The sequence below is a fragment of the Microbacterium sp. NPDC090007 genome, from assembly GCF_044748345.1.
In the GTDB taxonomy this organism is placed as follows: Bacteria; Actinomycetota; Actinomycetes; order Actinomycetales; family Microbacteriaceae; genus Microbacterium.
Map to the genome: position 1 here is coordinate 224,172 of NZ_JBIVFV010000004.1, position 57,671 is coordinate 281,842.

47 protein-coding genes (2 of these 47 cut by a window edge) are annotated in these 57,671 nt (G+C 71.5%); 16 read left to right on the top strand and 31 right to left on the bottom strand.

All coding sequences use genetic code 11. The features are described 5' to 3' along the window. Positions 1-1,473, bottom strand: the 5' portion of a protein-coding gene (locus ACIPVB_RS14190) for an ATP-dependent helicase (RefSeq protein WP_400369719.1). It extends 279 nt beyond the left edge of the window; the window shows 1,473 of its 1,752 coding nt (coding positions 1-1,473); its start codon is at positions 1,471-1,473; the stop codon falls past the left edge of the window. Further along, positions 1,470-2,393 carry an NAD(+) diphosphatase gene (gene nudC, locus ACIPVB_RS14195; RefSeq protein WP_400369721.1) on the bottom strand — a complete coding sequence of 308 codons (924 nt, stop codon included), beginning with the start codon at positions 2,391-2,393 and terminating at the stop codon, positions 1,470-1,472. Before nudC ends, ACIPVB_RS14190 begins: the two co-directional genes overlap by 4 nt. A gap of 109 nt (positions 2,394-2,502) precedes the next feature. Between nudC and ACIPVB_RS14200 the strand changes: the two genes are divergently transcribed. Next, positions 2,503-3,966: a phosphotransferase gene (locus ACIPVB_RS14200; RefSeq protein ID WP_400369723.1), complete on the top strand. Its 1,464-nt coding sequence runs from the start codon at positions 2,503-2,505 to the stop codon at positions 3,964-3,966. A 256-nt stretch (positions 3,967-4,222) separates the two neighbouring features. Here the strand turns inward: ACIPVB_RS14200 and ACIPVB_RS14205 are convergent, their stop codons facing one another. Next, the gene (locus ACIPVB_RS14205) at positions 4,223-7,510 is read right to left on the bottom strand and encodes a UvrD-helicase domain-containing protein (protein WP_400369725.1); all 3,288 of its coding nucleotides are present in this window, start codon (positions 7,508-7,510) and stop codon (positions 4,223-4,225) included. Then, positions 7,507-10,653, bottom strand: a complete 3,147-nt coding sequence (locus tag ACIPVB_RS14210; protein WP_400369726.1) for an ATP-dependent helicase — start codon at positions 10,651-10,653, stop codon at positions 7,507-7,509. Before ACIPVB_RS14210 ends, ACIPVB_RS14205 begins: the two co-directional genes overlap by 4 nt. A 155-nt stretch (positions 10,654-10,808) precedes the next feature. On the opposite strand from ACIPVB_RS14210, the gene ACIPVB_RS14215 reads away from it, so the two are divergent. Together ACIPVB_RS14215 and ACIPVB_RS14220 are read left to right on the top strand one after the other, a co-directional pair. After that, a complete protein-coding gene (locus tag ACIPVB_RS14215; protein WP_144835131.1) occupies positions 10,809-11,033 on the top strand; it encodes a DUF3107 domain-containing protein in 225 nt (74 codons plus the stop codon). A 10-nt stretch (positions 11,034-11,043) separates the two neighbouring features. Next, positions 11,044-11,331, top strand: a complete 288-nt coding sequence (locus ACIPVB_RS14220; protein ID WP_400369728.1) for a hypothetical protein — start codon at positions 11,044-11,046, stop codon at positions 11,329-11,331. Between the two features lie 79 nt (positions 11,332-11,410). Here the strand turns inward: ACIPVB_RS14220 and ACIPVB_RS14225 are convergent, their stop codons facing one another. Further along, positions 11,411-12,127: a ferritin-like fold-containing protein gene (locus tag ACIPVB_RS14225; RefSeq protein ID WP_400369730.1), complete on the bottom strand. Its 717-nt coding sequence runs from the start codon at positions 12,125-12,127 to the stop codon at positions 11,411-11,413. Positions 12,128-12,277: 150 nt separating this feature from the next. Between ACIPVB_RS14225 and ACIPVB_RS14230 the strand changes: the two genes are divergently transcribed. Next, entirely contained in the window at positions 12,278-13,726 is a 1,449-nt protein-coding gene (locus tag ACIPVB_RS14230; protein ID WP_400369732.1) for a DEAD/DEAH box helicase, read from the top strand. Positions 13,727-13,954: 228 nt separating this feature from the next. Here the strand turns inward: ACIPVB_RS14230 and ACIPVB_RS14235 are convergent, their stop codons facing one another. Beyond that, entirely contained in the window at positions 13,955-14,815 is an 861-nt protein-coding gene (locus ACIPVB_RS14235; RefSeq protein ID WP_400369733.1) for a PHP domain-containing protein, read from the bottom strand. Between the two features lie 105 nt (positions 14,816-14,920). On the opposite strand from ACIPVB_RS14235, the gene ACIPVB_RS14240 reads away from it, so the two are divergent. The 3 genes from ACIPVB_RS14240 to ACIPVB_RS14250 all read left to right on the top strand — a co-directional run bounded on the left by ACIPVB_RS14240 (position 14,921) and on the right by ACIPVB_RS14250 (position 19,252). After that, positions 14,921-15,949 (top strand): endonuclease/exonuclease/phosphatase family protein, encoded by a 1,029-nt coding sequence (locus ACIPVB_RS14240; RefSeq protein WP_400369735.1) that lies wholly within the window; start codon positions 14,921-14,923, stop codon positions 15,947-15,949. A 91-nt stretch (positions 15,950-16,040) separates the two neighbouring features. After that, complete coding sequence (locus ACIPVB_RS14245) at positions 16,041-17,474, top strand: aminopeptidase P family protein (RefSeq protein WP_400369736.1); 1,434 nt, start codon at positions 16,041-16,043, stop codon at positions 17,472-17,474. Beyond that, positions 17,471-19,252 (top strand): gamma-glutamyltransferase family protein, encoded by a 1,782-nt coding sequence (locus ACIPVB_RS14250; RefSeq protein ID WP_400369737.1) that lies wholly within the window; start codon positions 17,471-17,473, stop codon positions 19,250-19,252. Before ACIPVB_RS14245 ends, ACIPVB_RS14250 begins: the two co-directional genes overlap by 4 nt. Before the next feature lie 252 nt (positions 19,253-19,504). On the opposite strand, the gene ACIPVB_RS14255 is transcribed toward ACIPVB_RS14250, so the two are convergent. Both ACIPVB_RS14255 and ACIPVB_RS14260 read right to left on the bottom strand, forming a co-directional pair. Beyond that, on the bottom strand, positions 19,505-20,152 hold the full coding sequence (locus ACIPVB_RS14255) for an alpha/beta family hydrolase (RefSeq protein WP_400369874.1): 648 nt from the start codon (positions 20,150-20,152) through the stop codon (positions 19,505-19,507). A gap of 17 nt (positions 20,153-20,169) precedes the next feature. Further along, a complete protein-coding gene (locus tag ACIPVB_RS14260; RefSeq protein WP_400369739.1) occupies positions 20,170-20,910 on the bottom strand; it encodes a general stress protein in 741 nt (246 codons plus the stop codon). Between the two features lie 71 nt (positions 20,911-20,981). On the opposite strand from ACIPVB_RS14260, the gene ACIPVB_RS14265 reads away from it, so the two are divergent. From ACIPVB_RS14265 to ACIPVB_RS14275, 3 genes are read left to right on the top strand one after another with little or no spacing between them, the layout of a single operon-like run. Then, complete coding sequence (locus ACIPVB_RS14265; RefSeq protein ID WP_400369740.1) at positions 20,982-22,298, top strand: magnesium transporter MgtE N-terminal domain-containing protein; 1,317 nt, start codon at positions 20,982-20,984, stop codon at positions 22,296-22,298. Next, on the top strand, positions 22,298-22,843 hold the full coding sequence (locus tag ACIPVB_RS14270; RefSeq protein WP_400369741.1) for a DUF1003 domain-containing protein: 546 nt from the start codon (positions 22,298-22,300) through the stop codon (positions 22,841-22,843). Before ACIPVB_RS14265 ends, ACIPVB_RS14270 begins: the two co-directional genes overlap by 1 nt. Further along, on the top strand, positions 22,840-23,988 hold the full coding sequence (locus ACIPVB_RS14275) for an Mrp/NBP35 family ATP-binding protein (protein ID WP_400369742.1): 1,149 nt from the start codon (positions 22,840-22,842) through the stop codon (positions 23,986-23,988). The genes ACIPVB_RS14270 and ACIPVB_RS14275 overlap by 4 nt, the downstream gene beginning before the upstream one ends. Positions 23,989-24,047: 59 nt before the next feature. On the opposite strand, the gene ACIPVB_RS14280 is transcribed toward ACIPVB_RS14275, so the two are convergent. Next, complete coding sequence (locus ACIPVB_RS14280) at positions 24,048-24,419, bottom strand: Sec-independent protein translocase TatB (protein WP_400369744.1); 372 nt, start codon at positions 24,417-24,419, stop codon at positions 24,048-24,050. 72 nt (positions 24,420-24,491) lie between these two features. On the opposite strand from ACIPVB_RS14280, the gene ACIPVB_RS14285 reads away from it, so the two are divergent. Beyond that, positions 24,492-25,130, top strand: coding sequence for an O-methyltransferase (locus ACIPVB_RS14285; protein WP_400369746.1), 639 nt, complete (start codon positions 24,492-24,494; stop codon positions 25,128-25,130). Positions 25,131-25,200: 70 nt separating this feature from the next. On the opposite strand, the gene ACIPVB_RS14290 is transcribed toward ACIPVB_RS14285, so the two are convergent. The 3 genes from ACIPVB_RS14290 to dapE all read right to left on the bottom strand — a co-directional run bounded on the left by ACIPVB_RS14290 (position 25,201) and on the right by dapE (position 27,765). Next, entirely contained in the window at positions 25,201-25,374 is a 174-nt protein-coding gene (locus ACIPVB_RS14290) for a DUF3117 domain-containing protein (RefSeq protein WP_076490128.1), read from the bottom strand. Positions 25,375-25,468: 94 nt separating this feature from the next. After that, positions 25,469-26,692, bottom strand: a complete 1,224-nt coding sequence (locus ACIPVB_RS14295) for a hypothetical protein (RefSeq protein WP_400369747.1) — start codon at positions 26,690-26,692, stop codon at positions 25,469-25,471. After that, positions 26,689-27,765: a succinyl-diaminopimelate desuccinylase gene (dapE, locus tag ACIPVB_RS14300; protein ID WP_400369748.1), complete on the bottom strand. Its 1,077-nt coding sequence runs from the start codon at positions 27,763-27,765 to the stop codon at positions 26,689-26,691. Before dapE ends, ACIPVB_RS14295 begins: the two co-directional genes overlap by 4 nt. Before the next feature lie 43 nt (positions 27,766-27,808). Between dapE and dapD the strand changes: the two genes are divergently transcribed. After that, positions 27,809-28,726 (top strand): 2,3,4,5-tetrahydropyridine-2,6-dicarboxylate N-succinyltransferase, encoded by a 918-nt coding sequence (dapD, locus tag ACIPVB_RS14305; RefSeq protein WP_400369749.1) that lies wholly within the window; start codon positions 27,809-27,811, stop codon positions 28,724-28,726. Between the two features lie 758 nt (positions 28,727-29,484). On the opposite strand, the gene ACIPVB_RS14310 is transcribed toward dapD, so the two are convergent. From ACIPVB_RS14310 to ACIPVB_RS14335, 6 genes are all read right to left on the bottom strand, one after another. After that, positions 29,485-30,780 carry a citrate synthase gene (locus ACIPVB_RS14310; protein ID WP_400369750.1) on the bottom strand — a complete coding sequence of 432 codons (1,296 nt, stop codon included), beginning with the start codon at positions 30,778-30,780 and terminating at the stop codon, positions 29,485-29,487. Positions 30,781-31,029: 249 nt separating this feature from the next. Continuing rightward, positions 31,030-32,133, bottom strand: coding sequence for a succinyldiaminopimelate transaminase (gene dapC / locus ACIPVB_RS14315; protein WP_400369751.1), 1,104 nt, complete (start codon positions 32,131-32,133; stop codon positions 31,030-31,032). Between the two features lie 3 nt (positions 32,134-32,136). Then, complete coding sequence (gene fdxA, locus ACIPVB_RS14320) at positions 32,137-32,457, bottom strand: ferredoxin (RefSeq protein ID WP_076676249.1); 321 nt, start codon at positions 32,455-32,457, stop codon at positions 32,137-32,139. Between the two features lie 52 nt (positions 32,458-32,509). After that, positions 32,510-32,908 (bottom strand): histidinol dehydrogenase, encoded by a 399-nt coding sequence (locus ACIPVB_RS14325; RefSeq protein WP_400369752.1) that lies wholly within the window; start codon positions 32,906-32,908, stop codon positions 32,510-32,512. Between the two features lie 79 nt (positions 32,909-32,987). Beyond that, entirely contained in the window at positions 32,988-33,302 is a 315-nt protein-coding gene (locus ACIPVB_RS14330) for an AzlD domain-containing protein (protein WP_400369753.1), read from the bottom strand. Continuing rightward, positions 33,299-34,027: an AzlC family ABC transporter permease gene (locus ACIPVB_RS14335; RefSeq protein WP_400369754.1), complete on the bottom strand. Its 729-nt coding sequence runs from the start codon at positions 34,025-34,027 to the stop codon at positions 33,299-33,301. The genes ACIPVB_RS14330 and ACIPVB_RS14335 overlap by 4 nt, the downstream gene beginning before the upstream one ends. Before the next feature lie 65 nt (positions 34,028-34,092). Between ACIPVB_RS14335 and ACIPVB_RS14340 the strand changes: the two genes are divergently transcribed. Next, positions 34,093-34,644 carry a helix-turn-helix domain-containing protein gene (locus tag ACIPVB_RS14340; RefSeq protein ID WP_400369755.1) on the top strand — a complete coding sequence of 184 codons (552 nt, stop codon included), beginning with the start codon at positions 34,093-34,095 and terminating at the stop codon, positions 34,642-34,644. Between the two features lie 207 nt (positions 34,645-34,851). Continuing rightward, positions 34,852-35,220 (top strand): DUF2200 domain-containing protein, encoded by a 369-nt coding sequence (locus tag ACIPVB_RS14345; protein ID WP_400369756.1) that lies wholly within the window; start codon positions 34,852-34,854, stop codon positions 35,218-35,220. Between the two features lie 645 nt (positions 35,221-35,865). Here the strand turns inward: ACIPVB_RS14345 and typA are convergent. From typA to ACIPVB_RS14395, 10 genes are all read right to left on the bottom strand, one after another. Further along, positions 35,866-37,779: a translational GTPase TypA gene (typA, locus tag ACIPVB_RS14350; protein ID WP_400369757.1), complete on the bottom strand. Its 1,914-nt coding sequence runs from the start codon at positions 37,777-37,779 to the stop codon at positions 35,866-35,868. 151 nt (positions 37,780-37,930) lie between these two features. Continuing rightward, the gene (locus tag ACIPVB_RS14355) at positions 37,931-39,610 is read right to left on the bottom strand and encodes an ABC transporter family substrate-binding protein (RefSeq protein WP_400369758.1); all 1,680 of its coding nucleotides are present in this window, start codon (positions 39,608-39,610) and stop codon (positions 37,931-37,933) included. A gap of 4 nt (positions 39,611-39,614) precedes the next feature. Continuing rightward, the gene (locus tag ACIPVB_RS14360) at positions 39,615-41,807 is read right to left on the bottom strand and encodes a dipeptide ABC transporter ATP-binding protein (protein ID WP_400369759.1); all 2,193 of its coding nucleotides are present in this window, start codon (positions 41,805-41,807) and stop codon (positions 39,615-39,617) included. Then, positions 41,800-42,723, bottom strand: a complete 924-nt coding sequence (locus tag ACIPVB_RS14365) for an ABC transporter permease (protein ID WP_400369761.1) — start codon at positions 42,721-42,723, stop codon at positions 41,800-41,802. Before ACIPVB_RS14365 ends, ACIPVB_RS14360 begins: the two co-directional genes overlap by 8 nt. A 1-nt stretch (position 42,724) precedes the next feature. After that, complete coding sequence (locus ACIPVB_RS14370) at positions 42,725-43,705, bottom strand: ABC transporter permease (RefSeq protein ID WP_400369762.1); 981 nt, start codon at positions 43,703-43,705, stop codon at positions 42,725-42,727. Positions 43,706-43,925: 220 nt separating this feature from the next. Then, positions 43,926-44,474: a hypothetical protein gene (locus ACIPVB_RS14375; RefSeq protein WP_400369763.1), complete on the bottom strand. Its 549-nt coding sequence runs from the start codon at positions 44,472-44,474 to the stop codon at positions 43,926-43,928. Between the two features lie 38 nt (positions 44,475-44,512). Further along, complete coding sequence (locus tag ACIPVB_RS14380; protein WP_400369764.1) at positions 44,513-46,183, bottom strand: ABC transporter ATP-binding protein; 1,671 nt, start codon at positions 46,181-46,183, stop codon at positions 44,513-44,515. Then, complete coding sequence (locus tag ACIPVB_RS14385) at positions 46,180-47,130, bottom strand: ABC transporter permease (protein WP_400369765.1); 951 nt, start codon at positions 47,128-47,130, stop codon at positions 46,180-46,182. Before ACIPVB_RS14385 ends, ACIPVB_RS14380 begins: the two co-directional genes overlap by 4 nt. After that, positions 47,120-48,049, bottom strand: coding sequence for an ABC transporter permease (locus ACIPVB_RS14390; RefSeq protein WP_400369766.1), 930 nt, complete (start codon positions 48,047-48,049; stop codon positions 47,120-47,122). Before ACIPVB_RS14390 ends, ACIPVB_RS14385 begins: the two co-directional genes overlap by 11 nt. Before the next feature lie 147 nt (positions 48,050-48,196). Next, positions 48,197-49,819: an ABC transporter substrate-binding protein gene (locus ACIPVB_RS14395; protein ID WP_400369767.1), complete on the bottom strand. Its 1,623-nt coding sequence runs from the start codon at positions 49,817-49,819 to the stop codon at positions 48,197-48,199. A 161-nt stretch (positions 49,820-49,980) separates the two neighbouring features. On the opposite strand from ACIPVB_RS14395, the gene ACIPVB_RS14400 reads away from it, so the two are divergent. Beyond that, a complete protein-coding gene (locus ACIPVB_RS14400; protein WP_400369769.1) occupies positions 49,981-50,805 on the top strand; it encodes a CPBP family intramembrane glutamic endopeptidase in 825 nt (274 codons plus the stop codon). 25 nt (positions 50,806-50,830) lie between these two features. Here the strand turns inward: ACIPVB_RS14400 and ACIPVB_RS14405 are convergent, their stop codons facing one another. After that, positions 50,831-52,573, bottom strand: a complete 1,743-nt coding sequence (locus ACIPVB_RS14405) for an ABC transporter substrate-binding protein (protein WP_400369770.1) — start codon at positions 52,571-52,573, stop codon at positions 50,831-50,833. Positions 52,574-53,027: 454 nt separating this feature from the next. On the opposite strand from ACIPVB_RS14405, the gene ACIPVB_RS14410 reads away from it, so the two are divergent. Then, entirely contained in the window at positions 53,028-54,062 is a 1,035-nt protein-coding gene (locus ACIPVB_RS14410) for a hypothetical protein (protein ID WP_400369772.1), read from the top strand. Between the two features lie 441 nt (positions 54,063-54,503). On the opposite strand, the gene gcvP is transcribed toward ACIPVB_RS14410, so the two are convergent. Together gcvP and gcvH are read right to left on the bottom strand one after the other, a co-directional pair. After that, positions 54,504-57,383, bottom strand: a complete 2,880-nt coding sequence (gene gcvP, locus ACIPVB_RS14415) for an aminomethyl-transferring glycine dehydrogenase (protein WP_400369773.1) — start codon at positions 57,381-57,383, stop codon at positions 54,504-54,506. Continuing rightward, positions 57,380-57,671: the 3' portion of a glycine cleavage system protein GcvH gene (gcvH, locus tag ACIPVB_RS14420; RefSeq protein ID WP_400369774.1), read on the bottom strand. Its footprint extends 83 nt past the window's final position; 292 of the gene's 375 nt are visible here — the last part of the coding sequence; its start codon lies beyond the right edge, outside the window — the gene reads right to left on this strand; the stop codon is at positions 57,380-57,382. Before gcvH ends, gcvP begins: the two co-directional genes overlap by 4 nt.

Consider the following 57,671-nt stretch of genomic DNA (forward strand, 5'->3'; position numbering starts at 1 on the left):
GAGGTAGACGTGATCCCACTCCAACCCCTTGGCCGCGTGCAGGGTCGCGAGCGTGACGGTGCGCGTGGTCGGTTCGTGCTGATCGCGTGCGCGCGCCTGCAGGTCGTCGGTGAACGCGCGCAGGTCGGTGCCCTCGGGCGCCTCTTCGGCCAGGCGCAGCAGCGCCGCGCGCGCCTCCCACGCCTCGCGCAACGCACCGCCCGCCTGAGGCGGATCGTCGGTCAGACCGACGCTGCGCAGCACGTCGCGCACGGTCGCGATGAACCCGGTGTTGATCGGGGCAACCGACGCCGCACGCAACGCCATGAGCGCCTGACGCACCTCGGGCAGATCGAAGAACTTGCGCCCGCCCAGAACCGATGCCGCGATCCCCACCGCCGAGAGCGCGCTGAGCAGGGCCGCGGACTGCGCGTGCGAGCGGTACAGCACCGCCACGTCGTGCGGATCCACCCCGCTCGCGAGCAGGTCACGGATGGAACGGGCGACGGCTGCGGCCTCGTCCTCGTCGTCGTCGAACGCGCGCACCGTGGGCACCGGCGTCTCGTCCGTCCTCGCCGCCACCAGCTCCAGAGCCCCCTGCCGACCGCGCATGAGCTCGTTGGCGACGGCGAGCACCGGCGCCGTCGACCGGTAGTTGCGCTCGAGCCGGACGACGCGGGCGTCGGCGTGCGTGCGCTCGAACTCCAGCAGATACCGCGCGTCGGCCCCGGTGAACGAATAGACGGTCTGGCTGGCGTCGCCCACCACGCACAGGTCGCGGCGATCGCCGAGCCACAGCTCGAGCACGCGGTTCTGCAGCGGCGAGACGTCCTGGTACTCGTCGACCGTGAAGTGCCGATACTGCTCGCGCACCGCCGCGGCCACGCGCGGCTCGGCCTCGATCATGCCGGCGCAGGTCAGCAGCACGTCCTCGAAGTCCATCTGACGCCGCTCGTCCTTGAGCTTCTCGTACGCGCGCTGCAGGGCGACGACCTGGTCGACGCCGAGGCGTCCCACACCGTCGGGCCGGTCGGCCGCGTACTGCTCGATCGAGCGGAGCGTCACCTTGCGCCACTCGATCGACGCCGCGACGTCGCGCAGCGTCGCGGTGTCGGGGGCGAGCCCCACACCGTCGGCGGCGTGGGCGAGCATGCGCACCTTGTTGTCGATGATCGAGGGGGCCTGATCGCCCGCGAGGGTCGGCCAGAAGAAGTTCACCTGCGCGAGCGCCGCCGCGTGGAACGTGCGCGCCGACACCCCCGCCACGCCGAGCGCACGCAGGCGCCCGCGCATCTCGCCGGCGGCCTTGGCGGTGAAGGTCACCGCCATGACGCGCTGCGGCGAGTAGGCGCCGGTGTCGACGCCGTGGGCGATGCGACGCGTGATCACCCGCGTCTTGCCGGTGCCCGCGCCCGCCAGCACGCACACCGGCCCGCGCAGCGCACGTGCCGCCTCGAGCTGGTGCTCGTCGAGGCCGTCCAGGGGGCCCGTCATGCGACACCCCGGTACCAGTCGTCGATCAGACGACGGGCGATGGATGCCGGGCCCGGCAGCTGCGTCGCGCCCTCGCCGCGCATCGCGGCGCCGATCTCGTCGCGGGTGAACCACCGCACCTCGACGATCTCCTCGCCGTCGGCGCGCGCCTCGGCGTCGTCGACGACCTCGGCGCGGAAGCCGAGCATCAGCGAACGCGGGTACGGCCAAGCCTGCGAGCCGCGGTACTCCACCCGCCGCAGGCGGACGTTCGCCTCTTCGTTCACCTCGCGGGCGACGGTGTCCTCGAGCGATTCGCCGGCCTCGGCGAACCCGGCGAAGCACGAGTACCGGTCCCCGCCCCAGGCCGCGTTCGCGCCGAGCAGCACACGGTCGTCATCGGCGGCCGAGGTGACCAGGACGATCACCGCGGGATCGGTGCGAGGAAAGTGCTCGCGCCCGCAGACCGGACAGTGCCGCGACCATCCGGCGTGGCGCAGTTCGGTGCGCGCCCCGCACGCGGGACAGAACGGCGCGTCGCGCACCCACCCCGCCAGGGCCACCGCGGTGGTCAGCAGTTCGGCCTCGGCGTCGGGCAGGTCGCCGCCCGACGCCCGCAACGGGACCCAGTCGGCATCCGCCACCGCGGAGTCGTCCGCATCGTCGGCGAGGACCGCGAGGACGACGGCCGCACCGTCGGCGGCGCGACCCAGGAACGCCCACTCGCGGACGCCGGGCAGCGCATCGGGCACGGCGTCGGCCGTGACGAAGACCAGACGACCGTCGCGGACCGGGGCCGCGTCGCGACGGACGGCGAGAACGCGCGTACCCGGCACCGCCAGGACGCGCCGCAGCAGATCGGGCTCCTCGCGCTCGCCGCCGGAGCGATCGACCGGCTGCGCGGCGAGGGAATCGGACGACGAAGACGCGGAAAGCGGCATCGAGCACCTCTCTGGCGGATGGGAGCGAGCGGGTGATCGTCAGCCCGACCTCCCCGGTCAAGGGCGTGGCGCGGGCGGGTGAGCGGAGCACCGACCTACCCTGGGGGGCATGGCACGCTCGCCCCTCATTTTAGCCGCGTCGGCGACGACGGCCCTGCCGGGTACGGCCTTCACGAGCGCCCGCGCGCTGACCGAGAACGCCGGCGGTCGCTTCGACGCGGCCCTGGCCCGCACGGACGACGGACGTCAGGTGGTCGTGCGCATGCCCGCCACCGACGACAGCGCCTCCGACCTCGCGGCGGAGTCGCGCGCCCTCCACGCCCTGACCGCCGGCGTGCGCGCCCTGCTGCCCTTCGCCGTGCCCGAGGTGCTCGGCGAGAGCGGGTCGGGCGGCAACCGCGTCCTGGTCACCGACCACATCCACGGCTACCGCATCGACCCCGCGCACCTGCCCAAGGGGCCCGGCTACGCGCCGGCGATCGGCGGCGCGCTCGCCGCCGTACACGACCTCCCCGTGTCGATCGTGCGCACCGACGGCCTTCCGGTGCGGTCCCCCGAACAGATCCGCGACGACGTCAAACGCCTGCTCGATCGGGCTGACGCGACCGGCCGGGTGAGCGACGACCTCATGCTCCGGTGGCGGCGCGCCCTCGAGGTCGACGACCTCTGGCGCTTCGAATCGGCCGTCGTGCTGGGCGGTGCCACCAGCGCATCCATCATGCTCGCCGACGACGACGACGCGATCCCGCACGTCGTCGGCATCCTGGACTGGGCCGGGCTGAGCGTCGGCGACCCGGCGATCGACCTGCGGTGGTTGGCATCCGCTCCCCTGGCCGCCGACGACGTGCACGAGGGATACGCCGCCGCAAGCGACCGCTCCCCCGACCCGCTGCTGCGCGAACGCGCGCGCCTGTACGCCGAACTCGAGTTCGCCCGCTGGCTGGTCCACGGGCACGACGCCGGCGAGGCCGAGGTCATCGCCGACGCCGTCGCCCTCCTCGACGCCCTGGCCGAGGGGGTGCGCGGCGACCACATCGTGCCCGACTCACGCAGCGACATCGACGACGCCATGGCTCTCGTCGAGAGCGTCCCACCCGTGGCCGCGGGTGCCGTCGACACCTCGATGCAGACCGACGCGTACGACCCCGAGGCCCTGTCGCTGTACCTCTCGGCCGAACGCGATCGCGCCGCCGCGGCCGAGGCCCTGGCCGACGCCCTCGACGAGCGCAAGCATCCGGATGCCGAGACCGGCGCGATCCACGTCGACCAGCTGCCCGAGCCCGACGGCGACGACCCGAACGCGACCGCTCCGGTCGACCTCGACGGATGGACCGATCGCCCGGTTGCGGAGCCCGCGCTGCGCAGCGACACCGACGGGTCGTCGCTGTGGGCCCGGCCGGACACGGACCGGACGCCCGAGCCGGCGATCCGCGACCACGGAGACGCATCGGCCGCTCCGATCTTCCGCGACGGCGACAAGACCCACGAGACGGCCGTCGACGACGAAGAGGATGCCGCCCGCGCCAGCCGCGCGGCGCTGCGTCGTTGGGGTGTGTCGGGCGACTCCGCCTGAGCCGCGGACGCCCGCGGGCCCCGGGGGCCGGCGTCCAGGCGCGCCGGCGCCGACGGGGGCCGATGTCGACGGGGGCCGATGTCGACGGGGGCCGATGTCGACGGGGGCCGATGTCGACGGGGGCCGGCGCCGACGGGGCCGGTGTCGACGGGGCCGGCGCCGACGGGGCCGGTGTCGACGGGGGCCGGCGCTGACGGGGGCCGGTGTCCACGCGCGCCGGTGTCCACGCGCGCCGGCGGTGACAGCCCGCCCCGCGTCAGCCGCGCAGCACCAGCTCGTCGCCGACGTAGAACAGCGCGACGTCGATGAGGTCGAGGTCGATGCCGTGCTTGGCGTGGTACGCCTCGCGGTACAGCTCGAGCTGCAGCATGCGGGCGCGCCGGTCGGCGTCGGTGGTGGGCGGGCGGCCCGTCTTCCAGTCGACGATCTCGTACCGGTCGCCGCGACGGTAGACGGCGTCGAGCTTGCAGATCACGACGTGCTCGCGACCGTCGAGCCGCGTGGTGACGAAGTCGATCTCGGTCTCGACCTCGAGCGGACGCAGGTTCGCCCACTCGGAACGCTCGAAGCAAGCGCGCAGGCGCTGCAACTCGTCGGCGTCCGCCGCTGACGCGCCGAGCTCGTCGTCGCCCCAGAGGCCGTCGTCGTCGAGCCCGATGCCCGCGCCCACCTGACCCGAGCGCTGCTCCACCCAGGCGTGGAAGAGCGTTCCCAGGCGGGTCTGACGGTACGGGCGTTCGGGCATGGGGCGCCGCAGGTCGTCGACGGCGCGACCGTAGTCGGCGACGAAGTCCTTGAAGCGGGACGCCGGGATGCGCGTCGGTGCCGGAGCGTGCGTCGGACGCAGGCGGTCGGCACGTTCGGCGAGCAGCAGCTCGAGATCGGCGTCGGGGTCGGGCGCCTCGCCCGTCCGCGCGGCATCGGCTGCCGCAGCGGCCGCGGTGATCGCGGTGCGCCGTGCCCCCAGCGGGTCGAGCGGCCAGTGCAGCAGGCGCCGCTCGCCGTCGTACGGGTCGTCGCCGGGTTCGCCGATGCGCAGGTCGATGCCGAGCGCCTCGGCGGCCTCGTCGAGGAAGACGCTCGGCGTGCGGGGGCGCTTCGTCCCCGACCAGCTGGACCCCGACAGCAGCAGATGGTCCCGGGCGCGGGTGAACGCCACGTAGGCGAGGCGGCGGTCCTCGTCGAGCTGTCGCGCGCGGTTGTCGGCGACGTACTGGTCGATCGCCGTCTTCAACTCCTGCTGGGTCTCGGCTCCTCGCCAGCCGAGCAGCGGGAGCCACGCGGAATCGCCGCGGAACTCCGCGGGCAGGATGCCGAACCCCAGCCACCCCTTCGTGTCGCGCGGCAGGGACGGGAGCTCGTCGGTGACCAGGCGCACGACGGCCACGGCATCCCACTCCAAGCCCTTCGACCCGTGGATGGTGAGCAACTGCACGACGTCGTCCTCGGGCGGCTCGGTGCGCGGGGCGAACTCGTCGGCCTGCTCGGCGTGGTCGAGCCACGCGAGCAGGCTCGTCACCGACCCCGACTCGTCGGCGGCGAGGAAGCCCCGGATCTCGTCGACGAATGCACGCAGCTGCGCCGAGGCGATACGCGCGGGGCCCCGCGACTCGTTCGCGGCGAGTTCGATGTCCAGACGCAGCTCGGCCTCGATGAGCCGGATGAGCTCGGGGATGGGGGCACCGACGCTGCGACGCAGTCCCGCGAAGACGGCTCCCGCTTCGCGCAGGCGTGCGCGCCCGTCGGGGGTGATGTCGGTGAGCCACCCGTGACCGTCGGTCTGGCGCGCGACGAAGTCCAGGGCGTCCACGAGCGAGGCGCGGTCGGCACCCGGCGTCGAGCGCAGGCGGTCCACCACCTCGGGAGCGAGCGGTTGCAGGGCCACGTCGTGCGTGGCGAGCCGGCGGGCGAGTTGCGCGAGCGCGCGGAGGTCGGCCAGCCCCACCGCCCAGCGCGGCCCCGACAGCAGCCGGATGAGCGCTGAGCCCGCCTCGGGATCGCTGATGACGCGCAACGCCGAGACGACGTCGACCACCTCGGGGGTGGTGAGCAGGCCCCCCAGTCCCAGGATGCGATGAGGAATACCGCGTCGGCCCAGGGCGTCGCCGAAGCGCACCATGTGCTTCTTACTGCGGAACAGCACGGCTCCGGTCGTCGGACGCCCCTCGGCGGCACGCGCCGCCCGCACGCCCACGAACCAGGCGGCTACGCGGTCGGCCTCGGCATCGAGGTCGTTCTCGAACACCGTCTCGACGAGCCCGGCGGGAGCCCCCGGCCGGGACCGTAGTTCTTCGACCGCGACGGCCGCCCGCGCGGAGAGGGGGGCCAGCACGGCGTTGGCGGCGTCGAGCACGCGCGCGCTGTTGCGCCAGCTGGTGAGCAGCGAGAAGCGTCGGCACGACCCGTCGGGGGCGAACGCGTCGGGGAAGCCGCCGAGGTTGCCGGCGCTCGCCCCTCGCCACGCGTAGATCGCCTGGTGCGGATCGCCGACGGCCATGACCCCCGTGCCGCCGAAGAGCGTCGAGAGCAGGTCGGTCTGGACGACCGAGGTGTCCTGGTACTCGTCCAGCAGCACGACCCGGTAGCGGGCACGCAGCTCGGCGACCACCGCGGGATGCTCCTGGGCGATCCGCAGTGCCCCGGCGACCTGGTCGGCGAAGTCCATGACGCCCCGTCGCGCCTTCTCGCGGTCGTAGTCGGCGGCCAGCGCGGCGAGCAGGGACAACGCCGACACTCTGGCGGCGGCGTCGCGGACCTCTTTGTAGACGTCGACGCGCTTCGAGGTCGACGGGCGCTCGACGATGCGCGCGAACTCTTCGGGGAAGGATGCCAACCGGTTGAGGTCGACCAGGTTGTCGACACCGTCGCGGGCGATGCGCAGCGCCGCGTCGATGAGGGTGCGCGGGGACTCCTGCCGCTCTTCGAGGCGCGGGTCGTCGCTGGCGAACACGACGCGGCGCATGAGCAGCCAGGCCGCGGATTCCGACAGCACGGCCGACTCGGAGTCCCGGCCGATCCGCAGCCCGTGCTCGCGCACGATCGAGTCGGCGAAGCTGTTGTACGTCGACACGGTGGGGCGGTGCAGCAGCTGGTCGGCGTCGCCCGCCGCGCCGTCGACGGCGCCGATCTCGGCGGCGAGGGCGTCCAGCGCCTCGCGGCGCTGCGCGTCGCCGCGGGCGCCCTCGGTGCCGTTGATCTCGGTGAACACGTCCAGCCGTCCGGCGGCGTGCAGCGCGGGCAGCGACGGCAGCAGCCCTCGCGCCTCGAACTCCGACAGACGCTGCAGCCGGCGCTGGATGCGTTCGGCGAGCTCGCCCGCGGCTTTGCGCGTGAAGGTCAGGCCCAGGACCTCGTCGCGGCGGACGAGACCGTTCGCGACGAGCCACACCACCCGACCGGCCATGGTCTCGGTCTTGCCGCTGCCGGCACCGGCCACGACGAGCGCGGGGGCGAGCGGGGCCTCGATCACGTCGGTCTGCTCGGGGGTGGGCGCGAACTGCCCCAGGGCGGCCGCGATCGTCGCGGCGGACAACAGCGCGGTCATGACGCGCTCACCGCCGACACCGTGTGGATGCGGCACAGGCCGAACGAGAACTCGTCGCGGCAGTGCACCTCGTAGGGCGCGGCGAAGCGGGTGCCGCGCATCACGCCCACCGCCCGCTGCACACGCTCGATGAAGGCTTCGCGCTGCTCATCGTCGAAGGGCGGCTGCGTCGGTTCGGCGTAGTCCTTGGTCGCGGCGGTGGGCCGGAGCACGAGCAGTTTGGCGCCGCCGGGCGGCATGCCCGCGACCTGCTCGATCGCCCCCGACGAGAACGCCAGCTGGTAGGCGGCCAGCTGGGGGTTGTCGGCGACCTTGGCGTCGGTCTGCGGCTCGCTCTTCCCGGTCTTGAGGTCGACGATCACGACCTCGCCCGCGGGGTTCACCTCGACGCGGTCGATGTCGCCGCTCAGCACGGCACCGTGTTCTGCCGCGTCGGCCACCGGGATCGGCACCTCGAAGTGCCGTTCCGCTCCGATCAGGCGGCCGCCCGCGTCGTCGAAACGCCGCAGGTAGGTCGCGAGACGGCGCACCAGCTCGCGCGCGCGGGTGCGTTCGGCGCGCGCGCGCCACTCGGCGTCGAACACCAGCTCGCCCCAGCGTTCGTCGACGACGGCCCAGAGATCGTCTTCGGAGGGCGATGCGGCGGTCTCGAGAGCCGCGTGGATGATCGTGCCGATCCCCGCCGTGGTGCCCCCGCGATCGCCGCCGAGGTCGGCGATGACCCAGTCGAGCTCGCACTGCTCGAGGGCGTGCAGGCGCGAGGGCGAGACCCGCACGTCTTCGCGTTCGAGGTCGCGAAGAGGGGCGGTCGAGCTGGGGGCGGCGACGCCGTACCACTGCGCGGTCGCCGCTCCGGCGACCCCGGCGGCGGCGAGCAGCGCGAGCTGCCCTGCGGCGTGGGCGCGCTCGGTCGCGGGGACCCGCGGTGCCGTCAACGTCCGCCGGTGGCGGGCGACGAGTCCGCGCAATGACAGGGGGTGTTCGGGCACGGATGCCGCCGCCTCGGGCGCCGGGAGCATCTCGAACAGCACGCTCGGCCCGGTGTCGTCGTCATCGACGGCCGTGACGATCAGCAGCGCGCCGGCGCGGCTGATCGCGCGGACGAAAAGGCGCAGCTCATCGTGCATCGCCGCTCGGCGCCGGTCGAGCATGCCCGCGGCCGGGAGGTCGGGGTTCTGCACCGCGTCGGCCAGGCGCCACGTCTCGAGCAGGCCTCCACGCAGCCGGGTGTTGGGCCAGACGCCCTCTTGCACGCCGGCGACGACGACGGTGTCGAACGAGGTGCCCGCGGCCGCGGCCGGGGTGAGGACGCGGACGGTGTCGACGACCGCCGGCTGCTCGATGCGGTCTTCGGCGACGTCGCTGTCGAGCACGGACCGCAGGAAGGTCGAGGACTCGCCGTCGGGTTCGCGCTCGGTGTAGCGCTTGGCGGCCTGGAACAGGGCCACGATCGCGTCGAGGTCGCGGTCGGCCTGTTCGGCGAGCGGGCCGTGGCCGCGGGACGCCTCGCGCCAGGTGCGCGAGAGCGCGCTGCGCTCCCACGCGGTCCACAGCATCTCGTGCGCGGTCGCGCGCGCCTGCGCCTGCACCCGGATCGCCGCGAGCGTCTCGCCGAGGCGGATGGCGCGCCGGGCCTCGCGCGAGTCGATCGTCTCGAGCTCGAGGGGGTGACGGACCCCGGACACGAGCAGGTCGATCGCGGGACGCGTTCCGCCGGTCGCGACCTCGTCGTGCCGCAGAGCCGTGCGCAGTCGCCGCAGTTCGATCGGGTCGAGGCCGCCGAAGGTGCCGAGCAGCGCATCGACGACCTCGTCGGCGCGCCATTCGTCGGGATCGAGGCCGCCGAGTTCGACCAGGCGCACGAGGTCGCGCACGGGCTTCTGCACGCCGAGCGCGAGCCCCGGGCCGCTCGCGCGCGCCGGCACCTCGCGGGCGGCGAGCTCGGCCTCGAGGGTGGCGACCTGCCGGGAATCGTGGGCGATCACGGCGCAGGCGCTCCACGGCACTCCCGCCAGCACGTGTCGCTCGCGCAGCAGCCGCGCGATGGCGTCGGCCTCTTCGGCCGGTGACCGCAGCAGATAGGTGCGCACCGAACCCTGCGGGGCGGCGCCCACCGGGGCGCGGCGGTGGGCCACCACTCCCGCGGCGCCGATGCGCGCGGCGACCTGTCGCACCAGGTCGATCTGCTCGGGCGTTCCACGATGCGCGGTGCCGAGGGCCGTCGTCGCGCCCAGCTCGCGGGTCAGCCGCGCGAAGTTCTCGGGCGTGGCCCCGCGGAAGGCGCCCGAGCCGACGTCGGGATCACCGAACGCCACCACCCCGACGCCGAGCGCACGACAGGCGCGCAGCAGATCGATCCCCCCGGCGGTGAGCTCTTGCGCGTCGTCGACCAGGATGCAGCGCAACGACGTGAATCGACCCAGCAACGCGCGGTCCGCTCGTGCCTCGTCGAGGACGGCGACCGCCTCGCGGGCCAGATCGGCGGCGTCGCGGTGGGTTCCGCGCATGGAGGCGCGCACCGACCGGTACTCGTCGGAGAACGACGACAGCGACGCCCAGACCGGCAGCTCGTGCCGCTCGGCGAGGGCGACGAGCTGGGACGAGGTGACGCCGAGATCGGTGCACTCGGCCAGGAACGCCCGAAGGTCGCCGCGGAAACCGCGGGTCGCCCGGATGGTGGGCCCGAGCCACTCGGGCCACCGCGACTCCCCCTCGAGCTCATCGAGCGCGTCGCCCTCGAGGAGGTCTCGGATGATCTGGTCTTCGTCGCCGCCGGTCAGCAGCTGCGGCGGCTCGAGACCCCGGCGCACCTCGGCCCCGCGCACCAGCTGGAAGGCGAACGACGCCACCGAACGTGCGAGCGCCCCCGAGGTGGCCCGCCCCACCGCCAGAGCCAGCGGATCACGCAGAGCCGTGGCCGCGGGGCGCGTGGGAGTGAGGACCAGCAGGTCGTCGGGATCGACCCCGGATGCCACGAGCTCCCGCACCCGCGCGAGCAACGTGGTCGTCTTGCCCGTGCCGGGCGCCCCCACCACGACGCCGCTCGCTTCGGGGCCCCATGCGGCCACGGCTCGCTGATCGGCGTCGAGTTCACCGCCCGCCGAGATCGCGACGTCGGGGGCGACGGCATCCGGAATCTGCATGCGTCCACGCTAATCGCGACCTCCGACATCGCCCGGGGGCACGCGGCGTTCGCCGTCCGCGAAGCGGGGCCGTCGACGGGTCGTCGTGTCGGAGGCCTGCCCTAGAGTCGAATCACGCGCCGGGCCGACCGCGGCCCGCGGGGAAAGGACGCATCGTGGAGATCCGCATCGGCATCACCAACACCGGCCGCGAGCTCAACTTCGAGACCAACGAGAGCTCGGACGCCGTCAAGTCGGCCGTCGCCGCGGCCCTCGACAACTCGGCCAGCCACGTCTCGTTCACCGACGTGAAGGGCAACTCGTACCTCGTCCCGACCGCCAACCTCGCGTTCGTCGAACTCGGCACCGAAGAGTCGCGTCGCGTCGGTTTCGTCGCCTGACACCCGCCCCATGCAGATCCTGCTCGGTCTGATCATCGGCGCGGTGGTCGGCCTCGCCGCACACGTCGCGCTGCCCCACCGGCAGGTGCGCGGGGCGGTTCTCGCCCCGCTGGCGGGTGCGGCGGCGGCCGCCGTGGTCTGGACGGCGCTGACCTGGGCCGGGCTCGGCGTCGACTCGCCGGTCCTCTGGATCGTCGCGGTCCTCGCTCCCGCCGCGACGGTCCTCGTGCTGATCCCCCTGCTCAGTCGCGCACGGCTCGCGCGCGACGAGGCCGACCGCGCCCGCATCGGGGCCTGACAGGCCCGCATCGACGCCTGACCGGCCGCATCGGCGCCTGAGCGGCCCGCATCGACGCCTGACCGTCTCGCGAGTCCTCTCAGGCCGCGAGGCCCATGGCATCCATCCGGCGTGCGTGCGCACCCATCAGCTCGCTGAACACCGGTTCGACCTTGGCCTCTTCGTCGCGGTCGAGGTGACCGTGCCGCAGCGCGGCCCGCGCGACCAGCAGCGTGTCGCCGACCAGCCGTCGACCCCACAGGGCGAGCAGCCAGCGCCACTCCTCGTCACTGTCGATCGTCGCGCCGAGGATGTCGACGATGGCCTGTCGGTCGTCGTCGGCCTGCAGAATGCGTGCCACCCGCTTGCCGGTGTCGCCGTAGCTGGACGACAGGGCCAGATAGAAGTCGTCGAGCATGCCGGCCGTGATGTGCACGGTGAGCATCGTCTCTTGCGGCCGCACCCCGTGGGTGTTGCGGCGGAACGCGTCGAGCGACTCGCGGAACGGCAGCATCAGCTGCGTCGGATCGGCCCCGCGCTCGCGGATGAGGGCGACGAGCTCCTGATGCTTGATGAGGGCCGCGCCCGCCGCCCGCGAGAGCGACTCCTTCTCGGCCAGCTCGGGAGTCAGCGCGATCAACTCGCTCAGCGTCTCGAAGAAGCCCAGCTGCAGGTACGCCGCCTGCCCGAGGAAGGTCTCGATCTCGGGCGCGAGCTCGGCGAAGTCCACGCGCATGGCCTCGCCCAGGTCTCCCCGCGAACGCAGCTGCAGCGTGCGGCCCACCGGGCGCTGGCGACGACGGAACCACTCGAACACGCCCCCAGCCTAGGCGTCCGGGGCCCCGCGAAACACGCCGGGTAGAGTGGACGTGCCCCGGCGATGGATCGGGGCCCCGCGCCTGAGGACGAGTGAGGCGTGGATACGACTCCCCCAGGCGGTCTCTCGCCGCCGGAACAGGCACGCACAATGACGACATTCGCCGAGCTCGGCATCGATCAGGACATCGTCGATGCCCTGGCATCCAAGGGCATCGTCGATGCCTTCCCCATCCAGGAGCAGACCATCCCCCTGGGTCTGCCGGGGCAGGACATCATCGGTCAGGCCAAGACGGGTACCGGAAAGACCTTCGGCTTCGGCATCCCCGTCGTCCAGCGTCTGGGCCTCAGCCCCGAGCCCGGGGTCAAGGCCCTGATCGTCGTCCCGACCCGCGAGCTCGCCGTCCAGGTCTACGAGGACATGGACATGCTGACCTCCAACCGCTCCACGAGCGTCGTCGCCATCTACGGCGGAAAGGCGTACGAGGGCCAGATCGACCAGCTCAAGGCCGGCGCGCAGATCGTCGTCGGAACGCCCGGTCGCCTGATCGACCTGGCCAACCAGCGCCTGCTCGACCTGTCCCACGCGACCGAGGTCGTCCTCGACGAGGCCGACAAGATGCTCGACCTCGGCTTCCTCGCCGACATCGAGAAGATCTTCTCCAAGGTCCCCGCCGTGCGTCACACGCAGCTGTTCTCGGCGACCATGCCCGGTCCGATCGTGGCGCTGGCCCGCCGGTTCATGTCGAACCCCATCCACATGCGCGCCAACGACCCCGACGAGGGGCTCACGCAGGCGAACATCAAGCACCTCGTCTACCGGGCGCACTCGCTCGACAAGGACGAGGTCATCGCCCGCATCCTGCAGTCCGAGGGACGCGAGAAGGCGGTCATCTTCACCCGCACCAAGCGCGCGGCCCAGAAACTCGTCGACGAGCTCGGCGACCGCGGCTTCAACGCCGCCGCCGTCCACGGTGACATGAGCCAGGAGGCCCGCGAGCGCTCCATGGCCGCGTTCAAGGCCGGCAAGAAGGACGTCCTCATCGCCACCGACGTCGCCGCCCGCGGTATCGACGTCAACGACGTCACCCACGTGATCAACCACACGATCCCCGACGACGAGAAGACCTACCTGCACCGTGCGGGTCGTACCGGTCGAGCCGGCAGGACCGGCATCGCGGTGACCTTCGTCGACTGGGACGACGTGCACAAGTGGGCGCTGATCAACCGCGCGCTCGAGTTCGGCCAGCCCGAGCCCACCGAGACCTACTCGTCGAGCCCGCACCTCTACACCGACCTCGACATCCCCGAGGGCACGAAGGGCCGTCTGACCACCGCCCCGAAGGCCGTCGCCGCCCCGCAGGTCGAGAAGAAGGGCGAGGGCCAGGATGCCGAGGGCGCGCGCGCCCCGCGTCGTCGCCGTCGCGGCGGATCGTCGTCGGGCGCCCCCGCCGAGAACGGCGCTACCGGGCGCGGCGAGGCCGGCGCCGGCACCCACGACGGTGCGGGCAAGGAGCACCACGACGGCAACGCCGCTCCGCGCCGCCGGCGTCGGCGCCGCAGCGGCGGCTCGGGAGCCCCGACCGCTCCCGTCTCCTGATCGGCCGATGACGCACCGGCGCCGGCCCCCTCGGGGGTCGGCGCCGTTCTTCGTCTCGCCGGGACGGCGGCATCCGGACGCTCCGCCCCCGCCCGAAGGGCGCACCCCACCCTCATCCGCGCGATAAACGCTTCCGGTGTCGAAAAACGCTCCGCGAACGCGTTTCTCGACACGGATAGCGTTTATCGGGGCTCAGACCAGCGCGCGGCCCAGCGCAGCGCCCGGCGCCTACGCGAAGACCGGCGCCGACCCGCGCCCCCGCGCCAAGAGGCGGGCGACCATCTCGTCGGACGTCGTGTTCTCGCCCGGTACGTTCGGCTTGCCGAGACCGTGATAGTCGCTGGACCCCGTGACGATGAGGTCGCGCGTCGCAGCCAGCTCGGCCAGCAGCGCGGTCGGCGCGGGGAGGTTCTCGCGATGGGCGAGTTCGAACCCGGCGAGCCCCGCCCCGAGCATCGCCCCGAGCACGCCGTCGGGCAGCAGTGCCCGTCCGGCCGGGTGCGCGACGATCGGCACGCCGCCGGCGCCGACGACCAGCTCGACCGCGGTCACCGGGTCGGGAGCGAACAACGCGACGTAATAGTCGCCGGAGGGGTGCAGGATGCCGGCGAACGCCTCGGTGCGATCGGCGACGATCCCCCGCGCGACGAGGGCGTCGGCGATGTGCGGGCGCCCCACGGTCGCGCCGTCGGTGGTCTGCTCGACGATGTCGTCCCACGCGATGTCGTAGTCGTGCGAGATCCTCTCGGCCATGATCTGCGCCCGGTCCAGTCGCGAGGAGCGGATGCGATCGGTCATCGCGCGCAGTCCCGCGTCGTCGGGATCGACGAGGTACGCCAACAGGTGCACGCTGCGCCACCGGTGCCGGGCCGACAGTTCCATGCCCGGCACGAACGTCATCCCCAACGACGTCGCCGCCTCGGCCGCCTCGGCCCAGCCGGACGTGGTGTCGTGGTCGGTCAGCGCGGCGGTGCGCAGCCCGTGCCGGTGCGCGGCGGCCATGACCTCGGCGGGCGGTTCGGTGCCGTCGGAGTGCGAGGAGTGCAGGTGCAGATCGGTCGGTCCCTCGAAGCGACGATCGTGCGGCATCCGTCGAGCGTATCGCCCTCACCCCCTCGCGGGCCGTGGGTTCGCTCGGGCACCACCCGGTCGATATCCGTGGATCTCCCAGACGGCTCGCCTAGGGTCGGGTGCGTGCGTCGACTGCTCGGATTCCTGGTCGCGCTCGCCTTCGCGGCGGGCGCCGCCGTCTTGACGTGGCCGTCCGCATTCGGCCTCGAGCGCACGTTCCCGCTCGCGCAGATCATCTCGTTCCGCGCGCCCCTGGCCGCCGCCCTGGTGGCGGCGACGCTGCTCATGCTGCTCTTCGCGCTCGTCCGGCCGCTGCGGGCGATGGCGCTCGTCCTCGCGGTGGTCTTCGGCGCCTCGGGGGCCGTGAACGTGGCCCTGCTCAACGACCGCGGCTTCGGCAGCGACCTGCCCGCCAAGACCGACACGAGCCTGCGGGTGATGACGTGGAACACCGCGGGCTCGGCCACCTCGGCCGAGTCGATCGCCAAGTTCGCCGTCGGCATGCAGGCCGATGTGGTGACACTGCCCGAGACGACGATCGACACCGGCGCCGAGGTCGCCGAGATGATGCGCGACATGGGGCAGCCCATGTGGGCGCATCACGCGGAGTACGGCGAATACGGCATCACGGGGTGGGATGCCACGTCGACGACCGTGCTGATCCGCCCCAGCCTGGGCGACTACTCCGTCATCCAATCCTCGCTCGACGGCTCCAGCAACACCTCCACCGTTCCGAGCGCGGTAGCCATGCCGGTCTCGGGGGACGGCCCCATCATCGTCGCGGCGCACGCGGTCGCCCCGCGCCAGGAGTACATGCCGCAATGGCGTAGCGATCTGCAGTGGCTGGCCGACCAGTGCGGGACCGACAACGTCATCCTCGCCGGTGACTTCAACGCCACGCTCGACCACATGACGGGCATGGGCCTGGACGGCGGCACCCTCGGGCGCTGCCGTGACGCGGCGTCCGAGAGCGGCAACGGCGGGGTCGGCACCTGGCCCACCGACGCCCCGGCGCTGCTGGGCGCGCCGATCGACCACGTCATGGCGACGCCCGACTGGACCGTGTCGGGCTCCGTCGTGATGCGTTCGCTCGACGGGTCGGGCAGCGATCACCGCCCGATCGTCGTGCAGCTCGAGCGCACCGCGGGCTGACCGGCCGCGAACCCCTCCTCCCCGGGCCCGGATCACGCGCCGGTTCCGCGGCATCCGTGCGACCGAGGCCGTCGGGTGCGAGACTGGAACGATGGACGCTCCCTCCCACAGCGACACGACCGCCCCCACCGCCGAGCCCCAGGCCGAGCAGACCGAGACCGTCGCTCCCAGCAACCGCAAAGCGCCGTTCCCCCGCGGATTCCTCGACACGATCTCGACGGGCTGGGCCGAGCACCCCGCCACCCTGCCCGCCGCGCGCGAACAGGCCCCGTGGGCCGCGCGTCGCCGCGAACGCCTGTCGCGGGCGTTCCCCGGACAGCGCGTCGTCGTGCCCGCCGGCGGCCTCAAGCAGCGCAGCAACGACTGCGACTACCCCTTCCGTGCGCACTCCGCGTTCTCGCACCTCACCGGGTGGGGCAGCGACGCCGAGCCCGACGCCGTGCTGGTCTTCGAGCCGCGCGACGAGGGGCACGAGGCGGTGCTGTACTTCCGCGAGCGCGCCGACCGCACGACGTCGGAGTTCTACTCGGATGCCACGATCGGCGAGTTCTGGATCGGTCCTCGTCCCGCCCTCGACGGGGTCGCCGCAGACCTCGGCCTCACCACCGCGCACCTCGACGAGTTCGCCCCCGAGGCCGACGACCGCACGGTCGGAACGGATGACGAGGTGACGCGCTTCGTGTCGGAGCTCCGGCTGATCAAAGACGAGTACGAGCTCGCGCAGATGGCCCTGGCCGTCGAGGTCACGGGCCGCGGCTTCGATGACGTCATCGCCGAACTCCCCCGCATCATCGAGCACCCGCGCGGCGAGCGCGTGGTCGAGGGCGTCTTCCACCAGCGTGCTCGCTCCGACGGCAACAGCGTCGGCTACGACACGATCGCCGCGTCCGGCCCGCACGCGTGCTACCTGCACTGGACCCGCAACGACGGCCCGGTCGCCCCGGGGGACCTCATCCTGGTCGACGCCGGGGTCGAGGTCGACAGCCTCTACACCGCCGACATCACGCGGACGCTGCCCGTCTCGGGCACGTTCACCGACGTCCAGCGCCGCATCTACGAGACCGTGCGCGAGGCCGCCGACGCGTCGTTCGCCGCGGCGAAGGTCGGCGTGCCCTTCCGCCGCCTGCACGAGGCCGCCATGGAGGTCATCGCGGCGCGCGTCGCCGAGTGGGGCCTGCTGCCCGTCACCGCCGAAGAGGCCCTCGACGCCGACCGCGGGGGCCAGCACCGCCGCTACATGGTCCACGGCACCAGCCACCACCTGGGCATCGACGTGCACGACTGCGCCCAGGCCCGCCGCGACATGTACTACGACGGGCTGCTCGAGCCGGGCATGGTGTTCACGATCGAGCCCGGCCTGTACTTCCAGATCGACGACCTCACCGTCCCCGAGGAGTACCGCGGCATCGGGGCGCGGATCGAGGACGACATCGTGATGACCGCCGACGGCCCCGTCAACCTGTCGGCCGGCATCCCGCGCACCGCCGACGAGGTCGAGGAGTGGATCGCCCGGCTGCAGCGATGACCTTCACCGCCCCGGCATCCTTCACCACCCGACCGACCCTCCGGGGGACGTTCGGCATGTCCGCCTCCACGCATTGGACGGCGACCGCGACCGCCCAGGCGGTGCTCGAACGCGGCGGGAACGCGTTCGACGCCGCCGTCGCTGGCGCTTTCGTGCTGCACGTCGTCGAACCGCACCTGAACGGTCCCGGCGGCGACCTCGTCGCTTTGATCCGCCCGGCGGGCGCGACCGAGCCGGTCGTGCTCATGGGGCAGGGACCCGCTCCCGCGCGCGCCGACATCGCGCAGTTCACCGCGCGCGGTCTCGACCTCGTGCCCGGGGCGGGCGGGCTCGCCGCCGCGGTACCGGGCGCCGTCGACGCCTGGCTGCTGCTGCTGCGGGATCACGGCACGTGGGAGCTCGCCGACGTCCTCGCCTTCGCGATCGGCTATGCCCGCGAGGGCCACCCCCTGGTGGCCGGCGCGGCGCTGACCATCGCCCGCGTCGCCGACCTCTTCCGCGACCATTGGCCGAGCTCGCTCGAAAGGTGGATGCCGGACGGCACCCCTCCCGCGGTCGACGCGATCGTGCGCAATCCGGCGTGGGCCGGCGTCCTGGACTCCCTCGTCGCGGCGGGAGACGACCTCGACGCGCGGGCCGCGCGCATCGACGCTGCGCGCGAGCGATGGATGACCGAGGTACTGCCCGAAGCCGCCGCGTTCGTGTCGCGGCCGCACCGCCACGCCGACGGGGCGGATCATGCCGGCATCCTGGATGCCGACGACCTCGCCTTGTGGCGGGCGGGATACGAACCCGCGGTGTCGACGCTGTTCCGCGGGTGGAACGTGTACAAGGCGGGCACGTGGACGCAGGGCCCCGCGCTCCTGCACACGCTGCGCCTGCTCGAGGACGCGGGCGACGCCGAGCTCGACCCGGGCACGCCCGAGGGAGCGCACCTGCTGCTCGAGGCGCAGAAGCTGGCCTACGCCGACCGCGACGCGTGGTTCGGCGACGCCGACGGCGCGGTCGGCATCGACGCCCTGCTCGCGGACGAGTACGTCGCCGCCCGCCGCGCGCTGATCGGCCCGGAGGCTTCGACCGACCTGCGTCCCGGATCGCCCGACGGGCGCGACCCGCTGCTCCCGCCGCTGCGCACCGACCGGTCGGCGACCGACGGGTCCACGGGCGAACCCACGGTCGACCGGTCGGGTCAGACCCGCGGCGACACCTGCCACATCGACGTCATCGACCGGTGGGGCAACGTCGTCTCGGCGACGCCGTCCGGTGGCTGGCTGCAGTCGTCGCCGACGGTCCCCGCGCTGGGCTTCTGCCTGGGCACGCGATTGCAGGCGACGTGGCTGGTGCCCGGGCACCCGGCATCGCTCACCCCGGGTCGGCGCCCGCGTACAACGCTCACGCCGACGATGCTGACGCGGGGCGACGAGGTCATCGCGATCGGGTCCCCGGGCGGCGACCAGCAGGACCAGTGGCAACTGCCCGTGCTGCTGCGCATGCTGGTGGGCGGGTACAGCGCGCAGCAGGCGATCGATGCCCCCACGCTCAACACCACGGCGCTGATCGACTCGTTCTGGCCCCGCACCTGGGTGCCGGCCGGCGCGGCGGTCGAGGACCGTCTCGGCGACGAGCTGATCGCGGCGCTGGAACGGCGCGGCCACCGCGTCCGCCGGGCGGGCGACTGGGCGCTCGGGCGGGTCAGCGCCGTGGGCCGCGACGCCGACGGTCTGCTGTGGGCCGCGGCCAACCCGCGCGGCGCACAGGGCTACGCGGCGGGACGCTGAGGCCGGGCCGGGAGGGCGCCGCCCGGCCCGGCAGGGTGACGCCCGACCCAGCGCGACGAAGCGCGGCGCCGCCCGGCCCGGCAGGGTGACGCCCGGCCCAGTGCGGCGAAGCGCGGCGCCGCCCGGCCCGGCAAGGCGACGCCCGGCCCAGCGCGACGACACCCGGCCCGGCGGGCACTGCCCGGCCCGGCGGGGTGACACCCGACCCGGCGGGGCGACGCCCGGCCCGCGGCCGCGCGGCGGGGTGCGCGGTCACCGCCCCCGCGCGAACGCGGCGACCACCTCGGCCAGCCCCGCGCCGATCTCGGCGGCGGGGCGACGCGCCCCCCGGACCTCGAACGAATGGTTCCCGCCGGCGATCCAGTGCACGCGCGCGTCACGACACGAGGCCACGACCTCGTCGAACTGCGCGCGCGGCGCGATGAAGGGATCGTCCTCCCCCTCCACGAACAGCTGGGGCACGGTGATCGCGGGCAGGTGCGCGCTGCGGGGCCTGTCCGGGCGCCCCGGCGGGTGCAGCGGATATCCCAGATACACCAACCGCTCCGGGGCGATCAGCCCCTCGGCGGTGGCGACGGATGCCATGCGCCCCCCGTACGACTTGCCGACCGCCGCGTAGGCGCCCGGCGCGTGGGCGGCGAGCCAGGCCTCGACCCCGCGCCAGGTCGCCAGCGCGTGGGCGGCGGGGCCCGGCATCCGTCGCCCCGCCTCGACGTAGGGGAACACGAACCGCAGCACCGACACGCCCTGGGCCGTGAGGGCCTCGGACAGCCCGGTCAGGAAAGGGTGGTCCATCCCGGCCCCGGCGCCGTGCGCGAGCGCGACGGTCGCGTGCGACACGTCGGCGGTCGACCACAGGCCCGAGACCTCGGCGGGACCGGACGGCAGGTCGACCGCGATTCGCACCGGCTGCGGTGTCACCGCTCGGTCGGGGTGTCGTCCGGACGCGCCTCGCCTCGTCGGTCCGCGTCCGGGGACGGCGTCTCGGGGACGGGCGGCGGCGAGGCGATCCGCTCGCCGTAGCGGGGCGGCTCGTCGTCGCGCGGGTCGGCGGCCGGCGCGGCCGAGGGCGCCGGGGGGCGAGGCGGAGCGGCGGGTGCGGCCTGGCCGGGCGCGCGGCGCTCCCCGTACTGCGGCGGCGTCGTGTCGTCGGCCGCGGGGCGAGACACGGTCGTCCGCACGGCGGTGCCGGTGGGGCCCAGGACCCCCCGGGCCGTGTGCACGCTGGTGGCCGCGACGCACACGTCGTAGTGGTCGGCCGCGACCTGCATCACCGAGGCGAAGTCGCGTCGACGACGCACGATCGAGTAGGTGCCGAGGCTCAGCAGCATGCCCAGGGCCATGCCGACCAGCAGCACGCCGATGAACGCCGCGATCTGCGCGGTCGGCGTGCCGAGCACGAAGATGAATGCGAAGAGCAGACCGAGCATGAGGCCGTTCAGCGCTCCCGATCGGGCCGCGGTGGCGTAACCGAGCTTGCCCGTGATGCGCTCGATCGAGCGCAGACCAGAGCCGACGATGGCGATGTCGCGCGCGGGGACCTCGGCGGCGATCAACGACGAGACGGCCTTCTGGGCCTGCTCGTACGTCGGGAACGAGGCGATCTTCTCGCCGACCTCGTCGCGACCGGCACCCGGACGCTGCGCGAACATACTCATTTCACCATCCTGTCACGCACGCCTGACCGTTCCCGAGGTGTTGCCCACGAGGTGCGGACTACGCTGGACCGGTGAGCACGCAGAGGGTTTTCGTCGCCCGCTTGGCGGGCTGCACGGTGTTCGACCCGGCGGGAGACCGTCTGGGCCGGGTGCGCGACGTCGTGGTGATCTACCGCGCGTCCACCGCACCGCGCGTCGTGGGCCTCGTCGTCGAGATCCCGGGCCGCCGACATGTGTTCGTGTCCATCGGGCGCGTCACCTCGATCCAGGCCGGTCAGGTCATCACGACCGGTCTGATCAACGTGCGTCGCTTCCAGCAGCGAGGCGGCGAGGTGCGCGTGATGGCCGAGATGCTCGGACGCCGCGTGAGCCTCGTCGACGGCTCCGGAACCGCCGTCATCGAGGACGTCGCGATCGAGCGCAACCGCCTCGGCGAGTGGGACGTGGGTCAGCTCTTCCTCCGCCGGCCGCGCACGAGCGCGTCGCCCTTCGCCAAGGGCGCGACCACCTTCGCCGCATGGGGCGAGGTGCGCGAGAACCAGACGCCCGGTGAGGCGCAGTCCGCCGAGCAGCTGGTCGCCACCTACTCCGAGCTCAAACCGGCCGACCTGGCCAACACCCTGCTCGATCTGCCCGAGGAGCGTCTGATCGAGGTCGCCGAGGAGCTCAGCGACGACCGCCTGGCCGACGCCCTCGAAGAGATGCCCGAAGACGAGCAGGTGCACATCCTCGAGCAGCTCGGCGACGAACGCGCCGCCGACATCCTCGACGCCATGGAACCCGACGACGCAGCCGACCTGCTCGGGCAACTGCCCGAGTCCCGCTCGGAGCAGCTGCTCGACCTGATGGAGCCCGAAGAGGCCGACGACGTCCGCGCCCTGCTGCAGTACGGGCCCGACACCGCCGGTGGCCTGATGACGCCCGAGCCGATCGTGCTGTCGGCGGACGCCACGGTGGCCGAGGCCCTCGCGCTGATCCGCCGCCATGAGCTGCACCCGGCGCTCGCGGCATCCGTGTTCATCACCCTTCCCCCGTACGAGACCCCCACCGGGCGCCTGCTGGGCACAGTGCACTTCCAACGGATGCTGCGCTATCCCCCGCACGAGCGACTGGGTGCCATCATCGACGACACGCTCGAGCCGGTGCCCGCCGCCGCCACGGCGGCCGAGGTGGCCCGTCTGCTGGCGAGCTACAACCTCGTGTCCCTGCCCGTCGTGGACCAGGCGCACCGCCTGGTGGGCTGCGTCAGCGTCGACGACGTCCTGGACTACCTGCTGCCCGACGACTGGCGCACGCACGACAGCGACGATCCCCGACCGCCGACGACGGTCAGACCACTCGCGACGCAGAGCATCCCGCAGATCCCGCAGACCCCGAGGAGGCGCTGATGGCACGCTCGAACAAGCAACCGGCCCTCGATGCGCCCCGCGGACGCACCGGCGTCCTCGCCCCGCGCACCCCGCAGCCCTCGCGCGACCGCTTCGGCCGCTTCACCGAGTGGGTGGCCCGCGCGATGGGCACGCCGACCTTCCTGCTCTCGCTCACCCTGTTCTGCGTGCTGTGGATGGGGTGGAACTCGCTCATGCCCGACGAGCTGCGCTTCGACTCCGCCGCGATCGGCTTCACGGCGTTGACGCTCGTGCTCTCGCTGCAGGCGTCGTACGCCGCCCCGCTGATCCTGCTCGCGCAGAACCGGCAGGACGACCGCGACCGCGTGCAGATCGAGCAGGACCGTCAACGCGCGGAGCGCAACCTCGCCGACACCGAGTACCTCGCCCGCGAGATCGTCGCGCTGCGCATGGCCGTGCGCGATCTGACCGACGAGGTCATCACGAAGGACACGCTGCGCACCGAGCTCCGGGCACTGCTGGAGCGCCTGGACGACCCGTCCGACACCCCGTCGCACCCGAACGTCTCGCGGGCCACCCCGTGACGGCGGCGCTGACCGACCGCGTCCGCGAGGCGGTCGCGGCCGTCACCGATCCCGAGCTGCGCCGCCCCCTGGGCGAGCTCGACATGCTGCGCGAGATCACGGTGGCCGACGGCGTCGCCGACGTGGGCATCGCCCTGACGATCGTCGGATGCCCCGCCGCGGACCGCATCGAACGGGAGGTCCGGGATGCCGCGGCCTCGGTCGCCGGGATCGACACCGTCGCCGTCCGGGTCGGGGTCATGTCGCCGGACGAGCGCAAGGCCCTCACCGACAGGCTGCGCGGCGGTCGCGCGAAGCGCGAGATGCCCTTCGGCCCCGACTCGCTGACCCGCGTGATCGCCGTCACCAGCGGCAAAGGCGGGGTCGGCAAATCCACCGTGACAGCGAACCTCGCCGTCGCCCTCGCCGCGCGCGGCCTGCGCGTCGGACTCGTCGACGCCGACGTGCACGGCTTCTCGATCCCGGGGCTGCTCGGCCTCGTCGACGACGATGGACTGCCCCCTGCCCCGACGCGCCTGGACGATCTGATCCTGCCTCCCGTCGCGTACGGCGTGAAGGTCATCTCGATCGGGATGTTCCTGCGCCGCCCCGGTGAGGATGCCGCGGGCGCGGTCGCCTGGCGCGGACCGATGCTGCACCGCACCGTGCAGCAGTTCCTCACCGACGTGTTCTTCGGCGATCTCGACGTCCTGCTGCTGGACATGCCGCCCGGAACGGGCGACGTCGCGATCTCGGTCGGTCAGCTCCTCCCCCACGCGGACGTGCTGGTGGTGACGACGCCGCAGGCCGCGGCGGCCGAGGTCGCGGTGCGCTCGGGACTCGTGGCCCGTCAGACCGGGCAGCGCCCGATCGGCGTGATCGAGAACATGGCCGCGATGACCCTTCCCGACGGCTCCGTGCTCGACCTGTTCGGCGCGGGGGGCGGCGACGAGGTGGCCCGCGCCCTGTCGAGCGCGGACGCGCCCGTGCCGTTGCTGGCATCCGTTCCGCTCAGCCCCGCGCTGCGCGCCGGCGGCGACGCCGGTCGGCCCGTGGTTCTCGCGCACCCCGACGATCCCGCCGCCCGTGCGATCGATGCGGCGGCGGCCGCCCTCGCCGTTCGTCCGCGGGGCCTGTCGGGCAAGCCGTTGCGCCTCAGCGTCTGACGGCCGGGCCGACGGCATCCACCCGTCGATTCACCCGTCGACGCGCCGCGTGGTCGCGCTCAGGTCGCCTCGTCGTCGAACGGGGGGCGCTCCCCCGCGACGAAAGGTGTGGCGGCGGGCTTCTCGCGCGCCGCGAGGGCGGCGGCCCCGGCGGCGCGCATGGTCGCCGTGGGGGTGTCGTCGAGCAGGGCCTCGCGGATGATGCGACGCGGGTCGTACTGCCGCGGATCGAGCTTCTTCCAGTCGACGTCGTCGAATTCCGGACCCATCTCGTCGCGCATGCGCGTGCGCGCACCCTGAAGCGTCTCTTTGGCCCGCTTGGTGAACTTGGCCAAGGCCTCGGCGTACCGCGGCAGCCGTTCGGGGCCGATGAGCACAGCGGCGATCACGCCGATCAGCATCAGCTTCTCGATCGTGAGGCCGAAGAACATGGGTCCAGATTACCGGCCGCGCCTAGGGGGTCCGCACCGCCGGGCCGTCTAGCCTGAGGGGTGGAGGTCCACGTGAGCGGTCATGAGGCGAACGAGCGGTTCGTGCAAGAGACGACGGTCGAGCCCGAGCACATCGCTCGCGCCCGGGCGCACGCCCTCGAGCTCGGCGCCGCCCCCATCAGCCCCGCCGTCGGCGCGCAGGCCGCGGTCATCGCGGCCGCCTCGCGGGCCCTCAACATCGTCGAGGTCGGCACCGGCGGCGGCGTCTCGGGCCTGTGGCTGCTGCACGGTTCGCCGCGCGCGACCATCACCACGATCGACAGCGAGCCCGAGCACCTCGGTGCGGCCCGCCAGGCCTTCGCCGACGCCCGGGTCCCTGCCGCGCGGGCGCGCTTCATCACCGGACGCGCCGCGGATGTGCTGCCCCGCATGAACGAGGCCTCGTACGACATCGTCTTCATCGACGCCGACCCCGACGGGGTCATCGAGTACGTAGAGCACGGTCTGCGTCTCGTCCGCGCGGGCGGGACGGTGCTCATCCCCCGCGTGCTGTCCGGCGGCGCCGTCGCCGATCCCGTGCGGCGCGACCCCGTGACCACCGCGTACCGCTCCCTGATCCAAGAGGTCCAGGCCTCGCCGGCGGTCATCGGCGCTCTCTCGACGACGGGTGAGGGCCTGCTGCAGCTGACCACGCGCCCCGCGCAGGACTGACACGCGCGCGACCATCCGCGAACGACGAAAGCCGGTCCCGAGGGACCGGCTTTCGTGAGCGCGAAGATCGTCAGGCGGCGCCGACGACTCCTCCGAGCACGTCGTAGAGTTCTTTCGCCTCAGCGTCGTTGACGGAGACGACGAGTCGCCCGCCCCCCTCGAGCGGCACCCGTACGATGATCAACCGGCCCTCCTTCACGGCCTCCATCGGTCCGTCACCGGTACGCGGCTTCATGGCTGCCATCGCGGCCCCCTTTTCGTGATTGGTCTCCGACTAGTTTAGTCGGTCGCCGCGGAAACCCCGCGTTTCACGGTGTCCGACGCGGTCATCGGCCGTCTCAGGGGATCTGCCAGTACGCATTGCCGAGGCCGTACATGTTGTAGATCCACCACCACTGCCCCAGCAGAGAGAGGGCGAGGACGCCTGCGCGCCACGCGCGCGAGCGCGGCACCACCAGAGCACCCCACAGGGGCGACACCGGCACCAGCAGCCGGAACACGCTGGACTGCGGGAAGAACACCAGCAGGAGGTACACCAGGTAACTCGCCGACCACAGTCGCACCTCGACGCCGAGCATTTTGACCTGCGGTACGAAGATCAGCGCGCACGCGATCCCGACGATCAGCAGCACCAGCGCCGCGGACCCCGCCCAGGCCCCGAGACCCCACTGCGTGAACCAGAACCCCGCGGCCTGGACCCACCCGTCCCCGGGGATGAACCCGCCCTCGCTGTCACCCGTCCAGCTGCGACGCCAGGCGAGCTCGGTCGCGAGGTAGGCCCCCGGGTCGCCGGTGACGATGCCCGCGACGACCTGCCACGAGAACCCGACCAGCGTCGCCAGTGCGCCCAGTGCCACGATGTGCACCCTCTCGCGCACCGGCAACGCATCGCCGCGTCGCCGCAGGAACCGATGGATGCCGTACAGACCCAGGAACAACGCGAAGGCGAGGATGCCGGGCCGGGTAAATCCCATCGCCGGAACGAGCAGGTACAGCCATCCCCACCGGCGCCGCTGCACGCAGCGCAGGGCCACGAACAGCAGCAGCAGGAACAGCGCCTCGGCGTACCCGACCTGGAACAGGGCCGCGAGCGGCCCGCAGGCGAACAGCACCACCGCCCACATCGCCGCGGAGGCGCCGATGCGCTCGCGCAGCAGCCCGTGCAGCACGACGCATGCGCCGTAGCCCGACAGCAGCGAGACGGTGACCGCGCCCGCACCCCACGACCCCATCAGCGTCCCGACGGCCGCCGAGAGCCACGCGTACAGCGGCATGAACGCCCACGCGTTCTCGGCCACGTGTCCGCCCGCCGCCAGCGGCAGCTCGCTCGGGTACCCCGACACCGCCACCAACCAGTACCACTGCGCGTCCCAGCCGATCGCGAGGTCGGTCAGCGACGGCGACACCCCGTAGCGCGAAGCCGGCGTCGAGAGGGCGGCGGCCACGGCGAAGAATCCCGTGGTCACGACCCGAGCGGCGATGTACACCACCGCGATACGCGCCGCCACCGGCAGACGCGTCCACACCCGGATCGGTGCGGATGCCGTGACCCCGGTCGTCACGACCCGCTCAGCCAGGCGCGCAGGCCGCGCTCCACCGCCTCGATCTGGGCGACGGGCACGCGCTCCTCGTCGTGGTGGGCGAGGTGCGGGTCGCCGGGACCGTAGTTGACGGCCGGGATGCCCAGGGCCGAGAACCGCGCGACATCGGTCCAGCCGTACTTGGGCTTCGGGGTGGCGCCGACGGCATCCACGAATTCTCTCGCCAGCGCGGCGTCGAGGCCGGGGCGGGCGCCCTCGGCGATGTCGACGATGTCGACCTCGAAGCCGGTGAAGACGTCGCGCACGACGCGGGCGGCGGCCTCGGCGTCGCGGCTCGGCGCGAACCGGTAGTTGATCTCGACGTCGCACGCGTCGGGGATGACGTTGCCCGCCACGCCTCCCGAGATGGACACGGCGTTCAGACCCTCGCGGTACACGAGCCCCTCGACCTCGATCTCGTGGGCGCGGTACTCGGCCAGACGGGCGAGGATGGGCGCGGCCTTGTGGATGGCGTTCTCGCCGATCCAGGAGCGGGCGCTGTGGGCGCGGACGCCGGTGGTGCGGACGACGGCCCGCAGCGTGCCGTTGCAGCCGCCCTCGACCTCGCCGTTGCTCGGCTCGCCGAGGATCGCGAAATCGCCCGCGAACAGGTCGGGGCGGTTGCGCGAGAGCCGGCCCAGCCCGTTGAGCGCGGAGTCGACCTCTTCGTGGTCGTACCACATCCAGGTGATGTCCACCGCGGGTGCGGCGAGCTCGGCCGCGAGCCCGAGCTGCACCGCGACCCCCGCCTTCATGTCGACGGTGCCGCGCCCCCAGAGGAACTCCTCGCCGTCGATCCGGCGATCCTCGACGGGCAGGTTGCGGTTGATCGGCACGGTGTCGATGTGGCCGGCGATCACCACGCGGCGCGCGCGGCCCAGGTTCGTCCGGGCGACGATCGTGTCGCCGTCGCGGATCACCTCGAGGTGGTCGTAGGCGGAGACGGCGGCCTCGATGGCATCCGCGAGAGGAGTCTCGTCGCCGGACACGCTGTGGATGTCGCAGATGGCCCGCGTGAGGGCGACGGAAGAGGACGTGAGGTCGAGCGCGGCCATGCCCCGATCATCCCACACGCGGCCGCGCCGGTAGCCTGGGCGGGTGAGTGACGAACGACTGATCAGCGCTGCCGGCCTCTCGACGCGGACCCGTGGAGGAGTGGTGCTCGACGCGTGGTTCCCGGCCCCACGACGCGGTGCCGCCGACCTCTCCGCGGACGAAGCGGCCCTCGCCGGGTCCGCGGGCGCCGACGAGCCCCGCGGGGTCGTCGTCGAGACGGTGTCCCTGCAGATCGACGCGGATGCCGCCCCGACCTCCACCGTCGACGCGTACCTGCGCCTGCACGCCCTATCGCATCTGCTGGTGCGTCCGAACGAAATCAACCTCGACGGCGTCTTCGGCCACCTGCCCAACGTCGCGTGGACCAACGCCGGGCCGATGCACCCCGACGACGCGGCGCGGCTCCTGCCGCAGCTCAGGCGCCACGGCATCCAGCTCCAGGGGCTCGACAAGTTCCCCCGGCTGACGGACTACGTCCTGCCCGCCGGCGTGCGCATCGCCGATGCGTCGCGGGTCCGCCTCGGCGCCCACCTCTCCCCCGGCACCACCGTGATGCACGAGGGCTTCGTCAACTTCAACGCCGGCACCCTCGGCTCGTCCATGATCGAGGGACGCGTCTCGCAGGGCGTGGTCATCGGCGACGGCACCGACATCGGCGGCGGCGCCTCGATCATGGGGACGCTCTCGGGTGGGGGCACGCACCGCGTCTCGATCGGCGCGCGCACCCTGCTCGGCGCGAACGCCGGCATCGGCATCTCGCTGGGCGACGACTGCGTCGTCGAGGCCGGGTTGTACGTCACGGCCGGCACCAAGGTGAAGGTCGGCGATCAGACGGTCAAGGCGGGCGAGCTGTCGGGCCGCGACGGCATCCTGTTCCGGCGCAATTCGCTCACCGGGGCGGTCGAGGCCTCGGCCCGCGCCGGCGTCGGCGTGACGCTCAACGAGGCCCTGCACGCCTGAGTCCCCGCGGGCGCGGCCCGCGCCGATCGCGGGCCCTCCCCGCGCGAACGTCCGTCGCGGGTTCTCCTCGCCTGATCGACGCCCATCGCGGGTCCTCCCCGCGCGATAGACGCCGTTCGCGGGCCCTCCCCGCGCGATAAACGCCGTTCGCGGGCCCTCCCCGCGCGACAAACGCCGTTCGTGCGTCCTCCCCGCGCGATAAACGCCATTCGTGCGTCCTCCCCGCGCGACAAACGCCGTTCGCGGGCCCTCCCCGCGCGATAAACGCCGTTCGTGCGTCCTCCCCGCGCGATAAACGCCGTTCGTGGCGAGAAACGCGCTGTCCCGGCGTTCCTCACCACAAACGGCGTTTATCGGCACCGCGACAGCGAAGCCGATCGCCGTCGAGGCGCAGGTGCGTGCGCGCACGCGCCATCGCGGCGTCTCGTCGCGCCGCTGTCGCGCGCGACGCGCAGCGCGCGTTCCGACGACGCACGAGGCGCCGGGTCCCCGTTCCGTCCCAGCGCGAGCGCGCGCGTGTAATCGGCCATGGGCGCATGTCCCCGCTCGGCGGGACCGCCGCGCCCGGCCCGACCAGAAGTGGGACGAGGTCCCCCCGGCCCGACCAGAAGTGGGACGAGGTCCCCCCCGGCCCGGCCAGAAGTGGGACGTGGTCCCCCCCGGCCCGTCCAGAAGTGGGACGAGGTCCCCCCGGGCGCCGCCGCCCACAGCAGAACGCCCCGCCCCTGCACACAGGGACGGGGCGTTCTGCTGTGGCGTCAGACGCCGGGGTAGCTGCGCGCGGCGGCACCCGTGTACAGCTGCTGCGGGCGGCCGATCTTGGTCTGCGGGTCGGTGATCGCCTCGCGCCACTGCGCCAGCCATCCGGGCAGGCGCCCGATCGCGAACAGCACCGTGAACATGCGCGTCGGGAAACCCATCGCCTTGTAGATCACGCCGGTGTAGAAGTCGACGTTCGGGTAGAGGCGACGTTCTTTGAAGTAGTCGTCCTGCAGCGCGATCTGCTCGAGCTCTTTGGCGAGGTCGAGCAGCGGGTCGCTGACGCCGAGGGCCTCGAGCACCTCGTCGGCGGCCTCTTTGACGAGCTTGGCGCGCGGGTCGTAGTTCTTATAGACCCGGTGGCCGAAGCCCATGAGCTTGACGCCCTCTTCTTTGTTCTTGACCCGCTCGACGAAGCGCTCCACGCTCTCGCCCGAGTCGCGGATGCGACCGAGCATCTGCAGAACGGCCTCGTTGGCGCCGCCGTGCAGGGGTCCGGAGAGGGCCTGGATGCCGGCGGAGATCGACGCGAACTGGTTGGCGCCGGTGGACCCGACGAGGCGCACCGTCGAGGTGGAGGCGTTCTGCTCGTGGTCGGCGTGCAGCATGAGCAGCAGATCGAGGGCCTTGGTCATGACCGGGTTCACCTCGTAGATCTCGCTCAGTACACCGAAGTTGAGCTTGAGGAAGTTGTCGACGAAGCTCAGCGAGTTGTCGGGGTAGAGGAACGCCTGGCCGATGCTCTTCTTGTGCGCGTACGCCGCGATCACGGGCAGCTTGGCGAGCATGCGGACGGTGTTGAGCTCGACGTGCTCGGGGTTGTGCGGGTCGGACTCGGACTCGTAGTACGTCGACAGCGCCGCGGTCGCAGCCGACAGCACCGACATGGGGTGCGCGGTCGGGGGCAGCGACGAGAAGAAGCGCTTGAGGTCTTCGTGCAGCAGGGTGTGACGGCGGATGCGCTCGTCGAACGAGGCCAGCTCGGACGCCGACGGCAGCTCGCCGTAGATGAGCAGCCACGCCACCTCGAGGTAGGTGCTGTTCTTCGCGAGCTGCTCGATCGGGTAACCGCGGTAGCGCAGGATGCCCTGGTCGCCGTCGATGAAGGTGATGTCGGACTTGGTCGACGCCGTGTTGACGAAACCGTAGTCCAGCGTCGTGTGACCGGTCTGCTTGGTCAGCGACGCGATGTCGATGCTCGGGACGCCGTCGGTGCCTCGCAGGACCGGGAATTCGGCGGTGGTGCCCCCTACCGTGAGAGTGGCCTTGTCCTGCTGCGTGCCCGCGTCGCTCACCGCGCCTCCTTGCGATTTCTGGTCGCCCGTCCGGTCGATCGCGAGGCTTGCGGCACCCGCGGTCTTCTCGACCGATGGATGCCACGGGTATGGCATCCGGGTCGGCACGCGCACGGAGGGTGCCCCGGACGCTGTGCTTTTACAGCCTAGTAGGCCCGGGGGCGTACAGATGACACCGCCAAAGGATCACCCCATCGAATGGAGGGATCCTCCTGCGGAGCCGAGAACCACCCGCCGAGGACGGGGGTCTCAGCGCCCGAGGCGCTCGGCGGCCGCCGCGATGCGCTCGTCGGTGGCGGTCAGCGAGAACCGCACGTGGTTCGGGAAGTGGGTGCCGTAGAAGTGCCCCGGACCCACCAGGATGCCGAGCTCGGCCAGGCGTCCGACGCTGTCCCACGCGTCGCGCCCCTCGGTGGCCCACAGGTACAGGCCGCCCTCGCTGCGATCGATCGTGAAGCCGGCGGCTTCGACCGCGGGCTTGAGCACCGCGCGACGGCGGGCGTACAACCCGCGCTGGGCGGCGACATGTTCGTCGTCGCCGAGCGCGACCGTCATGGCGCGCTGCACCGGCGCGGGCGGCATGAGCCCGAGGTGCTTGCGCCCCGTCAGCAACCGCGCGACGACGGCCGCGTCACCGGCGAGGAACGCCGCGCGGTACCCCGCGAGGTTGGACTGCTTGCTGAGCGAGTACACCGACAGCACTCCGCCGAAGTCGTCGCCGACCACGGCCGGGTCCAAGACGCTCGGCACGGGCTGCACGTCCCACGGGGCATCCCAGCCCAGTTCGGCATAGCACTCGTCGGAGGCCAGGACGGCTCCGAGCTCGCGCGCCCGGGTCACGGCATCCCGCAGCTCGTCGGTCGAGAGCACCCGGCCGTCGGGATTGCCCGGCGAGTTGATCCAGACCAGGCGGGTGTGTTCCGGCCACCGGGAGGGATCGTCGGATGCCACGGCCTCGGCGCCGACGAGTCGGGCCCCGACCTCGTAGGTGGGATACGCCGCCCGCGGGTGCACTACCGCATCGCCGGGGCCGAGCCCCAGCAGCAGCGGGAGCAGGGCGACCAGCTCTTTCGAGCCGACCGTGGGCAGGACGTTCTCGGCGCTCATGCCGGGGACCCCGCGGCGGCGGTGGTACCACTCGGCGATGGCCTCGCGCAGCGCCGGGGTGCCCGCGGTCTGGGGGTAGGCGTGCGCATCGGTGGCGTCGGCGAGGGCCTGGGCCACCACGGCGGGCGTGGGATCGACAGGCGAGCCGATCGACAGGTCGACGAGTCCATCGGGGTGCCGCCGTGCGCGCTCCGCGTAGGGGGCGACGGCGTCCCAGGGGTAGTCGGCGAGGTCGGCGACGCCCACGACTCAGTGGCTCTGCGGGGGCAGCGACGACACGACGGGGTGATCCTTGGCGATCACGCCGACCTTGGCCGCGCCGCCGGGCGAGCCGATGTCGTCGAAGAACTCGACGTTGGCCTTGTAGTAGTCGGACCATTCCTCGGGGAGGTCGTCCTCGTAGTAGATGGCCTCGACGGGGCAGACCGGCTCGCACGCGCCGCAGTCGACGCATTCGTCGGGGTGGATGTAGAGCGACCGCTCGCCTTCGTAGATGCAGTCGACCGGACACTCATCGATGCAGGCGCGGTCTTTGACATCGACGCACGGGAGAGCGATCACGTAAGTCACCGGCTCAGTCTAATCCCGCGGGAGCGCCCGGTCCGGCCGACGGGCCGTGGGCCTATGATCCGGCGGGGCGCGGCGTCTCGGTCATCTTCGTGAAATCGGGCCACAGCGCCACGAGCACCATGAGGGCCGGACCCACGACGGTCCAGACGAGCGGGATCCATTCGGTCCCGGCCGTGGGGGCGGCGACGATCGCCGACCCACCCGGTCCCACCTGAGAGAACAGAGCCGTCGCAGCGGTCAGACCCAGCCCACCCGCCAGCGCGTTGATGCGGTCGCCGGTGAGGGTGCGCAGGGCCACGAGCAGAGCCGCGCTGCCGATCGTCGCGAGGATCAGCCCCACGGGTAGGGGGCCGACGAGGAACGCCTGGCCGACCGTTCCGGCGGCGCCGTAGAACGCCCCCACCAGCAGGGCGACAGCCCAGCCGACGACGCGCAGGATCCTCGAGCTCACGCGCGTCAGTCTACGTGCGGCATCCTCTGCGCCGCCTGAGCCGCGAGGGTCGATCGTCCGGCGTCCACGCGCCGCCACGTCACACCGCCCAACCGGCCGCCCGCAGCAGCGCGGCGGTCACCGCCGCCCCGGCGACGACGATGAGAAAGGGCGCCCGCACCCACAGCAGCACCGCCGCCACCCCCACCGCCGGCAATCGCGCGTCGACCACGATCGCCGGCCCCGCCGCGACGGTCTGCACGACCACCAGCGCGGCGAGCAGCGCCACGGTGAGCAGGTCCGCGATCCGCGCCGGGCGGGGCGCGTCGAGCCAGTGGGCCGGCAGCAGATACCCGGTCGCCTTCAGTGCGACGCAGACGAGGGATGCCGTGAGCACCGCGGTCCACAGGGTCATGGCATCCCGCCTTCTCCGGCCTGGACCACCGGCGTCGCCGCGGGCCGACGCGGGTCGAAGAGCCCGACCGCCACGGCCACCCCGGCTGCGGCGATGACGGGGATGCCGGGCATGAGCGACGGCGTGAGGGCGGCGGCGACGATCGCGGCGCCCGCGGCCACGGCGAGGGGCTGGCGCCCCCGCAGGCGGGGCCAGAGCAGCGCCAGGAAGGCGCCGGCCGCCGCCGCGTCGAGACCGTACGCGCGCGGGTCGCCGAGCACGTCGCCGAGGAGGGCCCCCAGCAGGGTCGAGAGATTCCAGCCGACCCAGATCGCGACCCCCGTGACCCAGAATCCCGCCTGGCGGGCTCTCGGTTCCTCCTGCGCCAGTCCCACCGCGACCGATTCGTCGATCGTGAAGTGCGTCGCGGACGCCTTGCGCCAGAACCCACCGGCGACGACGGGGGCCATGCGCATCGCATACGCGGCGTTGCGTACGCCGAGCAGGGCCGACGACGCGATCGCCGCGGGCGCGGCCGCCACTCCCCCGGCGGCGATGACACCGACGAAGGCGAACTGCGATCCGCCGGTGAACATCAGCAGGCTCAGCACGCAGGTCTGCCAGACATCCAGGCCCGATGCCACCGACAGAGCGCCGAAAGAGATGCCGTAGGCACTGGTGGCGAGGGCGACGGCGAGCCCCTGGCGCGTGGCTAGACCCTCGGGTGTTCGGTGGAGCGAACGCATGGACAACATCGTGAACGCCGAGCGTCCGTTCGTCAAGCCGAACGATTGGCGGCCATAATGAACGCATGAGCGATCTCGGCGACCGCATCGCCTCGAGCCTGCGCCGCGAGCGCGAGAGGCGCGATCTCGGCGTCTCGGAGCTCGCGCGGCGCGCCGGAGTGGCCAAGGCCACCGTGTCGCAGCTCGAGAACGGCGGCGGCAATCCCAGTGTCGAGACGCTCTGGGCCCTGGCCTCGGCCCTCGAGATCACGTTCGCCGATCTGGTCGATGAGGGCGCGCACTCCCCCACCCTCATCCGCGCCGGCGAGGCCGGCACGGCCGTGGCCTCGTCGGCATCCGATTACATCGCCGTCCTGCTTTCGGCGAGCCCGCCTCACGCGCGTCGCGACATCTACCTGCTCTCGGCCGAACCCGGGACGCCGCGCCGGTCGGATCCCCATCCTCGGGGAACCATCGAGCACCTGGTGATGGTCTCGGGCCGGGGCCTGGCCGGTCCGGCCGACGACCCGTTCGAGCTCTCGCCCGGGGACTACCTCTCGTACGCCGGTGACGCCCCGCACGTCTTCGAGGCGCTGACCCCGGGGATGAGCGCCGTCTGCGTGGTCGAGTCGCGCTGACCCGCCGCGCGCGACCCGCCGCGTCGCGCGATCCGCCGCAGCGCGCGACCCGCCGCGTCGCTCGGTCCGTCGAGTGTCCACGACACGCCGCGCCGGCCGTGCGGGCGCGGCGTGTCGTGGACACTCAACGGTGTTCGTGCCCGCGTGGCCTGCGCGACGAGGCGCTGCGGCGTCGACAGGAGCGCTCGGCGGGGCTAGCGTGCAGGCATGTCCCGCATCTTCGAGGTGCCGTTCTCGTCGGTCTACCCGCTCTACGTCGCGAAGGTCGAGCGGAAAGGACGCACCACCGCCGAACTCGACGAGGTGATCCGCTGGCTGACCGGGTTCGACGAGGCGGAGCTCGCCCGCCACGCGACGGGGACGACCACGTTCCGCGAGTTCTTCGACGACGCCCGGCTCACCGCCGACGCCTCCCGGGTGACCGGCGTGGTCTGCGGCGTGCGCGTCGAGCAGGTCCAGGACCCGCTGATGTACCGCATCCGGCTGCTCGACAAGGTGGTCGACGAACTGGCGAAGGGCAAGCCCGTCGCCAAAGTGATGCGCGCCGGCGCGTCCAGCGCGCCCGCTTCCGGCTGAACCGCGCGGCGCAGGTGCACGGCGCGCGTTCGCCGCGCGCGTCCGCCGCGCGCGTCCGCCGCGCGCGTCCGCGGCGCGCACAACAGCGGGAAATCAGGACGACACGCCGCCCGCGCGACCCGGAGCCCGGCGCGCCGGCCGGAATTCCCGCACCTGTGTTCGCCCGCGGCATCCGGATGCCCTCCGCGCGCCAGCCGAATCCCCGCAGCCGTGTACGCCCGCGCGACCCGGAGCCCCGCGCGCCCGCCGGAATTCCCGCACCTGTGTTCGCCCGCGGCATCCGGATGCCCCCCGCGCGCCAGCCGGAATCCCCGCAGCCGTGTACGCCCGCGCGACCCGGAGCCCCGCGCGCCCGCCGGAATTCCCGCACCTGTGTTCGCCCGCATCCGGATGCCCCCCGCGCGCCAGCCGGAATCCCCGCAGCGGTGTACGCCCGCGCGACCCGGAGCCCGGCGCGCCGGCCCGGATCCCCGCAGCCGTGTACGCCCGCGGCATCCGGATGCCGCCCACCCCACTCGAAACCTGCGCGGCCGGGACGCCCGACCCCGCTGCACGGGCCTTCCCGACGCCGCCGTCGGACGCCCGGAACGCGAACGACCCCGCCGCGCGCGAAGCGGGGCGGGGTCGTTCGAGGGGATGAGACGCTTACGCGTTGGCGTCCTGTCGCTTCAGTCGCGAGGCGGCGCGGCCACGCTCGGTCGCGTCGAGGACGACCTTGCGGATCCGCACCTTCTCGGGCGTGACCTCGACGCATTCGTCATCGCGGGCGAACTCCAGCGACTCCTCGAGCGTGAGCACGCGCGGGGGCGTCATCGACTCGAAGGAGTCCGAGGTCGACGAACGCATGTTCGTGAGCTTCTTCTCTTTGGTGATGTTGACGTCCATGTCGTCGGCGCGCGAGTTCTCGCCGATGACCATGCCCTCGTAGACCTCTTCGGTCGGCTGCACGAAGAAGCTCATGCGCTCCTGCAGGGCGATCATCGCGAAGGGGGTGACGACGCCCATGCGGTCGGCGACGATCGAGCCGTTCTGGCGGGTCGTGATGGACCCGGCCCAGTCGTCGTAGCCGTGCGAGATGGCGTTGGCGATACCGGTGCCGCGCGTGATCGTCAGGAACTCGCTGCGGAAGCCGATGAGCCCGCGCGAGGGCACGACGAACTCCATGCGCACCCAGCCGGTGCCGTGGTTGGTCATGTTGTCCATGCGGCCCTTGCGGGCGGCCATGAGCTGCGTGATCGCGCCCAGGTGCTCCTCGGGGGCGTCGATGGTCAGGTGCTCGAACGGCTCCTTGAGCTTGCCGTCCTCACCGCGCTTGGTGACCACCTGGGGCTTGCCGACGGTGAGCTCGAAGCCCTCGCGGCGCATGTTCTCGACGAGGATCGCCAGGGCGAGCTCGCCGCGACCCTGGACCTCCCACGCATCCGGACGCCCGATGTCGACGACCTTGAGCGAGACGTTACCGATGAGCTCGCGGTCGAGGCGGTCCTTGACCATGCGCGCGGTGAGCTTGTGGCCCTTGACCTTGCCCATCAGCGGCGAGGTGTTGGTGCCGATCGTCATCGAGATGGCGGGGTCGTCGACCGTGATCGCCTTGAGCGGGCGGACGTCCTCGGGGTCGGCGATGGTCTCGCCGATCGTGATGTCGGGGAAACCGGCGATGGCGACGATGTCACCGGGGCCGGCGTCTTCGGCGGGGTAGCGCTCGAGGGCGCGGGTCTTGAGCAGCTCGGTGATCCGGGCGTTGCTGGTGGTGCCGTCGGCGCGCACCCACGCCACGGTCTGGCCCTTCTTCAGCGTGCCGTTGAACACGCGCAGCAGCGCGAGACGACCCAGGAACGGCGAGGAGTCGAGGTTGGTGACCCAGGCCTGCAGAGGCGCCTCGTCGTCGTAGGCGGGTGCCGGCACGTGCTCGAGGATCGCCCCGAACAGCGGCTCGAGGTCGTCGTTGTCGGGCAGCGCGCCGTTGTCGGGACGGGTGAGGGATGCCGCTCCCGCCCGACCCGAGGCGTAGACCACCGGGACGTCGAGCAGGGCGTCGACATCGAGGTCGGGCACGTCGTCGACCAGGTCGGACGCCAGGCCCAGCAGCAGGTCGTGGGCCTCTTCTTCGACCTCGGCGATGCGCGCGTCGGGACGGTCGGTCTTGTTGACCAGGAGGATGACGGGGAGCTTGGCCTCGAGGGCCTTGCGCAGCACGAAGCGCGTCTGGGGCAGCGGGCCCTCGGACGCGTCGACGAGCAGCACGACGCCGTCGACCATCGACAGACCGCGCTCGACCTCGCCGCCGAAGTCGGCGTGACCGGGGGTGTCGATGACGTTGATGGTCACCGGGACCTCGGTGTGGAGGCCGTTGTAGGTGATCGCCGTGTTCTTTGCGAGGATCGTGATGCCCTTCTCGCGCTCCAGGTCGTTGGAGTCCATCGCGCGCTCCTCGACGTGCGCGTGGTCGCCGAACGAGCCGGTCTGGCGGAGCATGGCGTCGACGAGGGTCGTCTTGCCGTGGTCGACGTGCGCGACGATCGCGACGTTACGGAGGTCAGGACGAAGGGCGTGCGCCATGGAGGGTCTCCAGGAAATTTAGGGGTTGCGCCCGGAATCGGGCCGTCCCAGTCTACCGGGCGCCCGCGACACTCCCGGCAGGTGACGTTCAGGAAGCGTCCGGGGCATGCGAAAGGGGCGGGACCCCGAAGGATCCCGCCCCCGCCGCGGCTTACTCTGCGGCCCAGCCCACCAACGACCAGTCGATGGTCTCGAACTGGGTGGCGCCCCAGTTCACGAGGCCGTCCGCGACGGCGTACACGTTCGGCAGCGGTGCGATCGGGACGATCGGCACGTACTCCCACAGCACCTTGTCGATCTCCGCCGCAGTCTCCAGGCGCGCCGCCGGGTCGAGCTCGGTGTTGGCCTCTTCCCACAGACCCTCCAGGCGCTCATCGGTGATGCCGGTGAAGTTCTGCTCCGAGTCCACGGGAGAGAACAGCGACTCGGTCGAGGAGATGGGGAACGGGGTGCCGACCCACGAGAAGGTCACCATCTCGAAGTCCCCGGGGATGATGTAGTCACTGAAGTAGCCGCCCACCGGGACCGACACCAGTTCGACGGGGATGCCGAACTCGCCGAGGTCGGCGAGGATCTGCTCGGCGCGCTGCACGTTGGTCGCCGTGTCGGCGGGCACCGTCACGGTGAGCTCGAGCGGCTGACCGTCCTTCGTCCAGGACTCTCCCTCCTGCGTGTAGCCGGCCTCCTCGAGGAAGCCCGCACCCGCCTCGGGGTCGTACGGCAGCGCCTGGTCGGTGTACCCGTCCTGACCGGGCATGAAGACGAAGCTGCCCTGCGTGATCGCCGGAACGCCGACGGGCGAGTTCGCGGTGTTCGCGATCTGCTCGCGGTTGACGATCGAGGCCACCGCCTTGCGGACGTTGACGTCCGCCAGGGGCCCGCTGGAGGCGTTCATCGTGATGTGCGTCCACGTCAAGCCGTTCGAGGCCTGGATCTCGGCGCCCGCGACGTTCTGCGCCGTCTGGTACAGGTCGGCGCTGGCCGAGATGTACAGGCCGTCGATCTCACCGTTGCTGAACGAGGAACCCTGCTGGTCCTGCGTGACCGCGCGGAACACGATCGTGTCGAGCTTGGGCGTCTCGCCCCACCAGTTCGGGTTGCGCTCGAGGGTGACGACGCCGCCGGTGGTGTCCAGGGACGACACGCGGAACGGGCCCGACGACGGCACCGCCTGCGAGGTGAAGCCGGTGTTGAAGGTGGCGGGGTCGCTGGCGACGCTCGCCTTCAGGACGTACAAGAAGAGACCCTGCCAATCCGCGTAGGGCGAGGAGAAGGTCACGACCACGTCGTACTCGTTCTCGCCCTGCTCGATGGATTCGATCTGATCCCAGCCCGACGTCGACACCGGGATGTACTCGGGGTTCGTGCCGTTGCTCGACTGCCACGTCGCGATGTAGTCGGCGACGGTGATGGGCGAGCCGTCCTCCCAGACCGCATCGGGGTTGAGCTGGATGCGGACCGTCTGCGGGTCCTCGCTGGTGAGTTCGGCGGAGCTGGCGTAATTCTCGTCGAGGACCGGCTCGCCGTTCTCGCTGATCTTGAACGGGCCACCGCGCATCGTGTCCGCGATGTCGTTGGTGTCCGCCTCGTTGCCGTCGATCTGGAGGGTGTTCCAGTTCACGGGGAGGGCGCTGACGGCGAGGGTCACCGTTCCGCCGTCCTGGACACCGGCGGCATCGGCACGCACCCACGCGGTCGAGGGCAGCGAATTCAAGTCGTCGGGGTTGGCCGAGGGCGCCGCGGTGTTGCCGGGTGCGCACCCGGCGATCGCCAGGGCGGCGGCGCTCAGCAGCGCGAGCGCGCCGAGCCCCTTCGCTTTGCGGATCTGCATGTGATCAATCCTCTCGTTGGTGATCAGGGAGGGTCTTCGACGACGTGGTGCCGCCGATCGAAGACGTTCGGGGGGAACCGGCCGCCGCCGTCTCGAGGACGAGGTCGGACCGTTCGGCGTAGTGGCACGCCACCTCGGAGTGCGCCGAAGCACGCAGACCGGGGTCGTCGGAGTCGCACCGGCGCCGGTCGGCGTCGGGCAGCAGGCGGTACAGCGGGCAGCGCGTGCGGAAACGGCATCCCGAGATCTCCTGCGTGGGGCTGGGCAGGTCTCCGTCCAGCAGGATGCGGGTGCGCTGGCGCTCGATGCGCGGATCCGGGATGGGAGCCGCCGAGATGAGGGCCTTGGTGTACGGATGCCGCGGGTCGTCGAACACCTGGTCGACCGGCCCCTGCTCGACGATGCGGCCGAGGTACATCACGGCGACGTCGTCGGCGATCTGGCGCACCACCGCGAGGTCGTGCGCCACGAAGAGGAACGACAGCCCGAGTCGCTCCTTGAGGTCTTCGAGCAGGTTGATCACGCCCGCCTGGATCGACACGTCCAGGGCCGACACGGGCTCATCGAGGACGACGACCGCGGGGTCGGTCGCCAGCGCGCGGGCGATGCCGATGCGCTGGCGCTGACCGCCCGAGAATTCGTGCGGGTAGCGGTCGGACATGTTCGGGTCCAGCCCGACGAGTTCGAGCAGCTCCGTCATCTTGCGGTCGCGCTCGGCGCGCGGCACGCCTTGGACCAGCAACGGCTCCGTGATGACCTCGCCGACCGGCAGGCGCGGATCGATCGCCCCCATCGGGTCTTGGAAGACGATCTGGATGCCCTTGCGCAGCGTCGCCTTGTCCTTGCGGCTGACGGATGCCACATCGGTGCCGTTGATGTGGATGCTGCCGCTCTGCGGCGCGACCATCTCCATGATCTCGAGGATCGTCGTGGTCTTGCCGCACCCGGACTCCCCCACGAGGCCCATCGTGCGACCGGGTTGGATCGAGAACGAGATGCCGTCGACCGCGCGCACCGTTCCGATACGACGCGGGAAGACGGCCCCCTTCATCAGAGGGAAGTGCTTGACCAGGTCTTTCACCGCGACCGCGGGGGTCACCTCGGGTCGCAGCGGCGGGATCTCGCCCAGCGCCGCGGGGCGGGGGAAGATGTCGGGTCGGGCGAGCGCGCCCGACGCGATCTCGTCGGCGCGGATGCAGGCCGAGACGTGATCGGGGTCGCTGCCGTGCACCACCAGCTCGGGCTCGACATCGTGGCAGGCGTCGACGGCGATCGGGCACCGCGCCGCGAAGGGGCAGCCCTTCGGCAGGTTCGCCAGCGACGGCGGGCGCCCCTCGAGCGGGACGAGGCGGTGCGAACCCGCGGTCTGCATGTTGGGCACCGATCGCAGCAACCCCACGGTGTAGGGCATGTGCGGGTCGTGGAAGATCTCGTCGACCGAGCCCCGCTCGACCAGCTTTCCGGCGTACATGACCGCGACCCGGTCGGCGTGGCCGGCGACGACGCCGAGGTCGTGGGTGATGAGCACGACGGCGGCGCCCGTCACCTCTCGCGCCGTCTGCAGGACCTCGAGGATCTGCGCCTGGATCGTGACGTCGAGGGCGGTGGTCGGCTCGTCGGCGATGATGACGCGCGGATCGTTCGCGATCGCCATGGCGATCATCGCGCGCTGACGCATACCGCCCGAGAACTCGTGCGGGTACGCGCGGGCCCGGCGCTCGGCATCCGGGATGCCGACGAGCTTGAGCAGCTCGACGCTGCGGGCGTGGGCGGCCTGGGCGGACAGGGCCCGGTCGTGCAGCCGCAGCCCCTCGGAGATCTGCTCGCCGACCGTGTAGACCGGGGTCAGTGCCGACAGCGGGTCCTGGAAGACCATCGCGAGTTCCGCGCCGCGGATCTTGGACAGCTGTGCGTCGTTCATCGACAGCAGGGATCGCCCGTCGTAGACGATGTCGCCCTCGACACGGGCGTTCGAGGGCAGCAGGCCCATGACCGCCAGCGAGGACACGCTCTTGCCCGAGCCGGACTCGCCGACGATGCCGAGGAACTCGCCCTCGTGCACGTCGTACGAGATGCCGCGGACGGCGCGCACGGCGTTGCCCTCGCGCTGGGGGAAGGTGACGCTGAGGTCGCGCACCGACAGCAGCGGCGACCGTCCGGTCGTGGAGGGCGTGGTGGCGGGACGGGTGTCAGTCACGGTTCGCTCCCGAGGTGGGGTCGATGGCGTCGCGCAGGGCGTCGCCGATGAGGCTGATGGCCAGGAGCAGCACGATCAGTACGCCGGCGGGGTAGACGAACAGCCACGGACGGGTGACGGCGGCGGAGGTACCGGCGGCCAGGAGCGTGCCCAGCGACACGTCCGGCGGCTGCACTCCGAAACCGAAGTAGCTCAGCGAGGTCTCGGCCATGATGGCCGCCACGATGCCGAGGGTCGCGTCGATGATGAGCAGCGACGCGATGTTGGGGATGATGTGGCGCCCCAGGATCTGCCGGGTGGGCATGCCCATGTAGCGTGCGGCGCGGACGAAGTCGCGGTTGCGCAGCGAGCGGGTCTGGTTGCGCACGACCTGCGCGAGGATCATCCAGCTGAACGCCGCGAGGAAGAACGTCAGCGCGAGCCACGACAGGCCGCGGGTCAACGGGCTCAGCAGTACCAGGATGAAGAACGACGGGATCACCAGCAGCAGGTGGATGATCCAGCCGATGACGGCATCCGTCTTTCCGCCCAGATACCCCGCGACCGACCCGACCGCCGCGGCGATGAGGGTCGCGCCGATGCCGGCGAGGGCACCGATGATCAGCGACTTCTGCAGACCGACCAGGGTCTGCGCGTAGATGTCCTGACCGATGCCGTTCGTGCCGAACCAGTGCAGCTGGGTCGGGCCGAGCCCGACGTTGAGGAAATCGCGCTCGCTGGCGTCGTACGGATAGAGCAGCGGCCCGATGAAGGCCCAGAGCACGATGAACACCAGGATGCTCGCCCCCACCCAGAACCGGGGCATCTTGCGCAGCCGCGCGCGGACGAGTGCTCCGCGCGAGAGCGGCTTGCGCTCGCGGGTCACGGGGCTCGTCGCGACGAGCGTGCCGTCGAGGGCTTCTTCCTGCATGGTCATGTCAGCTCCTCACTCTCGGGTCGAGGGCTGCGTACAGCACTTCGGACAGGGTCGACGACAACAGCACGAGCACCGCGACGAAGAGCGTCGATCCGGCCACCGCGTTGATGTCCTGCTGCGTGACGGCGTTGAGCTGGAACTGCCCCATGCCGCGCCACGAGAAGACGATCTCGAGCATCGTGGAGCCGGCGATCAGCGTGCCGAAGCTGTAGGCGAAGAAGGTCGACATCGGGATGAGCGCGATGCGCACGCCGTGGCGGAAGAGCGCCTGGGTGCGGGGCAGCCCCTTGGCGCGGGCCGTGCGGATGTAGTCGGCACCCAGCACGTCGAGCATCATGCTGCGCTGGTAGCGAGAGTACGAGGCCGCGCTGATGAGCACGAGCGCGAGGGTCGGCAGCAGCAGGTGGACCGCTCGATCGACGACCGTCGGCCAGAACCCCTCGATACCGGCGGTGTACTCGCCCGTGAAGCGGATGACCTGAGCCCCCACGGCGTTGTTGAAGCCCGTCGCCGCGATCATCAGCAGCACGCCGATGACGAACGTCGGCGTCGCGAACACGAGGTACGAGGCGTACGTGGTGACCTGGTCGCTCGCGCGGTACTGGCGCACCGCACCCCACACGCCGATGAGCACGCCCACCACGGCGCCGATGAGCGAGCCGATCAGCAGCAGGCGCAGGCTGGTGCCGGCGCGGGCGGCGATCTCGGTGACGACGTCCTGCCCGCCGATCGTGGTCCCGAGCGAGAACTTGGTGAACAGGTTCACGAGCCAGGTCCACAGGCGCACGATGATCGGGACGTCGGGGTTGGCGCCGAGGTTGTTCAGACTCGCGATGATCGAGTCCTCCGGCGGACGCGGGTTCATCCCGTAGAAGCGGTCCTGCGGACGCAGCAGAGCGCTGCCCAGCACGTACGCGAGGCACGTCGCCAGAAGGCTCAGGACCGCGTAGTTCAGGAACCGGCGCAGAACGTACAGCGTCATGACGTGCGGCAGCCCGTCCGGAACGTGTCGATGGTCTGCATCATGGTGGTCCTCTCGCCGTCGAGATCCCCGCTTTTTCGTTCGCCTTGCTAAGGATCTTCAGCGACCCTACGTCGGCTTTTCGCGGAACGTGTGCCGGGGGAACACACTTTTCACGACCGTAACAAAGCTCTTACATGGCGCTTTGCCACGACGGCTCACGTCGAGCGCAGCACTGCGCTCAGCGAACACCGCCGGAGATGAACAAAGCGATAATAACCCAGACGATCAGAACCGCCAGGGAAATGACCGAGGGAATATCCCAGACACGACGGACGACACCCTCGGGATCCGCCGTCGGGCGGGCGGACTCCCACGCGTCCTGAATGACGATCAGGTCGCGGATGGCGGGAGGTTCGCGCCGGGACCGCTCCTCGTCACGTCGCAGCGCCGGGCGCCCCGGTCGTCCGGCGACCGGTCCGCCGATGGCCTTGACCACGCGCGGCTCATCGGTGTGCACCTCGAGCTGCCAGCGCATGTCGATGTCGGTCACCCGCGCCCAGGCGACCCGCGTGATGCGCAGGGGGTTGTGGATGCGGATGCCGTGGGCGTCGATGCGCACGTGCGGTGCGAACAGGAGCGCGTACACGCCCCACACCGCCAGCAGCACCCACGGGGCGATCAGCAGCATCTCGCCGACGCCGGCGCGCAGCGCGGCATCCCCCAGCAGGACCGCCGCCAGGGACGCCGCGAGGATCAGCCCGACGACGGCGGAGGGGGCGCGGAACACCCGAGGATGCTCCGCGCCCCGATAGCGCTCGTCACGCGTCACGCGCCGCCCAACGACAGCGACGCGCCGGGGATCGCGTCCAGCAGACGACGGGTGTACTCCTGCGCGGGCTGCGCGAAGATCTCGTCGACCGTCCCCTGCTCCACGAGCTTGCCGCGCTCCATGACGCACACCAGGTCGGCGGCGACGCGGACGACGGCGAGGTCGTGCGTGATGAACAGGTACGTCAGGCCGAGCTCGGCCTGCAACTCCGCCAGCAGCTGGAGGATCTGCGCCTGCACCAGCACGTCGAGTGCCGAGACGGCCTCGTCGAGGACGAGGATGTCGGGCTTGAGCGCGAGTGCGCGCGCGATGGCCACGCGCTGACGCTGACCGCCGGACAGCTCGTTCGGGTACCGGGCCGCGAGTTCCTGCGGCAACGCCACCTGCTCGAGCAGTTCCTTCACCCGGGCGCGACGCGAAGCCGAATCCCCCACCTTGTGAATGTTCAGCGGCTCCGAGATCAGACTCCCGATGCTGCGCTGGGGGTCGAGCGAGCCGTACGGGTCCTGGAACACCGGCTGCATCCGCCGACGCAGGGCGAAGGTGTCCTTCGCCGACAGTCCACCGGTGTCGACGCCGTCGATCTCGATCGTGCCCGACGTGGGGTCCTCGAGCTTGAGGACCATCTTGGCGATGGTCGATTTGCCCGAGCCCGATTCGCCCACCAGCGCCAACGTCTTACCGCGCGGAATCTCGAACGAGACCCCGTCGACGGCACGGAACTGCTCGCTGCGGAATCCGCCCTGGCGGATCTTGTACTCCTTGACCAGGTCGGTCACCCGGACGGTGGCCGGCGCGTCGATGTCGGACTCGTGCACGATGCCCCGGTCCTCGACCGACGCCTGGATGCGCTTCGAGGCGATGCTCGGCGCTGCCGCGACCAATCGCTGCGTGTAGGGGTGCTGCGGGTTCTCGAGGATCTCCCGGCTCGGTCCCGACTCGACGATCTCACCCTGGTTCATCACGACGATGGTGTCGGCGCGCTCGGCGGCCAGACCCAGGTCGTGGGTGATCAGCAGCACCGAGGTGCCCCGCTCCCGGGTGAGGCTCGCCATGTGATCGAGGATCACGCGCTGCACCGTCACGTCGAGGGCCGACGTCGGCTCGTCGGCGATCAGCAGTTTCGGGTCGGCGGCGAGGCCGATGCTGATCAACGCGCGCTGGCGCATACCGCCCGAGAACTGGTGCGGGAACTGGTGCAGACGCCGTTCCGCGTCCGACAGACCCGCCTGCTTCAGAACCTCGATGGCGCGCTGCTCGACCTCTTTACGCCCGGTGGCGATGCCGTTCGCACGGATCGCCTCCTTGACCTGGAAGCCGATGCTCCACACCGGATTGAGGTTGGACATCGGGTCCTGCGGGACGAAGCCGATCTCGCGACCGCGCACGGACTCCATCTGCGCCAGCGAGAGATCGGTGAGTTCCCGACCTTCGAGCGTGATCGAGCCTCCGGTGACGTGACCGGTTCCGGGCAGCAGGTTGATGATCGCCGCGGCGGTCGTGGACTTTCCCGAGCCCGATTCGCCCACGATCGCCAGGGTCTCACCGGCGTGGATGTCGAGACTGACTCCGTGCAGCACCTGACGCGACGTCTTGCCCGCGGTGAAGGCGACCTTGAGGTCGCGGATGCTGAGCAGGGGTGCGGTTGCGGGGGTAGGCGCGTTCATCGACGAGCCCTCGCCTTCGGGTCGAGGGCGTCTCGCAGCAGCTCGCCCAGGATGATGAACGCCAGGACCGTGACGGTCAGGGCGATCGACGGGTAGATCAGTGCCATCGGCGCCACACGCAACGACGACTGCGCCTGACCGATGTCGAGGCCCCACGACATGACCTGGCTTCCCAGGCCGAGTCCGAGGAACGACAGGGTGGCTTCGGCCGAGATCGCCGCGCCCAGCGTGATCGTGGTGACCACGATCACGGGGGCCAGAGCGTTCGGCAGCGCGTGCGACACGAGGGTGCGCAAGCGCGACAGGCCGAGTGACCGGCTGGCGGTGATGTAGTCGGCCTGACGCACGCGGAGGATCTCGGCGCGGACGACACGGGCGGTGGAGGCCCAGGCGAACCCGCCGATGGCGAAGGCGAGCACCAGCGGCGTGCGATTCTGCGAGAACACGCTCATGACGACGATGGCCGCGAGCACGTAGGGGATCGTGAAGAACACGTCGCCCACGCGCGAGAGGACCGAATCGGTCCAGCCCCCGTAGAAGCCTGCGACGGCGCCCATGATCGTGCCGATGATCGTGCCGATCGCCGTGGCGAGGAAGCCGACGAGCAACGAGGTACGAGCACCCCAGACGATTCGGGCGTAGATGTCGCAGCCCTGCAGGGTGAACCCGAGCGGGTGGCCGGCGGCCGGGCCCGCGTTGCTGTTGGACAGCGAACAGCCTGCTCCGGTCGGCTCCACCTGGGTGAACAGGGTCGGGAAGAGCGCCATGAGGACGACGACGAACACGACCGCGGAGGTGATCCAGAAGGTCGGTCGGCGGCGCATGTCGCGCCAGGCGTCGGCCCAGAGGCTGCGCGGCTTGTCGTCGATGCGGACGGCATCGACGGTGATCGTGTCGGTCCGGACGGGCGCGACGTAGTGCGGTGAAGAGAAGCGGTTACTTGGCATAGCGGATCCTCGGATCGAGCAGACCGTAGAGCAGATCGACGACCAGGTTGATGAGCACGTAGAAGACGACGAACACCGTCACGAAGGACACCACCGTCGGACCCTCCTGGCGGATGGTCGCCTGGTAGAGCGTTCCTCCCACGCCGGGGATGTTGAAGATGCCCTCGGTCACCGTGGCGCCGACCATCAGCACACCGAAGTTGGTCGCGCTGTTGGTGATCACGGGGATGAGCGAGTTGCGCAGCACGTGGACGGGGATGACGCGGCGTCGCGGCAGTCCCTTGCTGTAGGCGGTGCGGACCCAGTCCTGGTTGAGCGTGTCGATGACCGACGCGCGCGTCAGTCGCATGCTCGTGGCGTACAGGCTGAAACCCAGAACGAGAGCGGGCAACCACAGGTCGCCCCAGTCGTTCTGACCACCCACGGTGGCCCGGAACCATCCGAACTGGATCGCGAGGAAGTACTGCGCGATGAAGGCCAGGACGAAGACGGGGACGGCCACGAACAGGAGCGCGATGACGAGCGAGACGTTGTCGAAGACGCCACCCTTGCGCAGCGCCGAGAGCGTTCCGATGATGATGGCCAGGGCCAGCTCGATCGCGATGGCCATGACGGCCAGGCGCAACGTGATGGGGATGGCGCGCACCAGGATGTCGTTGACCGGCTGGCCCGAGAAGCTGATGCCGAAGTCGCCCTGCAGGACGCCGGTGATGTAGTAGAAGTACTGCACGATGAACGGATCGTTCAGGTGGTACTGATCGCGGATCTGCTCGAGAAGCGCCGGGTTCGGCGTCCGGTCGCCGAACAGCGCCAGGATCGGATCGCCGGGCATGGCGAAGACCATGAAATAGATCAGCAGCGTCGCACCGAAGAACACCGGTATGACCTGCAGGAGTCTTCGGAGGATGTAATAGCCCACCCTCGTCTCCCTTCAGGGTGATTGGGTGCCTCGGATGCGGCACCGCACGAAAGCCGTGCTGCGGGGGTGACGATGCACGGCCAGGACACGCGACGCGAGGCGGTGACGACAGTCACCGCCTCGCGTGTGTGTTGTGATCAGGCGATGTTAGCTGACCTTGGTGATTTCGTGGAACAGCGGCACGGAGTTCCAGCCGAACTCCACGTTCTGAACCGTCTCCGCGTACCCACCGGTGACGTTGGAGTACCACAGCGGGATGGCGGGGAGGTCCTCGAAGAGGACGGTCTGCGCCTCGCCGAAGAGGCGGTTGGCCTCTGCCAGGTCGGTGCTCGAGATGCCCTCCGAGAGCAGACGGTCGAACTCGGGGTTCGAGTAGTCACCGTCGTTCGATCCCGCGTTGGTGGCGTACAGCGGTCCGAGGAAGTTGTACAGACCGGGGTAGTCGGCCTGCCATCCGCTGCGGAACGGGGTGGCGATGGTGTCGTTGTTCACCTGGGCACGCAGCTCGGCGAACGTCGGGTACGGGGCGCCCGACGCGTCGATGCCGAGGGTGGTGGCGAGCTGGTTTGAGATCGCGTCGACCCACTGGTCGTGTCCGCCGTCGGCGTTGTACGCGATCTGGAACGAGCCGGTCCAGGGGTTGATGGCGTCGGCCTGAGCCCACAGCTCCTTCGCCTGGTCGGCGTCGAACTGCAGGACGTCGGAGCCCTCCAGGCTGTCCGACCAGCCGTCGATGACCGGCGAGGTGAAGTCGGTCGCCGGGGTGCGGGTGCCCTGGAAGATCGTCGAGGTGATCTCTTCGCGGTTGATCGCGTGCGAGATCGCGGCACGACGCAGCTTGCCCTCTTCGCCCGAGAAGTGCTCGAGGCGGCCGGGGATGGTGAACGACTGGAACACGGCCGCGGGCTGGTTGACGGCACGCTCGCCCAGGTCGCCCTCGAACGACGCCAGCGCGGACGGGGGAACGGCGTCGAGCACGTCGAGCTGTCCACCCTGCAGCGCCGCGTACGCGGCATCCTGCGAGGCGTAGAACGAGATGGTCAGGCCACCGTTCTGGGCCTGACGCACGCCCTGGTAGTCCTCGTTCTTGACGAGGTCGATCTGCACGTTGTGCTGCCAGGCGCCCTCGCTCGCGAGCTTGTAGGGGCCGTTGCCGATCGGGTTCTCACCGAAGGCTGCGAGGTCGTCGAAGGCGACGTCGGGCAGCGGGTAGTAGGCGGAGTAGCCGAGGCGCAGTGCGAAGTCCGAAGCCGGCTTGTTCAGCGCGATGGTGAACGTGTAGTCGTCCACCTGCTGCAGACCCGTCAGCTCCGAATCCTCGTCGTAGCTGAAGCCGACGATGTCCTCGAAGAAGTAGCTGTTGTACTGCTCGTTCGAGGCGGTCGCACCGTAGTTCCACGCCTTGATGAAGTTGTCGGCGGTCACCTCTTCGCCGTCGGTGAAGGTCTGACCCTCCTTCAGCTTCACGGTGATGTTCTGCGGGTCGTTGACGGTGATCTCTTCCGCCATGTCGTTGACCGGTGCACCGTCGGCCTCGTAGGACACGAGACCGGCGAAGATGGCGTCCAGGATCTTTCCGCCGCCGACCTCGTTCGTCGAGGTGGGGACCAGCGGGTTCTCGGGCTCGGAGCCGTTGGTCGTGATGATCGCCGATGCGTCCGCCGAACCGGCGTCGCCCGAGTCGTCGCCACCTGCGGAGCAGCCGGCGAGCGTGAGCCCGACGACACCCAGCAGAGCGAGACCCGTGAGGGCAAGCTTGTTGCGCTTCACAGTTCCTCCAGGGAAGGGGTAAAGCCCACGCGGAGCGCTCGTACGGGTATCGCGGAATCGAGTGCATCCGGGGGCAGGATAGAAACACCCTAGGCAAAGTGAACGACGTGCTTCGCGTTCACGTACGAACCGTTACAAAGGATTTACTCGAGAGGTCGTCGATGACGCAATCTGACACTCCGCTCTCCGGCATGGTCATCCGCCCCGAGACCAGTGGCTACCGTCGCTCCCGCCTCGCCTGGGAGATCGCGATCGTCCTGCTCGTCAGCGTGGGGCAGTCGGCGATCTATTCGGTGGTCTCGTTCGTGCGTGCGACGACCCGCGCGCCGATCTCGCAGCAGCAGACGCAGCTGAATCCCTCTCGCAGCGCGGAGCCGTTGTGGGATGCGGTCTACCAGTTCCTCGACATCTTCTTCTCGCTCGCCCTCGTGGCCCTGGCGCTGTATCTGCTCTGGGAGCCGGCGAACAACGCCCTCCGGCGCATCGGCCTCGACTTCCGCCGCTTCGGTTCCGATCTCGTGCGCGGCGTCGTCCTGGTCGTCCTGATCGGTGCACCGGGCATCGGCGTCTACGCGATCGGCCGGGCGATCGGACAGAGCATCACCGTCGTCCCCGCCCCGCTGGATTCGTCGTGGTGGGTGGTGACGCTGCTGGTCCTCGCGGCGCTGCGCGCCGGGCTCACCGAGGAGGTCATCTTCCTCGGCTACCTCTTCGATCGCCTGCGGCGCCTGGGATGGTCGTGGACGGGGATCATCGTGTCGACCGCGCTGCTGCGCGGCAGCTACCACCTCTACCAGGGGTGGCCCTCCGCCCTCGGCAACGTCGTGATGGGCCTGGTGTTCGGCTGGTGCTACAAGCGGTGGGGGCGAGTCATGCCCCTCGTCGTTGCGCACACCCTCATCGACATTGTCGCCTTCGTCGGCTATCCGTTGGCGGCGGCCTGGTGGCCGGGGATCTTCGCACCCCCGGCATCCACCGCCCCCTGACCCGGCACGGCGGCGAGCGCCGTCGTCAGGGCTGAGGAGCGGACCACGTCCAGAACGCCGGCGGCACGCCGTCGGGCTCGGAGGTGTAGGCCACTCCCCCGACGCCCTCGGCCGCCACCACGGCTCCCGTCCGCTCGAGCAGCGGCACCCCGGCGAACACCGCGAACAGCGAACGGTCGATCTCTCTGGCCTCGGCGAGCACGTCGACGGGATCGGTGAGCACCGTGAGGCTTTCGAAGAGTTCGTCGGTGTCCGCGCCCTCGATCCCCTCGGCGAGGCGATCCCGCGCGGAGCGATACAGGCTCTCGTCCTCTCCCACCCACGACAGCGTGGCGTCGACCGTCTCACCGGGTGTCGCCGCCCGCACCGCGATACCGGCGCGCGCGCCCATCGACACCAGGCGCGAGAACACCTGCGCCGACACCTCGTCGGTCGTGTCGTACGACAGGCGCAGCACGGCCGCGCGATCGCCGAGGGCCGTGCGCGCCCCGTCGACGTCCGCCCCGGTCCCGGGGGCGCCGTTGCCGGCGATGAGATCGGAGTAGAGCTGACCGGTGGCGGTGGACGACAGGAAGGACTGCAGGGGCTGCGCGTCGGGGCGGATCGCCCCCAGGACGTCCTGCACCAGCGACGACCGGTCGATCGCGAGCGTCATGCCCTGACGGACGTCGGATGCCGTGGCATCCGCGAACCGCAGGTGGAGCGTCTGCGTGGTCGGCCCCACCTGGACCTGGTAGCCCGCATCGGTCAGGGTCTTGCGCTCGGCGACATCCAGGTCGCCGACGTTGGCGATGTCGACCTCACCCGCCTCGATCGCGGCGAGCTGCGCGGCGCGATCGGCGAAGAAGCGCACCGTGAGTGCCTCGAGACCCGGGAAGTGCGCGCCCTGGTACGAGTCGCGGCGCGCGAGCCGCAGGGTGTCCGCGGTGACCTCGGCGACCGACCACGGACCCGCCGACACCACGCTCGCCGGATCGGGGGTCGATCCCGGTGCGAGGTCGAACCCGGTGTTCCAGGCCTCCGCGGCGGCCGCGAGCACGGGGTTCGGCTCGGCCGGCGCACGCGGGTCGCCCTCGGGCGCGGTCAGGATCGTGGTGATGAGCTCCGTGACGCTGACCCCGGCGCGCTCAGCGACGACGTGCACGGGCCGGTCCAGCAGCCACTGGCGGTTCCAGTCGGCGAAGGGCTGATCGTACGTGAGCGTGATGGTGTCGTCGGCGCGATCGACGATGGGCCGCGCGGTGCGCGCGTTGGGATCGGCCGGCATCGCCGTGTCGAAGTAGCGCGTGCCCGACACGACCTGCCCCGCGGAGTCGTAGGTGGCGTCATCGAAGAAGTGCGAGCTCACGGCCCAGCCGAACACGAGATCGTCGAGGGTGACGGCCGTGCCGTCGGACCAGACGCGGTCGGTGAACAGCTCGTAGCTCACCTTGAGCGGGTCGCCCTGAACACGCGTGATGCGGCCCAGTCCGTCGTTGGGGACGACCTGCAGGGTGCCGTCGAGCGAGCCGAGCCGCTCGTCGAGAAGCGCCGAGACGGCCCGATTGGCGGGGGTGCTGCCCGTGGCGGTCGCCGCGTTGAAGCTCGTGAGTTCGCCGACGACGCCGAGCGTGAGACTCGTACGCGCCTCGGGTTCGGGGGCGGGTGCGGGATCGGGCGCCGCGCACCCGGCCAGGACGACGCCGGCTGCGGCGAGGAGGGCGATCAGACGCCCCGCACCGCGACGTCGTCGGGTCGGTCGAGGAAGAGGAGTCAGCCCGTGGTGCACAGAGGAACTTTACTAAACCCCTCCTGAGCGATCCCCGGGGCCGCACGCGGCACTCGCGCCGCGCCGGGTCGCGCGACGCCGGGTTGCGCCGGGCTGGGCCGCGCAGCGCCGGGTCGCGCCGGGTCGGGCCGGGTCGGGCCGCGCAGCGCCGGGTTGCGCCGCGCCGGGTCGCGCGACGCCGGGTTGCGCCGGGCTGGGTCGCGCAGCGCCGGGTTGCGCCGGGCTGCGTCGCGCAGCGCCGGGTTGCGCCGCGCCGGGTCGCGCCGGGCTGGGCCTCTTCACCGCGAAACAGCATTCGGCTGACAAGTCGGCGGCATCCTGCAACCGAGTTGTCACCGGATTGCTGTTTCGGCGCCGACGTCGCGACTCCTCCACCGGCGGTCCGAAGAACACATCGCCCACATATTGACGGATGCCACGAACGCCGCGCGATCGCGGACGTCAAAGTCGAGCGATGACGGTGCTCCGACGAACGGCCGACACGCCCCTGCCGCTCATGCCCGCCGCCGCGGTGACGCACTCCACGAGGAGCGTGCGACGCGGCGAGATCATCCAGGTGACGCGGGGTGTCTATGCGCCGCGCGATGCGTGGCAGGCGCTCCCGCCGTGGCAGCAGTACCTCGCGCGTGTCCGGGCGCATCTGCTGAACGCCCCCGACGACGTGTTGTGCCTCGAATCCGCGGTGGCGCTGCACGGCCTCCCCGTGATCGGGGCGGCGCACGACATTCACGTGCTCGGGTCGGCCAGCGCGACGGCCCGGAGCGTGCGCGGGGTGCGCGTGCACACCAGCGCCCACCCGGACCGCGTGATCGAGGAGGTCGACGGCATCCGTCTGACCTCTATCGCCGACACGTGCATCGACGTGGCCCGGACTCGGCATCCCGCGATCGCCCTGGCCGTCGCCGACGCGGCCGCACGCGTCGATGAACGCTGCGCCGCTCTCGCCCTTGCGACGCTGAACGAGGAACGCGCGTCCGCGCGCGGTCGACGGCGGGCGCGGTGGGCTCTTCATCGTGTGGACCCGGCAGCGGAGTCGCCGCTCGAGTCGCTGAGCCGTGCGGTCGCCGAATGGGCCGGCTTCGCCGAACCGGAGCTCCAGGTCTGGTTCGGTCCGCCAGACGGGAACGGCGACCGCGTCGATTTCTGGTGGCCGGGGCGGCGCATCGCTGGTGAGGCGGACGGCCTGCTGAAGTACGACGGGCGCTTCGGCGACCCGCGCCTCGCGATCAAGAAACGCGAGGACCGCGACCGACGACTGCGCGCCCGGCGCGCGGGCCGTGCTGCATTGGGGCTGGGACGATCTCGCCGACCCGAATTCCCTGGTTCGCCTGCTCAGCGGCGCGGGGCTCCCGGTTGTCGCCGTTCCCGACACCGTCCACTTGCACAGCCTCGCCACGGCTCTGCGTCCCCCGCGCTCGCGGTAGCCATGCCGGAGCCCCGCCCCGGGGCCGGGTGCGCGCGCCCGCGGGCGACAGCACGAACGCCGTGAGACTGCACGTGGGTGACAACTCGGCGACATCCTACAACCGAAATGTCAGCCGGGTGCAGTCTCGCGGCAATCCGACCCACCGCGCCTGGCCGCGCCAGGCCACGCCACGCCGCCCCGCGCCGCGCGCCCGGCTCCCCGGCCACGCCGCCCCGCGCCTCACGAAACTGCACGTGGGTGACAACTCGGCGACATCCTGCAACCGAAATGTCAGCCGGGTGCAGTCTCGCGGCAATCCGACCCACCGCGCCTGGCCGCGCCTGGCAACGCCACGCCGCCCCGCGCCGCGCGCCCGGCTCCCCGGCCACGCCGCCCCGCGCCTCACGAAACTGCACGTGGGTGACAACTCGGCGACATCCTGCAACCGAGATGTCAGCCGGGTGCAGTCTCGCGAGACATAGGCGCGGGCCGGGCGCGGCGCGGCCGGGACGGGCCGGGGTCGACTTACGCGAAGGCCTCCGGCGGGGGGCACGAACAGACCAGGTTGCGGTCGCCGTAGGCCTGGTCGATGCGGCGCACGGGCGGCCAGTACTTGCCGCGGATGAGCGAGCGCACGGGGTACACGGCCGTCTCACGCGAGTACGGGTGCTCCCACTCCCCCACGACGACCGTCTCGGCGGTGTGCGGCGCGTTCACCAGCGGGTTGTCGTCGGCGGGCCACTCGCCCGCCGCGACGGCGAGGGCTTCGTGCTTGATCGCGATCATGGCATCCACGAATCGATCCAGCTCGGCGAGGTCCTCGCTCTCGGTCGGCTCCACCATCAGGGTGCCGGCGACAGGGAACGACATCGTCGGGGCGTGGAAGCCGTAGTCGATGAGGCGCTTGGCCACATCATCGACGGTGACCCCGGTCTGCTCCTTCAGCGGACGCAGGTCGAGGATGCACTCGTGCGCCACGAGACCGCCCTCGCCGGCGTAGAGCACCGGGTAGTGCTCGCGCAGGCGCGTGGCGATGTAGTTGGCCGAGAGCACCGCGGCGGCCGTGGCCTGACGCAGCCCCTCGGCGCCCATCATGCGCACGTAGGCCCACGAGATGGGCAGGATGCCGGCGGAGCCGTGCGGTGCGGCCGAGACGGGGCCTCCGTCGAAGACGCCGCCCGCGTGCTCGGCGCGCTGCGAGAACGGGTGCGAGGGCAGGAAGGGCGCGAGGTGCGCCTTCGCCGCGACCGGACCGACGCCCGGGCCGCCACCGCCGTGCGGGATCGCGAACGTCTTGTGCAGGTTGAGGTGCGAGACGTCGCCGCCGAGGTCGCCGAACCGTGCGAAGCCGAGCAGGGCGTTGAGGTTCGCGCCGTCGACGTAGACCTGGCCGCCGGCGTCGTGCACGGCCTGTGTGATTTCGAGCACGTCGTGCTCGTACACCCCGTGCGTCGAGGGGTAGGTGATCATCAGCGCCGACAGCTCGGCCGCGTGCTGGGCGATCTTCGCCCGCAGGTCGCCGAGGTCGACGTTGCCCGCCTCGTCGCACGCGACGACGACGACCTTCATGCCCGCGAGGATCGCCGAGGCGGCGTTCGTGCCGTGCGCCGACGACGGGATCAGGCACACCGTGCGCGCGGTGTCGCCCTTCGCGAGGTGATAGCCGCGGATCGCGAGCAGGCCGGCGAGCTCGCCCTGCGACCCGGCGTTCGGCTGCAGCGAGACCGCGTCGTACCCGGTGACCTCGGCGAGCCAGCGTTCGAGCTGCTCGATCATGTCGAGGTAGCCGCGCACGTCCGCCTCGGGGGCGAAGGGGTGCACCCGCGAGAACTCGGGCCACGACACCGCCGCCATCTCGGTCGCGGCGTTGAGCTTCATCGTGCACGAGCCCAGCGGGATCATGCCGCGATCGAGCGCGTAGTCGCGGTCGGCGAGCGTCTTGAGGTAGCGCATCATCGCGGTCTCGCTGCGGTGCGTGTGGAACACCGGGTGCGTCAAATACACGTCGTCGCGGTGCAGTGCCTCGTCGACTCCGCGCAGGGCCTCGCCCGCGGGCAGCTCGTCGGCGGTCAGGCCGAAGGCGTCCAGGACGGCCGCGAGGTCGGCATCCGTCGTCGTCTCGTCCACCGACACGCCCACGGTCGCATCGTCGACCCACAGCAGCTGGTACCCGCGCTCGCGCGCACGGTCGACCACGTCCTGTGCGCGACCCGGCACGTGCACGCGCACGGTGTCGAAGAACGCGTCCGCGACGAGGTCGAGGTCGACGCGGCGCAGAGCGGATGCCAGGGCATCGGCCTTCTGCGCGACCCCCGTCGCGATGGCCCGCAGTCCGTCGGGGCCGTGGTACACCGCGTACATGGCGGCCATGACGGCCAGCAGCACCTGGGCGGTGCAGATGTTCGACGTGGCCTTCTCGCGGCGGATGTGCTGCTCGCGCGTCTGCAGCGAGAGGCGGTAGGCGGGGGCGCCGACGGCATCCTGGGACACTCCGACCAGTCGCCCGGGCAGCTGGCGCTCGAGCCCCGCCCGCACGGCCATGTAGCCCGCGTGGGGCCCACCGAAGCCGAGCGGGACGCCGAAGCGCTGCGTGGTGCCGACCGCGACGTCGGCGCCGAGCGAGCCGGGCGGGCGCAGCAGGGTCAGCGCGAGCAGGTCGGCGGCGGCGACCACGAGGCCGCCCGCGGCGTGCACGGACGCGGCCACGTCCGAGAAGTCCCAGACCCGTCCGGACGCACCGGGGTACTGCACGAACGCGCCGAACGCCTCGGGCACGTCGTCGGCGAACGAGGTCTCGACGATGCGGACGCCGACCGCGGCGGCGCGGTGGTGCAGCAGCGCCTTGGTCTGGGGCAGGGCGTCGACGTCGACCAGGAAGACGTCGGTCTTCGCCTTGGACGCGCGCCGGGCGACGAGCATGCCCTCGACCACCGCGGTGGACTCGTCCAGCATCGACGCGTTCGCCGTTGCCAGACCCGTCAGGTCGGTGACCATGGTCTGAAAATTGATCAGGGCCTCGAGCCGGCCCTGCGAGATCTCGGGCTGATAGGGCGTGTAGGCCGTGTACCAGGACGGGTTCTCGAGGACGTTGCGGGCGATCACCGACGGAGTGAAGGTGTCGTAGTAGCCCAGACCGATCATCGGCCGGGCGGAGCGGTTGGCGGAGGCGAGCTCCCGCAGTTCCGCCAGGGCCTCGGCCTCGGTGGCGGCGACGGGGATCCCGCTCGTCTCACGCGGGCGGACGTGGATGGATGCCGGCACGGCGGTCTCGACGAGCGCCTCGACGCTGTCGTACCCGACGACCTCGAGCATGTGCGCCTGCGCGTCGGTATCGATGCCGATGTGTCGATCGGTGAAGGCCGCCGGGGTCCCGGCATCCGTGCGGGAGGGAAGGACGGAGGTCATGCGGTGAGCTCCTCGTAGGCGGCGCGATCGAGGAGATCGGCCGGCAGGTCGCCCTCGACGCGGATCTTGATGAGCCACCCGCCGGCGAACGGCTCGCCGTTGACCAGGGAGGGGTCGTCGACGACGGCGTCGTTGACCTCGACGACCGTACCGGTGAGGGGCGCGTAGAGCTCACCGACCGACTTGGTCGATTCGATCTCGCCGCAGACGTCGCCGGCCGAGACGGCCGAGTCCGCGCCGGGGAGCTCGACGAAGACGACGTCGCCGAGCTTGTCGGCGGCGAAGTCG

Bases quoted from the DNA above. Each gene is read 5' to 3' on its own strand.
- ACIPVB_RS14205 (WP_400369725.1), bottom strand. From the start codon at position 7,510: ATGACCGCGCTGTTGTCCGCCGCGACGATCGCGGCCGCCCTGGGGCAG.
- ACIPVB_RS14280 (WP_400369744.1), bottom strand. From the start codon at position 24,419: ATGTTCTTCGGCCTCACGATCGAGAAGCTGATGCTGATCGGCGTGATC.
- ACIPVB_RS14200 (WP_400369723.1), top strand. From the start codon at position 2,503: ATGGCACGCTCGCCCCTCATTTTAGCCGCGTCGGCGACGACGGCCCTG.
- ACIPVB_RS14290 (WP_076490128.1), bottom strand. From the start codon at position 25,374: ATGGCAGCCATGAAGCCGCGTACCGGTGACGGACCGATGGAGGCCGTG.
- ACIPVB_RS14370 (WP_400369762.1), bottom strand. From the start codon at position 43,705: ATGACGCTGTACGTTCTGCGCCGGTTCCTGAACTACGCGGTCCTGAGC.
- ACIPVB_RS14410 (WP_400369772.1), top strand. From the start codon at position 53,028: ATGACGGTGCTCCGACGAACGGCCGACACGCCCCTGCCGCTCATGCCC.
- ACIPVB_RS14365 (WP_400369761.1), bottom strand. From the start codon at position 42,723: ATGACCATGCAGGAAGAAGCCCTCGACGGCACGCTCGTCGCGACGAGC.
- ACIPVB_RS14230 (WP_400369732.1), top strand. From the start codon at position 12,278: ATGACGACATTCGCCGAGCTCGGCATCGATCAGGACATCGTCGATGCC.
- gcvP (WP_400369773.1), bottom strand. From the start codon at position 57,383: ATGACCTCCGTCCTTCCCTCCCGCACGGATGCCGGGACCCCGGCGGCC.
- ACIPVB_RS14380 (WP_400369764.1), bottom strand. From the start codon at position 46,183: ATGAACGCGCCTACCCCCGCAACCGCACCCCTGCTCAGCATCCGCGAC.
- ACIPVB_RS14400 (WP_400369769.1), top strand. From the start codon at position 49,981: ATGACGCAATCTGACACTCCGCTCTCCGGCATGGTCATCCGCCCCGAG.
- ACIPVB_RS14345 (WP_400369756.1), top strand. From the start codon at position 34,852: ATGTCCCGCATCTTCGAGGTGCCGTTCTCGTCGGTCTACCCGCTCTAC.
- nudC (WP_400369721.1), bottom strand. From the start codon at position 2,393: ATGCCGCTTTCCGCGTCTTCGTCGTCCGATTCCCTCGCCGCGCAGCCG.
- ACIPVB_RS14330 (WP_400369753.1), bottom strand. From the start codon at position 33,302: ATGACCCTGTGGACCGCGGTGCTCACGGCATCCCTCGTCTGCGTCGCA.
- ACIPVB_RS14260 (WP_400369739.1), bottom strand. From the start codon at position 20,910: ATGAGTATGTTCGCGCAGCGTCCGGGTGCCGGTCGCGACGAGGTCGGC.
- typA (WP_400369757.1), bottom strand. From the start codon at position 37,779: ATGGCGCACGCCCTTCGTCCTGACCTCCGTAACGTCGCGATCGTCGCG.
- ACIPVB_RS14355 (WP_400369758.1), bottom strand. From the start codon at position 39,610: ATGCAGATCCGCAAAGCGAAGGGGCTCGGCGCGCTCGCGCTGCTGAGC.
- ACIPVB_RS14235 (WP_400369733.1), bottom strand. From the start codon at position 14,815: ATGCCGCACGATCGTCGCTTCGAGGGACCGACCGATCTGCACCTGCAC.
- ACIPVB_RS14245 (WP_400369736.1), top strand. From the start codon at position 16,041: ATGGACGCTCCCTCCCACAGCGACACGACCGCCCCCACCGCCGAGCCC.
- ACIPVB_RS14270 (WP_400369741.1), top strand. From the start codon at position 22,298: ATGGCACGCTCGAACAAGCAACCGGCCCTCGATGCGCCCCGCGGACGC.
- ACIPVB_RS14210 (WP_400369726.1), bottom strand. From the start codon at position 10,653: ATGCAGATTCCGGATGCCGTCGCCCCCGACGTCGCGATCTCGGCGGGC.
- dapE (WP_400369748.1), bottom strand. From the start codon at position 27,765: ATGGCCGCGCTCGACCTCACGTCCTCTTCCGTCGCCCTCACGCGGGCC.
- ACIPVB_RS14220 (WP_400369728.1), top strand. From the start codon at position 11,044: ATGCAGATCCTGCTCGGTCTGATCATCGGCGCGGTGGTCGGCCTCGCC.
- ACIPVB_RS14385 (WP_400369765.1), bottom strand. From the start codon at position 47,130: ATGCCAAGTAACCGCTTCTCTTCACCGCACTACGTCGCGCCCGTCCGG.
- ACIPVB_RS14335 (WP_400369754.1), bottom strand. From the start codon at position 34,027: ATGCGTTCGCTCCACCGAACACCCGAGGGTCTAGCCACGCGCCAGGGG.
- ACIPVB_RS14340 (WP_400369755.1), top strand. From the start codon at position 34,093: ATGAGCGATCTCGGCGACCGCATCGCCTCGAGCCTGCGCCGCGAGCGC.
- ACIPVB_RS14250 (WP_400369737.1), top strand. From the start codon at position 17,471: ATGACCTTCACCGCCCCGGCATCCTTCACCACCCGACCGACCCTCCGG.